The following is a 53564-nucleotide window of genomic DNA, read 5'->3' as shown; positions in this document are numbered from 1 at the left end:
TGCAGGCCGACGGCCGGATGCGGGTCGAGTTCCGCCTGTGGGACGTGCTGGCCGAGCAGCAGATGACCGGCCTCGCCTACATGACCACGCCGTCGAACTGGCGGCGCATCGCCCACATCATCTCCGACGCGATCTACCAGCGGCTGACCGGCGAGGAGGGCTACTTCGACACCCGCATCGTCTACATCTCGGAGAGCGGGCCGCAGAACCGGCGCATCAAGCGCCTGGCGATCATGGACCAGGACGGCGCCAACCATCAGTTCCTGACCGACGGCAGCAACCTGGTGCTGACCCCGCGCTTCAGCCCGACGACCCAGGAGATCACCTACCTCGCCTACGTCAACGACACGCCGCGCGTCTATCTCTTCAACCTGAACACCGGCCAGCAGGAGGTCCTCGGCGACTTCCCGGGCATGACCTTCGCGCCGCGCTTCTCGCCGGACGGCAACCGGGTGATCTTCTCGATGGCGCGGGCCGGCAACTCGGACATCTACACGATGGATCTGAGGACCCGGAAGGTCGAGCGCCTGACCGACAACCCGGCGATCGACACCTCGGCCTCCTTCTCGCCGGACGGCAGCCGGATCGTCTTCAACTCCGACCGCGGCGGCTCCCAGCAGCTGTACGTGATGAACGCGGACGGCAGCAACGTACAGCGCATCTCGTTCGGCGAGGGGCGCTACGCGACCCCGGTCTGGTCGCCGCGCGGCGACCTGATCGCCTTCACGCGGATGAACCAGGGCACCTTCTACATCGGCGTGATGGCGCCCGACGGCTCGGGCGAGCGCATGCTGTCCAGCGGCTTCCTGGTCGAGGGCCCGACCTGGGCCCCGAACGGCCGCGTCCTGGCCTACTTCCGGCAGGATCCTGCCGACAGCAACGGCAAGGTCACCAGCAAGCTGTATACCATCGATCTGACGGGCTTCAACGAGCGCAAAGTTCAAACCCCGCTCGATGCTTCCGACCCGGCGTGGTCCCCCTTGATTCCATAGGGTTGCGGCAATATAGTCCAGCTACTTCGCAGCCGCAGCGAGGGGTTGTGTCCGGGTTCGTCACTGGCGGCGGGCGAAAACACCTCATCAACCTTTCACCAAGGCCGTCAGACCATCGACAGACGACTCTGCGGCACAAGGGGAACCAGAATGTCTTTGAAGCTGTTGACCATCGTTGCCGCCGCGGCGCTCGCGCTGACCGCGTGCGAGTCGTCCCAGCAGAACACGGGCGCGACCACCGGTACCACGCAGACCACCACGGCCGCGCCGAGCGGTCCGGTCGCCGGTAGCCAGGAAGCGCTGACCCAGCAGGTCGGCGACCGCATCTTCTTCGACTTCGACAAGAGCGACATCCGCGCCGACCAGCGCGGCACCGTCGACAAGCTGGCCGCCTGGCTCAAGCAGAACCCGAGCGTCCAGCTGACGATCGAGGGCAACTGCGACGAGCGCGGCACCCGCGAGTACAACCTGGCGCTCGGAGAGCGCCGCGCGAACGCCGTCCAGGAGTACCTGGTCGCCCGCGGCGTCAACGCCAGCCGCCTGAAGACGATCTCCTACGGCAAGGAGCGGCCGGCGGTCCTCGGCTCGACCGAGTACGCCTGGGCCCAGAACCGGCGCGATCAGTTCGTCGTCCGCTGAGCGCGGCCTGACGGTCTAGCGATCGAACGAGCCCGGGTCCGCACCAGCGGGCCCGGGCCGTTTTCGTTTCGCCGGCCGCGTCCGACGCCGTCCCGGTCCCGGTCGGCCGCAGCGTGCGCGTCCGTAGCGTGCGCGCGGCGATTTTTGTCCTTTGTCGGGCCGCCCCGGCGCCGCAAGATCGGGCGCGCCACAATTCCGACAACAAGCTTGGACAGGGATTATGGGTGAATCTCCCATGAGCAGCGCGAGGCACACCGGCATGCAGTTCCCACGCCCTGCGCCCTGGCGGGGTCGGGCCTGCGCGTCCCTGGCGCTGGCCCTGGCCCTCGGCCTGCTGGCGCCCCTCTCGACGGCCGCCGCCCAGGACAGCACCATCGAGGCGTTGAGCCAGCAGCTCGACCGCCTGCAGCGCGAGGTCCAGGTCCTGCAGCGCCAGGTCGCGGTCGGCCAGCCGGCGACCGACCTCAAGGTGCCGGAAGGCGAGGCGGGCCCGCTGCTGCTGCGTCTCAACGACCTGGAGAACACGCTGCGCAACCTGACCGGACGGGTCGAGGAGCTGTCGCACCGGATCGACGAGACGAACGGCCGCGTCGACAAGCTGTCGGCGCAGGTCGACACCCGGATCGGCGCGCTCGAGAACGCCCCCGCCGCGGCTGGCGGCGAGAAGCCGCTTATGTCGGGCCAGAAGGAAGGCGGCGTACGCGTGCTCGGCACGATGCCCCAGGGCGCCGCGCCGGAGACCGCGGCGCCGGTCGAGAGCGCGGCGCCCGGCCAGACCGCCGCGCTGCCGGCCGTGCAGCTGCCCGGCGGCTCGGCCAAGGAGGACTACGACTACGCCTTCGGCCTGCTGCGCCAGGCCGACTATCCGCGCGCCGAGGCGGCTTTGAAGGCCTTCCTCGAGGCCCATCCCAAGGACGAGCTGGCCGGCAACGCCAAGTACTGGCTCGGCGAGACCTTCTACGTGCGCGGCGACTACAAGCAGGCCGCGGTGGTCTTCGCCGAGGGCTTCAAGGACTATCCGGACAGCAGCAAGGCGCCCGACAACCTGCTGAAGCTCGGCATGTCGCTGTCGAACGTCGGCGAGCGCGGCGACGCCTGCAAGACCTACACGGCGCTGCTGGCGCGCTATCCCAACGCGGCCGCTACGATCCGCCAGCGCGCCGAGCGCGAGAAGGGGCGCCTGGGCTGCTGAGCGCACCGCCCGCCGCCGATCCCGCCCCGCCCGGCCCGGCGACCGCCGGGCCCGACAGGGCGCCTCCCGAGTCCGCAGCCTTCGCCGCCCTGATGGCGCGCTTCGCGCCCTTCGAGCCCCGGCCCCGGCTCGCGGTCGCGGTCTCGGGCGGCGCCGACAGCCTGGCCCTGCTGCTACTGACGGCGCACTGGGCCCGCGACGCCGGCGCGGAGATCCTCGCCCTCACCGTCGACCACGGCCTGCGCCCGGAGGCCGCCGCCGAGGCCGCCTGGGTCGGCCGGCTCTGCGCCGGGCTCGGCATCGCGCATCGCAGCCTGCTCTGGCGCCGCGACGCTCCGCAGCCGGCCGGCGGCCTCCAGGCGGCGGCCCGGGCGGCGCGCTACCGCCTGCTCGCCGGGGCCTGCCGCGAGGCCGGCATCCTGCACCTCGTCCTCGGCCACCAGCGCGAGGACCAGGCGGAGACCTTCCTGCTGCGGCTCGCCGCCGGCAGCGGCCCGGCGGGGCTCGCCGCCATGCCGGCCGTCGGCTTCCTCGACGAGGTCCGTCTGCTGCGCCCGCTGCTCGACCTGCCGCGGGCCGGCCTCGAGGCCGTCCTGCGGGCCGCCGGGCGGGACTGGCTCGACGATCCGAGCAACGCCGACCCGGCCTATGCCCGGGTCCGGCTGCGCCGCGGCCGGCAGGTTCTGGCCGAGGCCGGCCTCTCGAGCGCAGCCTGCGCCGAGCTGGCGGAGACCTACGGCCGGCTGCGCCGCTGGAGCGAACCGGCGGTCGCGCGGCTGCTCGCCGGCTGCTGCCGGCTCGATCCGCGCGGCTTCGCCTGGCTGGAGCGCCGGGCGCTGCTCGAGGCGCCGCCGCCGCTCGCCCTCGCCGCGCTCGGCCGGGTCCTGCGCACCGTCGCCGGCCGCGAGCACGAACCGCGCGGCCCGAAGCTGGCGCGCCTGCTGGCGCGGCTCGGCGACGCCGGGCCGCGCGGCGCCACCCTGGCCGGCTGCCGGATCCTGCCGGGCCGCGGCGGCCGCCTGCTGGTCGTGCGCGAGGCCGCCGCGATCGGCGGAACGGCAGGCCGGGGGCCGGCCGGTGCGCCGTGGGACGGCCGCTTCCGCCTGCCCGCCACGGCGGCCGGAGCCGGCGCGCCCGACGGCCCCGTGACGCCGCTCGGCAGCCTCCCGCCCGCCGAGCGGAGGACGCTGCTGGCCGCGAGCCGGGCCGCCGGCAGCCCGCTCGACTGTGTCCCTGCGGCCGCACAGACGGGCCTGCCGACGCTGCGCGATCTTGACGGGCGCCCGCGATTGCCCCACTTCACCGCTAGACGGCGTGAATGCGCCGAGACGGGCTCTGCCGCCGAATTCCTCCCGCGCTGCCCCCTGAGCGCCGGAAGCTTTACAGTATTTCGTTAAGGGGCGCAGGATAGGAACGGTCTCGGGAGGGGTCGCCCTCTCCCGCGGACGGTCTGTTCGGCACGCAGACGACCGAGCGAAGGAAACGCAACCTTGAATTTCTCGCGCAACGCCGCTCTCTGGATCATCATCATTCTGCTGCTGGTTGCCCTGTTCAACCTGTTCCAGGATGGCGGATCCCGGCATTCGCAGAGCCAGATGGCCTATTCGCAGTTCATCGACTCGGTCGAGCAGGGCGACGTCTCGGAAGTCACGATCCAGGGCAACACGATCAGCGGGCGGCTGCGCAACGGCAACGCCTTCCAGACCTACAAGCCCGAGGATCCCTCGCTGATCGAGCGCCTGCGCCAGGCCGGCACCAAGATCAACGCGGCGCCGGAAGAGACCCTCAACCCGCTGCTCTCGATCCTGATCTCCTGGTTCCCGCTGCTGCTGCTGATCGGCGTCTGGATCTTCTTCATGCGCCAGATGCAGTCGGGCGGCGGCAAGGCCATGGGCTTCGGCAAGTCCAAGGCGCGGCTGCTGACCGAGAAGACCGGCCGCGTCACCTTCGACGACGTCGCCGGCATCGACGAGGCCAAGCAGGAGCTGGAGGAGGTCGTCGACTTCCTGCGCGACCCGCAGAAGTTCCAGCGCCTCGGCGGCAAGATCCCCAAGGGCATGCTGCTGGTCGGCCCGCCGGGCACCGGCAAGACGCTGCTCGCCCGCGCCATCGCCGGCGAGGCCAACGTGCCCTTCTTCACGATCTCCGGCTCGGACTTCGTCGAGATGTTCGTCGGCGTCGGCGCCAGCCGCGTGCGCGACATGTTCGAGCAGGGCAAGAAGCACGCGCCCTGCATCATCTTCATCGACGAGATCGACGCGGTCGGCCGCCATCGCGGCGCCGGCCTGGGCGGCGGCAACGACGAGCGCGAGCAGACCCTCAACCAGCTGCTGGTCGAGATGGACGGCTTCGAGGCCAACGAGGGCGTCATCCTGATCGCCGCGACCAACCGGCCCGACGTGCTCGACCCGGCCCTGCTGCGCCCCGGCCGCTTCGACCGCCAGGTCGTGGTGCCGAACCCCGACGTGCTGGGCCGCGAGAAGATCCTGCGCGTGCACATGCGCAAGGTGCCGCTGGCCCCGGACGTCGACGCCAAGGTCATCGCGCGCGGCACGCCCGGCTTCTCCGGCGCGGACCTCGCCAACCTGGTCAACGAGGCGGCCCTGATCGCCGCCCGCGCCGGCAAGCGCTACGTCACCCAGAACGACTTCGAGATGGCCAAGGACAAGGTCCTGATGGGCGCCGAGCGGCGGTCCATGGTCATGTCGGAGGAGGAGAAGGAGCTGACCGCCTACCACGAGGCGGGCCATGCCCTGGTCGGCCTCTACGTCGCCGGCAACGATCCCCTGCACAAGGTCACGATCATCCCGCGCGGCCGCGCCCTCGGCGTGACCATGAACCTGCCGGAGAAGGATCGTTACGGCTACAAGAAGTCCGAGATCCACGCCAAGCTGGCGATGATGTTCGGCGGCCGCGCGGCCGAGGAGCTGATCTACGGCCGCGACGAGGTCACGACCGGCGCCGGCAACGACATCCAGCAGGCGACCAACCTGGCCCGCCGCATGGTCACTGAGTGGGGCATGAGCGAGAAGCTCGGCCCGCTGCGCTTCAACGAGAACCAGGACGAGGTCTTCCTCGGCCACTCGGTGGCGCGCCACCAGAACCTCTCCGAGGCGACCGCCCAGATCATCGACGAGGAGATCCGCCGGATCGTCGAGGACGCCGAGACCCTGGCGCAGCAGGTGCTGACCGAGCACATGGACGAGCTGCACCGCCTGGCCAAGGGCCTGCTGGAGTACGAGACCCTCGGCGCCGACGAGGTCCGCCTGGTGATCAAGGGCGAGGCCATCGACCGCCGCGAGAAGGAGATGGGCTCCAGCACCGGCGGCGGCCGCCGCTCCTCGGTGCCCTCCTCGGGCAAGCCCAAGGGCAAGGACAGCCCGGGCGGCATCGGCCCGGAGCCCGAGCCCGCCAGCTGAGCTCCGCCCCATCGACCGGAAGACGAGCGCCCCGCCCCTCCAGGTGGGGCGCTCCGCTTTCGGCCGCAGGCTTCCGGGCTTGCCGCCGCCCGAGCGGGAGGCTACCCCTCAGCCCATGACCGCGCGTTTCTACCTCGAGCCGCTGGAGCCGACGCCGCGCCGCCTGCCCGGCGGCCGCGCCCTCGCCGGCCAGGCCCTGCACTTCGCCCGGGTCGAGCTCGGCCGCTGGGACGGCGGCTCGCCGGAGCGCCAGCCCTGCGCCCTGGCCGAGCTGCCGGAGGCGGCGCAGCCCCAGCTCGAGCCCCTGAGCGCGCCGCGGCCGCCCTTCGCCGGGGTGGCGATGGACCGGCCGTCCGTCATGGGCATCGTCAACGTCACCCCCGACTCCTTCTCCGACGGCGGCGACCGCTTCGACCCCGAGGTGGCGATCGGGAGCGGCCTCGCGATGTGGCGAGCCGGCGCCGCCTTCGTCGACGTCGGCGGCGAATCGACCCGGCCCGGCGCCAAGCCGGTCACGGTCGCCGAGGAGATCGCGCGGATCCGGCCGGTCGTCGCGGCGCTGGCCGAGGCCGGCGTGCGCGTCTCGATCGACACGCGCCACGCCGCGGTGATGGCCGCCGCCGCCGAGGCGGGCGCCGCCGTGATCAACGACGTCACCGCCCTGACCCACGATCCCGAGGCGCTCGCCGTCGCCGCCGGCAGCGGCCTGCCGGTGATCCTGATGCACATGCTCGGCACGCCGGCGACCATGCAGCAGGACCCGCGCTACGCCGACGTCGCCTTCGAGGTCTTCGACCATCTGGCGGCGCGCCTCGAGGCCTGCACGGCGGCCGGCATTCCGAGGGAGCGGCTCTGCGTCGATCCCGGCATCGGCTTCGGCAAGACCGTCGCCCACAACTGCACCCTGATCGCGCGTCTCTCGCTGTTCCACGGCCTCGGCTGCCCGGTCCTGCTCGGCGCCAGCCGCAAGGCCTTCATCGGCCGCCTCTCGGCCGGCGAGCCGCCCAAGGGCCGCCTGCCCGGCTCGCTGGCGGTGGCGCTGGCCGGGGCGGCGCGCGGCGCCCAGATCCTGCGCGTCCACGACGTGCCGGAGACGCTGCAGGCCCTGGCCCTGCAGCGCGCCCTCGACGAAGCCGCCGCGCACTGACGCCGCGGCTTCTGCTATAGCTTCCCGTTCGTTGCTCCGGAATCGACCATGACACGCAAGCTCTTCGGCACCGACGGCATCCGCGGCAAGGCCAACGTCGCGCCGATCGACGCGCAGACCGCCCTGTCGGTCGCGATGGCGGCGGGCGCCCTGTTCCGCCGCGACGGCGGCCATCGCCCGCAGGTCGTGATCGGCAAGGATACGCGGCTCTCCGGCTACCTGCTGGAGCCGGCGCTGACCGCCGGCTTCATCGCCGTCGGCCTGGACGTCGTGCTGCTCGGGCCGCTGCCGACGCCGGCGGTCGGCATGCTGACGCGCAGCCTGCGCGCCGATCTGGGCGTCATGGTCTCGGCCTCGCACAACCCCTTCGACGACAACGGCATCAAGCTGTTCGGCCCGGACGGCTTCAAGCTGTCCGACGCGGTCGAGGCGGAGATCGAGGCGCGCATCGACGGCGGCCACGACGGCGACCTGGTACCGGCCGCGAGGCTGGGCCGCGCGCGACGGCTCGACGACGCGCCGGGCCGCTACATCGAGTTCGTCAAGTCGAGCTTCCCCCGGCAGCTGCGCCTCGACGGCCTGAAGGTCGTCGTCGACTGCGCCCAGGGGGCGGCCTACCGGGTCGCCCCCGCGGTGCTGTTCGAGCTGGGCGCCGAGGTCGTGCCGCTGGCGATCTCGCCCGACGGCTTCAACATCAACCGCGACTGCGGCGCGACCGCGCCCGAGGCGATGTGCCGGGCGGTCGTCGAGCAGGGCGCCGACCTGGGCCTGGCGCTCGACGGCGACGCCGACCGGGTGATCCTGGCCGACGAGAAGGGCCGGCCGATCGACGGCGACCAGGTCATGGCGCTGATCGCCGGCTCCTGGCTGGCGCGCGGCCAGCTCAAGGGCCAGGGCCTGGTCGGCACGGTGATGTGCAACCTGGGCCTGGAGCGCCATCTCAACGAGCTCGGCATCGGCCTGACGCGCACGCCGGTCGGCGACCGCTACGTCGTCGAGCGGATGCGCGCCGACGGCTGCAACCTGGGCGGCGAGCCGTCCGGCCACGTCGTGATGAGCGACTACTCGACAACCGGCGACGGCCTGATCGCGGCCCTGCAGGTGTTCGCCGTGCTGGTCGGGGCCGGCCGCCCGGCCAGCGAGGTCTGCCGGGTCTTCGAGCCGCTGCCGCAGCTGCTGCGCAACGTCCGCTTCGGCGCCGGACGGCCGCTCGAGGCGGCCGGCGTCAAGGCGGCGATCGCCGCCGGGGAGGCACGGCTCAACGGCCACGGCCGTCTGCTGATCCGCAAGTCCGGCACCGAGCCGGTGATCCGGGTCATGGCCGAGGGCGAGGACGAGGCGCTGATCGTCACGGTGGTCGAGGAGATCGCGCGCTCGATCGAGGACGCCGCCGGATGACCGACGCCCGGTCGACCCAGCGGGGCCGCGTGCTGATCGTCGCCGGCTCGGACTCCGGCGGCGGCGCCGGCATCCAGGCCGACATCAAGGCGGTGACCGCCCTCGGCGGCTACGCGATGACCGCGATCACCGCGCTCACCGCCCAGAACACCCTTGGCGTCGAGGGCGTCGTCGGCATCGAGCCCGCCTTCATCCGCCAGCAGATCGCCGTGGTGCTCGACGACCTGGGCGCCGACGCGATCAAGACCGGCATGCTGCACTCAGCGCCGGTCATCGAGGCGGTCGCCGCCGAGCTGGAGCTGCGCGGCCGCGGCATTCCGCTGGTCGTCGATCCCGTGATGGTCGCCGAGAGCGGCGCCTCGCTGCTCGACCCGACGGCGGTCGGCGCGCTCAACCGCGACCTGCTGGTGCGCGCGACGCTGCTGACGCCCAACCTGCCGGAGGCCGAGAAGCTGACCGGCATGACCATCGCCGACCTGGAGGCCATGCGCCAGGCGGCGAGCATGCTGCGGACGCTCGGCGCTGAATCGGTGCTGCTCAAGGGCGGCCATCTGGTCGGCGACACGATCCACGACGTGCTGGCGACCGAGGCCGGGCTGGAGGTCTTCACCGACACCCGGCTGCCGGCGCGCGGCAGCCACGGCACCGGCTGCACCCTGGCCTCCGCCGTCGCCTGCGGCCTCGCCCAGGGCCTCGGCCTGCGCGATGCCGTGCTGCGCGCCCGCGCCTACCTGCGCGAGGCGATCCGTACCGCGCCGGGCCTCGGCCGCGGCAACGGTCCGGTCAACCACGGCCATACGGTGCGCGACTTCCCGGTCCCGAGGTAGCGTCAGAGGCCGGCGACCCGCAGCTCGCCGCCGTCGCCGCCACTCCAGCCGAAGAAGGACTGCTCGACCAGCTCGGCGAGCAGCACCGGGCGCTCCTGGGGGTCGGCCCAGACGAACTCGTCGGCGGTCTCGGCGGTCGAGGAGATGATGAAGCGCGCCTCGCCCGCCTCGTCGCAGAGCGGCAGGCGCAGCACCTCGACCACCGCCTGGCGGCCCGAGAGATAGCGGTCCCGGACCCGCGAGACGTGGGCGCAGGGCTCGTCGAGGATGCGGTTCAGGGCCCGCTCGACCGGCTGCCGCGAAGCCTCGGCCAGCAGGTCGAGCATGTTGGTGCCGGTCGGATCGACGCCGAGCCGGCGCACCACGGCGGTGCCGGCCAGCCGGATCTTGAAATGGGCGGTGGACAGCCGCTCGTAGAGCACCAGGTCGGGCAGCAGGCGCGGCATCTCGGTCGGGTCGATCCGGGCCTTCCGCGGCATGCGTTCGCCCTCGAGCTTGCCGAGCCAGTAGGCGAGGAACCGCCTGTTGGTCTCGAGCAGGCTCGACGCGATCACTGTCGAGGAGGGTGGCATTTCCGATCGTCCACCTTATCGCTGTAGGGTCGGCGAGCCGCCGAACCGGTCGTGGCGCCAGCGATCTCACGCGCTAAGCGCGTAGATCTTTCGGCATTATTCTACCCCATACGCACGCTGCGGCAATGCCGAACACCGGATCTCTCGCTACACGGCAGCGAACCACGGCTTTCGTTTCGGGATCGTTGCGATCGGAGGCGGCTGCGCCGAGGCATCCGCCGCCCGCGGCGCATCGCCGGCCCGGGCGAAGCGACCCCCGGTCGGCTGCCCATGGCCGATCGAGCCGGCAGGCGCGGTGTCGCCCCCTTCCGGCACGAGGAATTCAAGCTAGACGGTGCGCAGGCCGGTGGAACTGAGCACCGGCAGGCCGTCGGGGCCGGGGCTCCAGGTGAAGAAGGCCTGCTCGACCAGCTCGGCGAGCAGCGCCGGCCTGTCCTGGGGACCGCGCCAAACCGTCGGGTCCGTGGTCTCGATGGTCGAGCAGAGGATGAAGCGCGGCTCGCCGGCCTCGCTGCTGAGCGGCAGCCGCAGCACCTCGACGATGACTTCCCGGCCCGAGGCGTAGCGGTCCCGGACGTGGGCCAGCAGGCCGCAGGGCTCGTCGAGGATGCGATTGAGCGCGCGCCGGATCGGCGCCCGCGCGGCCGGCGCGATGACGTCGAGCACCGGATGGCCGGTCGGGTCGAAGCCGAGCCGCTGGACGACGGCGGTGCCGGCCAGGCGGACCGAGAAGCTGTCCGGCGCCCGGCGCTCGAAGACCAGCAGATAGGGCAGAAGGGCCGGGATCTCGGTCGGGTCGATCTCCGACTTGCGCGGCATGCCGCGGTCACCGACCTTGCCGAGCCAGTAGGCGAGCAGCTGCCGGGTCGTTCCGATCAGATCCGCGCCGAGCACGGCCGTTGACGTCGGCATCCCAGTCGCTCCGGGGTGAGGCCGAGAGCCCGATGCTATACGTCACCCGCTATCCGGGCAATCGCTCTCGCCTCCGCACCGTCGGGGCCGCCCCGCCGCGACGGCAGGACGGCCCCCGGCGGCCCGAACGCCCAGGTGGCCCGAAGGCCTAAGCGGCTCGGAGTCTCAGGCGGCCCGGAGTCTCAGGCGGCCCGGTCCAGCGCCGCGTGCGCGGTCAGCACCGACAGGCAGGCCTCGGCGACCTCGCGCCCCTTGGTCTGCAGGTGCTCCTGGAAGAACAGGCGGTGCGGCTCCGTGTCCTGGAAATGATGCGGCGTCAGCACCGCCGAGAGCACCGGCACGCCGCTGTCGAGCTGGACCCGCATCAGCCCCTCGACGACCGCCGCCGCGACGAACTCGTGGCGGTAGATGCCGCCGTCGACGACCAGGGCGGCGCCGACCACGGCGTCGTAGCGGCCGCTCGCCGCGAGACGCCGGGCGACGAGCGGGATCTCGAAGGCGCCGGGCACCTTGAAGGCCTCGACGGCCGCCCGGCCGTTGCTGAGCCGGGCGATCTCGCGCAGGAAGCCTTCGTGGCAGGCGTCGACCAGCGGGCCGTGCCAGAGCGCCTTGACGAAGGCGATGCTGGGGGCGTCGCCCGCCCCGGCCGCGGGGTTGTCGTTGCTGGTGAGATTGGGGACCTGATTCATCGCTTTCTCCTTCGAAAGAGCAGAATCAGGGCGTAACGAAGCGGCGACGCCGCCCCGCGCCGAAGGCGCGACGCAAGCCTCGCTGTTCCGTTCTCTTCCATCCGGACTGTGACCGTCGGCTTCGGAATCGCACCGAATCTGCTGACCCCTCCGGACCGCCGGCCCGGAGGGCGCTCGCGGGCTTCGGCTCTCCGGTCGCCCGGAACGCCGTCACCGCCGGTGGGGACTTCCACCCCGCCCCGAGAACGCGCCCCGCCGGCCGGCGGGGCAGGATCCTTCTAGCGCGGCCGGGGCCGGCTTGTCACGCCAGCCCGTCGTAGCTCGCGCCCGGGACCTCCTCGAGCAGGCCGGCGAGGCGGTCGAGGGCCTCGGTCAGGGCCTCGCGGCTGGCCGGCGGGCCGAGGCAGAGGCGCACCGCCGGCACCTCGAAGCGGCGCTGCACGGCGAAGGGCTGCGAGGGCGTGACGACGACGCCGCGGCGCTGTGCCGCCTGGACGAACTCCTCGGCGCGCCACTGCTCCGGCAGGCTCAGCCAGGCGAAGAGCGCGCCCGGCGGGCAGGCCATCGCCGCGCCGTCGAAGCGCGCCAGGGCGAGCTGGCGGCGCGCCTCGGTCTCGTCGCGGATCGCCTGGCGGATGTGCGACGCGCTGCCCGAGCGGATCATCCGGGTCGCGATCTCGGCCTGGAACGGCGAGCCCTTGCTGCCCAGGGTGAAGACCGCGCCGCGCACGGCCTCGGTGCGCGCCGGCGGCGGCACCAGGTAGCCGAGCCGCAGGCCCGGCGCCAGGGCCTTGGACAGGCTGGTGACGTGGTAGGTCAGCTCCGGCAGCAGCGCCGCGAAGGGCAGGGGCACGTCGTTGCCGAGCAGGCGGAACAGGTCGTCCTCGATGACCGGCAGGCGGTTCCGGCGCGCGACCTCGGCCAGTGCCTCGCGGCGCGCTAGTTCCATGGTCCCGGTCGTCGGGTTCTGCATGGTCGGCACCAGGTAGAGCGCGGCGGCGCCGCCGTGGGCCCTCAGCGCCGCCTCGACGCCGTCGGGCAGCGGCCCGTCGGCATCGACCGGCACCGGCTCCAGCTTGATGCCGAGCAGCCGGGCGATCGGCTGGACGCCGGGATAGGTCAGCGGCTCGACCAGCACCCGCTCGCCGGGCCGGCAGAGCGAGAGCAGCGCCGCCATCACCCCGTGGTGCGCGCCGTTGGTGATGATGATGCGTGCCGGATCGGCCTGCCAGCCGGTCTCGGCCAGCCAGGCGGCGGCGGCCTCGCGGTGCGCCGGATAGCCCTCGTTCGGCGGATAGGCGAGGTAGCGCTCGGTTTCCGGATCGCCGGCCATCTCGGTCAGCGCCTCGGCCAGCGCGCGCCCGGCCGGCACCGGCGGGGGGGCCGCGAAGTGCAGGTCGAAGGCGTTCGGTGCCTGCTCCAGCGGGATGTGCGCGCCGACCCGGAAGCCGGCCGCCGCCTTGGCGTCGCGCACGTAGGTGCCGCGCCCGACCTCGCCGACCACCAGGCCGCGCCGCTCCGCCTCGCGATAGGCGCGCGTTACGGTGCCGACCGTAACCTTCAGGTTCCAGGCCAGGTCACGGTGGGTCGGCAGCTTGGCGCCGGCCGGCAGCCGGCCGTTGGAGATGTCGGCGGCCAGCGCCTCGGCGATCGCGAGATAGCGCGGGCCGCGCTGCGGCAGGGAAGGTGTCCAAGTTGTCATGGGCACAATAATGACATTGACGGGCCATTGTCTCAAGCAATATCCGGATAGAGGCGATCGGGACGCCCTGGGACAATGGCCGACAAGACCGGAAGAGGCAGTCGCCCAAACGCCTGACAGAGGAGCCGAAAGATGGCCAGTCGCACCCTTCCCGCCGGTTTCGCCGCACGTCGGCCCGGCGCCCGCTTCTACCCGCGGATCTCGCTCGCCGACGGTCTGCTGGGCCTCGTCCGCCTGCTGCTGCTCTGGCAGGAGCGGGCCAACGAGCGGCTGCGCCTGCGCGAGATGGACGACCACATGCTGAAGGACATCGGGATCAGCCGCGTCGACGCGCTGCGCGAGGGCGAGAAGCCCTTCTGGCGGGACTGACGATTGTCCTCCAGACCGACCATATTGTAACGGAGACAATCGATGCGCCTGCCTCTCTACCAGCTCGACGCCTTCGCCGACCGGCCCTTCACGGGCAATCCCGCCGCCGTGGTGCCGCTGGCCCGCTGGCTGCCGGACGCGACGCTGCAGGCGATCGCCCTGGAGAACAACCTCGCCGAGACGGCCTTCCTGGTCCGCCGGGACGGTGGGGCGGACGGGGGGGCGGCCGGGGGTGCGGACGGCGCGGTCGAGTACGACCTGCGCTGGTTCACCCCGGCGATCGAGGTCGACCTCTGCGGCCACGCGACCCTGGCCAGCGCCGCCGCCGTGCAGCGCTGGCTGGCGCCGGGCGCCGCGACGGTGCGCTTCCACACGCGCTCCGGGGCCCTGACCGTGACCGGCGACGGCCGCGACGGCGGCCTCCTGACCATGGACTTCCCGGCCCTGCCGCCGAAGCCGCTCGACGCCGCGGCCGCAACAGCCGTCGCCGAGGCGCTCGGCCAGCAGCCGGAGGCGGTGCTCGCCGCCGACAAGGCCCTGGCGGTGCTGGCCGACGAAGCGTCGGTGCTCGCGGCGAGGCCCGACCTGCGCCGCCTCGCGGCGCTGCCGCACGACGGGCTGATCGTCTCGGCACCCGGCCGCAACCACGACTTCGTCTCGCGCTTCTTCGCGCCGCACGCCGGCATCGACGAGGATCCGGTGACCGGTTCGGCGCACTGCGTTCTGGCGCCCTACTGGGCCGGGCGACTCGGCAAGACCGCGCTCTCGGCCCGCCAGGTGTCGGCGCGCGGCGGCGAGCTCGCGCTCGAGCTGAAGGGCGCGCGGGTCGCGATCAGCGGCCGGGTCGCGCCCTATCTCGAGGGCGTCATCGAGCTGCCCGTCACGGCGGCCTGACCCGCGTCGCGCGCAGGTGCGAAGCGGCCGGGAATGCTCTAGAAAACCGGCATGGACAGTCCTGCCGGCAAGCCCCTCCCGGCGACGGGCGCCTCGCCCGTCGCCGTCCGCTACCTCGACGACTTCACGGTCGGCGAGCGCTTCGTCAGTCGCGGCGCGACGCTGAGCGAGGCGCAGATCCTCGACTTCGCCTGGCAATGGGACCCGCAGCCGTTCCACCTCGACGCCGAGGCGGCGGCCGGCTGGGGCTTCGAGGGACTGATCGCCAGCGGCTTCCACACCCTGCTGGTCGGCTTCCGGCTGTTCCAGCAGGAGAACGTCTGGAACGCCGCCTCGGTCGGCTCGCCGGGCATGGACGAGCTGCGCTGGCTGAAGCCGGTGCGCCCGGGCGACACGATCCATGCCGAGGTCGAGGTCGTCGAGGTGCGGCCGTCGCGCAGCAGGCCCGACCGCGGCAGCGCCCGGCTGCGCTACGAGATGATCAACCAGCGCGGCGAGACGGTCATGACCGTCGTCGCCATCCACCTCCTGCGCCGCCGCCCGGGGGCCGGCTGATGGCCGAGGCGATCTACCTGCTGCGCCACGGCGAGACGGTCTGGAACCGGACGCGCCGCATCCAGGGCCAGCTCGACGCCCCGCTGACCCGGCTCGGCACCGAGCAGGCCTGGGCGATGGGCGAGAGCCTGCGCCCGCTGCTCGGCGGCGAGCGGCCGAACCTGCAGGTCTCGACGCTCGGCCGCTGCCGGCAGAGCGCGGCGCTGGTCTGCGAGGCCGCCGGCCTGGATTTCGACAGCGCCGAGTTCCTGCCGGAGCTGATGGAGCTGCACTTCGGCGCCTGGCAGGGCCTCCGCAAGCCCGACCTCCGGCGCCAGCAGCCCGAGCTCTGGGCCAGGCGCGAGGCCGACCGCTGGTCCTTCGCGCCCGAGGGCGGCGAGAGCTACGCCAAGGCCTCGCGCCGCATCGCCGACTGGCTGGAGCGCATCCGATCCCTGCCCGGCATCGTCGTCGTCGTGCTGCACGGCGGCACCTCGATGCTGGCGCGCGGCCTCTACGCCGGGCTGGCGCCGGCCGAGATCGTCACCCAGGACTTCCCCCAGGACGCCTTCTACCGCCTCGCCGCCGGCACGGTCGCGCGCTTCGAGACGGGCATCTGAGGGGTTTGCAGTCGGGTCGGCACCGGCCCGCCCCCCCTTACAGCGGCCAGATCAGCAGGATCATCGGCAGTCCGACCAGCAGGATCAGCAGATCGAGCGGCAGGCCCATCCGCCAGTAGTCGGAGAAGCGGTAGCCGCCGGGGCCCATGACCAGCAGGTTCGACTGGTGGCCGATCGGCGTCAGGTAGGTCGAGGACGAGCCGATCGCGACGGCCATCAGGAAGGGGTCGACGCTGGCGCCCAGGCCGTGGGCGACGGTGATGCCGATCGGCGCCATCAGCACCGCCGTGGCGGCGTTGTTCATGATGTCCGAGAGCAGCATGGTCACGACCATCAGCAGGCCGAGCACGACCCAGGCCGGCGCGTGGCCGCCGAGGTGCAGCAGCGGCACGGCGACGGTCTGCGAGCCCCCGGTGCTTTCGAGCGCCATGCCGACCGGGATCATCGCGCCGAGCAGCACGATGACCGGCCACTCGATCGACTCGTAGAGCTCGCGCAAGTGCACGTCGCCGACGGCCAGGGTTCCGATCGCCGCGCCGAGGAAGGCGATCTGCGGCGGCAGCAGGCCGGCGACCACCGTGCCGATGGCGATCAGGAAGATCAGCGGCGACCAGGGCGAGCCGCCGCGCCGGCGCAGCTGCAGGTCGCGCCCGGCGAGCGGCAGGCAGCCGAGCGCGGCCAGCACGTCGGGCAGCGCCTCGCGCTCGCCCTGCAGCAGCAGCACGTCGCCGGCGGCGAAGCGCACCTGGCCGAGCCGCTCGTGCTGCTCCTCGCCCTGGCGCGCGAAGGCCAGCAGGTTGAGGCCGAAGCGGGTGTGCAGGCGCATCGAGCGGGCGGTGCGCCCCTCCATCCGCGAGCCCGGCACGATCACCGCCTCGACCAGGCCGACCCGGTCGGAGCGCAGGTCGCCGGCCGAGATGTCGGCGGCACCGACCAGCTCCAGCTCGGCCTTGTCGAGCACCAGCTGCAGGGCCTCGGCGTCGGCCTCGAGGATCAGGATGTCGCCGGCCTGCAGGCGGATGAAGCCGGAGGGCGCCAGGATGCGGTCGTCGTTGCGCACCAGGGCGACGACCGAGAGGTCGGCCTGGCCCAGGGTCTCGATGTCGACCAGGCGGCGGCCGACGTAGGCCGACTTGGCCGGCAGCCGCACCTCGGTGACGTAGTCCTCGATGGCGACCAGGGGCCTCTGCCCGGTCTGCTGCTCCTGGCGCTTGGGCAGCAGGTGCCAGCCGACGAGCGCGACGAAGACGACGCCGACGAGGGCGATGCTGAGGCCGACCGGCGCGAAATCGAACATGCCGAAGGGCTGGCCGGCCTCGCCGGCGCGGAACGAGGCGATGACGATGTTCGGCGGCGTGCCGATCAGGGTCGTCAGGCCGCCGAGCAGCGAGGCGAAGGAGATCGGCATCAGCACCTCGCTGGCCGGCCGCTTGGCCTCGGCCGCGACGGCGAGCGCGACCGGCAGCATCAGCGCCAGGGCGCCGACGTTGTTCATGAAGGCCGAGAAGATCGCGGTCACCAGGGCGAGGCCGAGGACCTGGATCGAGGGCCGGTGGCCCAGGCTGCCGAGCAGGCGCGCCGCGAGGTCGACCAGGCTGGAGTTGCGCAGCGCCCGCGACAGGATGAGGATCGCCGCGACGGTGATCACGGCCGGATGGCCGAAGCCGTCGAAGGCATGGTCGGCCGGCACGATGCCGGCCACGACCGCGACCAGCAGCGCGAGCATCGCCACCAGGTCGTAGCGCAGCCGGCCCCAGGCGAAGAGCAGCAGCGCCGCGCCCAGGATCGCGAAGAGCAGGATCTGCTCCGTGGTCATCGCGGCTCAGGGATTCCTCAGTATGTGGCGATGGGCCGCGGGGGCCCCTGCCCCCTGCCCGGTTCCGCCCGTGCCAGCCTGCGCGGTTAACAGTCTAGCCGGGATGCGCCATCGGGGGCGAGGGGCGAGGCGCGGCGCCGACATGACGGCCATGACCGGCGGGCCGGCGGCTCGCGTTGACGCACCGCAGCATGGCGCCTAGTATCCGCCGCGCTTTATCTCCCGAACGACCATTTAACGCGAAGGAACGACTCGACCATGACGTCCGCCGCGAAGCCGGGGCGCCGCCCGGCCAACCCGAATTTCTCCTCGGGTCCCTGCGCCAAGCGGCCCGGCTGGTCGCCCGCCGCGCTGACGGGCGCCGTCGTCGGCCGCTCGCACCGCGCCAAGGTCGGCAAGGCGAGGCTGGCCGAGGTCATCGAGCGCTCCGCGACGCTGCTCGGCCTGCCGTCGGACTGGCGGCTCGCCATCGTGCCGGCCTCCGACACCGGTGCGGTCGAGATGGCGCTCTGGTCGCTGCTCGGCGCCCGCGGCGTCGAGATGCTGGCCTGGGAGTCGTTCGGCTCCGGCTGGGCGACCGACGTGGTCAAGCAGCTCAAGCTCAAGGACGCGCGGGTGCTCGAGGCGGGCTACGGCGCCCTGCCCGACCTCTCGGCGGTCGACTGGGACTGCGACGTGGTCTTCACCTGGAACGGCACGACCTCGGGCGTGCGCGTGCCGGACGCCGACTGGATCCCCGCCGACCGCGGCGGCCTGGCGATCTGCGACGCGACCTCGGCCGCCTTCGCGATGCCGCTCGACTTCGCCAAGCTCGATGTCGTGACCTGGTCCTGGCAGAAGGTCCTGGGCGGCGAGGCGGCCCACGGCATGCTGGCGCTCGGCCCGCGCGCGGTCGAGCGGCTGGAGAGCCACAGCCCGGCCTGGCCGCTGCCGAAGATCTTCCGCATGACCAAGGGCGGCAAGCTGATCGAGGGCATCTTCAAGGGCGAGACGATCAACACGCCCTCGATGCTCTGTGTCGAGGACGCCCTGGACGGCCTGCGCTGGGCCGAGCAGATCGGCGGCCTCGAGGCCCTGGTCGCGCGCTCCCGCGCCAACCTGGCCGCGGTCGAGGCCTGGGTCGAGGCCTCCGACTGGGCCGGCTTCCTGGCCGAGCGCCCGGAGATCCGCTCCTCGACCTCGATCTGCCTCAAGGTCGTCGACCCCTGGTTCGCGAGCCAGGCGGATGACGCCCAGGGCGCGCTGATCAAGGCCCTGGTGGCCAAGCTCGACGCCGAGGGCGTCGCCTACGACATCGGCGCCTACCGCGACGCGCCGGCCGGCCTCAGGATCTGGGGCGGCGCCACGGTCGAGACCTCGGACATCGAGGCCCTGCTGCCCTGGCTCGACTGGGCCTACGCCGCCGCCAAGGCCGAGTCGCGCGCCGCTGCCTGAGCGGCCGCCCCTCGACCGTCAACCGTCGGGGCCGGCGCGAGCGTGCCGGCCCGTTCCTCTGATCTCTCCCGGGGGGAAGAAAGAGACTGATGCCCAAGGTTCTCATCGCCGACAACCTCAGCCCGCTCGCCGTCGAGGTGTTCCAGCAGCGCGGCATCGAGGCCGACGTCCGCACCGGCCTGAAGCCGGACGAGCTGGTCGCCGCCGCCGCCGACTACGACGGCATCGCGGTGCGCTCGGCCTCCAAGGTCACCGCCGCGGTGCTGGAGGCCGGCGTCACGGGCAAGCTGCGCATCGTCGGCCGCGCCGGCATCGGCGTCGACAACATCGACGTGCCGGCCGCGACCCGGCTCGGCGTCGTGGTGATGAACACCCCGGGCGGCAACTCGGTGACCACCGCCGAGCACGCGATCTCGCTGATGCTGGCGCTCGCCCGCCAGATCCCCGAGGCCGACCGCTCGACCCAGGCCGGCAAGTGGGAGAAGTCGAAGTTCATGGGCGTCGAGCTGACCGGCAAGACGCTCGGCGTGATCGGCTGCGGCAACATCGGCGCGATCGTCGCCGACCGCGCGATCGGCCTGCGCATGAAGGTCGTCGCCTACGATCCCTTCCTGTCGCCGGACCGCGCCGACGACCTGGGCGTCGAGAAGGTCGAGCTCGACGAGCTGCTGAAGCGCTCCGACATCGTCACGCTGCACGTGCCGCTGACCGACCAGACCCGCGGCATCATCGACGCCGAGGCCCTGGCCAAGTGCAAGAAGGGCGTGCGCATCATCAACTGCGCGCGCGGCGGGCTGGTCGTCGAGGCCGACCTCAAGGCGGCGCTCGACTCGGGCCAGGTCGCCGGCGCCGCGCTCGACGTCTTCGAGCAGGAGCCGGCCAAGGAGAACGCGCTGTTCGGCACGCCGAACCTGGTCTGCACGCCGCACCTCGGCGCCTCGACCGCCGAGGCGCAGGAGAAGGTCGCGGTCCAGGTCGCCGAGCAGATGGCCGACTTCCTGGTCTCGGGCGCCGTCTCCAACGCCGTCAACATGCCCTCGCTGACCGCCGAGGACGCCAAGCGCCTGGGCCCCTACATGACGCTGGCCGAGCAGCTCGGCTCCTTCGCCGGCCAGCTGACCCATAGCGGCCTCAAGGGCGTGCGCATCGAGTACGAGGGCCAGGTCGCCTCGCTGAACACCCGGCCGCTGACCCAGATCGCCCTGGTCGGGCTGCTGCGCCCGATGCTCGACTCGGTCAACATGGTCAACGCCCAGGAGCTGGCGCGGCAGCGCGACATCGACGTCGCCGAGACCAAGCACGAGCGCGACTGCGACTACCAGACCCTGCTGCGGGTGACGGTGATCACCGAGCGCCAGGAGCGCAGCGTCGCCGGCACGCTGTTCGGCGGCACCAAGCCGCGCCTGGTCTCGGTCAAGGACATCGACCTCGAGGCCCAGCTCGGCCCGCACATGCTCTACATCACCAACAACGACAAGCCGGGCGCCATCGCCGACCTGTCGCGGACCCTGGCCGAGGCCGGCATCAACGTCGCGACCTTCAACCTGGGCCGCGCCGAGCGCGGCGGCGAGGCGATCGCTCTCATCGAGCTCGACGAGCCGCTGCCGGCGGCGGTGCTGGAGCGGGTCCGAGCCCTGCCGCAGATCAAGCAGGCCGAGCCGCTGAGCTTCTGAGGGCGGGACGACCGGGCCTGATCCGATCGCAGCGCAGCGGCGCGGCCGGCGCCTCGGCCCCTGGTCGGACGATTCTAGCCCTCGCGCTTCGGCAGCAGCCGGGTGACGTGGCCCATCTTGCGGCCGGGCCGCGGCTCGGCCTTGCCGTAGAGGTGCAGCTTGGAGTTCGGCTCGCCGACCGCGTCGAGCCAGCGGCTCACCTCGTCGCCCATCAGGTTCTTCATGATCGCGTCGGCGTGGCGCTGGGTCGAGCCGAGCGGCAGGCCGCAGACGGCGCGGACCAGCTGCTCGAACTGCGAGGTGACGCAGGCGTCGATGGTCCAGTGACCGGAGTTGTGCGGCCGCGGCGCCAGCTCGTTGATCAGGATGCGGTCGTCGGAGGTGACGAACATCTCGACCGCGACCAGGCCGACCAGCTCCAGCTTCTCGGCGATCAGCCGGGCCAGGCCCTCGGCCTTGTCCGAGAGCGCCGGCGGCAGGCGCGCCGGCGCCAGGGTCTCGTCGAGGATGTGGTGGCGGTGGCGGTTCTCGACCGGCACGTAGGTCATGATCTGGCCGTCGAGGCCGCGCGCGGCGATCACCGAGATCTCCATGCGGAAGTCGACCAGGGCCTCCAGGATGCCGATCGCGTCGGGCGCGTGGCCGGCCATCTGCTCCCAGGCCGCCTTGGGGTCGCTGTCGGCCTTGACCAGGACCTGGCCCTTGCCGTCGTAGCCCATGACGGCGCTCTTCAGGATCGCCGGCGCGCCGAGCTCGCGCAGCTCGCGGGCCACGGCCTCGGGCCCGCCGACCTCGACATAGCGGGTCGTCGGCGCGCCGATCGAATTGCAGAAGTCCTTCTCGCGCAGCCGGTCCTGGCAGATCTGCAGGACCTTCGGCCCGGGCCGCACCAGCGCCCGGTCGGCCAGGAAGGCCGCGGTCGCGTAGGGCACGTTCTCGAACTCGTAGGTGATGACGTCGCAGGCGGCGGCGAAGGCGGCCAGGGCCGCCTCGTCGTCGTAGGCGGCCGCCGTCGCCCGGTTGGTGACCTGCATCGCCGGATCGTCGGCGCCCGGCCCGAAGACGTGGCTGCGGTAGCCGAGCCGCGCGGCATCGAGGGCGATCATGCGGCCGAGCTGGCCGCTGCCCAGGATGCCGACGGTGGCGCCCGGCGCGATCGGTGCCTTGCGGGCTCTAGGCATCGTCGCGCGGGGTCTCGGCCACGGAGTCGCTCTGCGCCTGCCGCCAGCGCTCGAGCCGCTCGTCGAGCGCCGGATCGGACAGCGCCAGGATCGAGGCGGCGAGCAGCCCGGCGTTGCGGGCGCCCGATTCGCCGATGGCGAGCGTGCCGACCGGCACGCCCCCCGGCATCTGGACGATCGACAGCAGCGAATCGAGGCCCTTGAGCGCCCGCGACTGGACCGGCACGCCGAGCACCGGCAGGGTTGTCATGGAGGCAATCATGCCGGGAAGATGGGCCGCGCCGCCGGCGCCGGCAATGATCACCCGCAGACCGCGCGCCTTCGCGCCCTTGGCGTAGTCGACCAGGCGGTCCGGCGTCCGGTGGGCCGAGACGATGCGCGCCTCGTGGCCGACGCCCAGAGCCTCGAGCACCTCGGCCGCGACGCGCAGGGTCGGCCAGTCCGACTGGCTGCCCATGACGATACCGACCGGCTGTGCGCTGCCCTCCATGATCCCTTCGTCCGTCCCCGCCCCGCCTGATGCGTCCCGCGCGCCCCTGCGCCGGACCCCCGCACGCTCCGTCGAAGCGAGGGGCCGCATTATCGAAATCGCCGGTTGCGCTGACAAGCCCAAGCCGGCGTGCCGGCGGAGACTGCCGCAAAGCGGCGCCGAAGGCGAGAAATGAACGAAGCGTTTACCTTTGCCGGACTAACCTTCCGACGGGACAAGCTGCGCCCGGACGCAATCGGGACGCCCGCCACCGGAAGAGGTCCGAAGGAAGCCGCATGAAGGTCAGCAGGACGTCGTCGACGCGGCCTCTGGGGGGTACCGGCGCGGTCGCCGGGGTCGGTGCCGCTCGCCCGGCCGCGCCCGCGGCCCCTGCCGCCGCCACGGAGGTCAGGGCGCCGGCCGACGTGACCTCCGTCATGGGCGTGCCGGAGCCCGAGCTCACGCCCAAGGTGCGCGCCGCCCTCGGCCAGCTGATGAACGAGGTGCACCGGCTGCGCGAGGAGCTGGAGCAGGCGAAGAAGCGCATCGGCTTCCTGGAGGAGCTGTCGGATCAGGACCCGCTGGTGCCTGTGGTCAATCGTCGCGCCTTCGTGCGCGAGCTCAGCCGCTTCATGGCCTATTCCGAGCGCTACGGCGTGCCGGGCAGCGTGCTCTACTTCGACGTCAACGGCATGAAGCAGATCAACGACAGCTACGGCCACAGCGTCGGCGACGCCGTGCTGAAGCACGTCGCCGAGGTCCTGCTGCGCAACCTGCGCAGCTCCGACGTGGTCGGGCGCCTCGGCGGCGACGAGTTCGGCGTGATCCTGATGCAGGCCAACGCCGAAGCCGGCGAGGCCAAGGGCCACGAGCTGGCCAGCTCGATCGTCGACACGCCGCTTGAGCACAAGGGCGACCTGCTCCAGGTCGGCATCTCGGTCGGCGTCCATGCCTTCTCGAGCGGCGAACATGTCGACGACGCCCTGCACGCCGCCGACCAGAAGATGTACGCGCACAAGCTGGCCAGCGCGACGACCCGCTAGAGCTTCCCTCGACCGGTCAGGCGATAATGTCGGGGGTCAACTGATCCTCGAGCCGGGCGATCTCGTCCTTGAGCAGTAGCTTGCGCTTCTTCAGCCGCTGCAGCTGCAGCTGGTCGAAGGGCGCGTGCTCGAGCAGGCGGTCGATGACGTCGTCGAGGTCGCGATGTTCGAGCTTGAGCCGCTGCAAACGCGCGTGCAGCGAAGCCCGCTCGTCGTCCCACTCGCCGTCATCGTTCATCAGGGTCCTCATCTCGGGGTGGCGCCGGCCGGCTTAGAACCACGACCGGCGCCTGTAGTATAGTTCAGACGCGCCGCGGATCGTAGCGCGCCGGCGGCGCGGAACCCACCGGGCGATCGAGAGGAGGCGGAACTGCACAAGGGCAAGAAACGCATCGGCCTGCTGACCAGCGGCGGTGACTGCGCCGGCCTCAACGCGGCGATCCGCGCCGTGGTCCACCGCGCCGTCGAGGGCCAGGGCTGGCAGGTTGTCGGCCTGCACAAGGGCACGGCCGGCCTGCTGTCGCGGCCGCCGGAGGCCGAGACGCTGACGCCGCACCGCTTCGAAGGCATGCTGCTGCGCATGGCCGGCACGATCCTCGGCACCACGAACAAGGGCGACCCCTTCGCCTTCCCCTACCCCGACGGTACGGTCAGGGACCGCTCGGACGAGATCATCGAAGGCTTCCGGGCCCTCGAGCTGGACGGCCTGATCGGCATCGGCGGCGACGGCTCGCTGTCGATCCTGCGGCGCCTCGCCCAGCAGGGCGGCATCCCGCTGATCGGCATCCCCAAGACGATCGACAACGACGTCGTCGGCACCGAGGTCGCGATCGGCCACGCGACGGCCCTCTGGGTCGCGACCGACGCCCTGGACCGGCTGCAGCCGACGGCGGCCAGCCACGACCGGGTCATGGTGCTGGAGGTCATGGGCCGCGACGCCGGCCACATCGCGCTGTCGGCCGGCATCTCGGGCGGCGCCGACGTGATCATCATCCCGGAGCTGCCCTACCGGATCGAGGGCATCGCCGGGAAGATCAACGCGCTGCGCGCCGAGGACCGCAACTTCGCCCTGGTCGTGGTCGCCGAGGCGGTGCGCCGCGAGGACGGCACGCCGGTGGTCCAGGGTCACAGCGACTCGGGCCAGGCGCTCTACGGCGGCGTCGGCCACTACATAGGCCGGCGGATCGCCGAGACGACGGGAGCCGAGGTGCGCGTGACCGTGCTCGGCCACGTCCAGCGCGGCGGCACGCCGACGCCGCGCGACCGCCTGATGGCCTCGATCTTCGGCGTCCATGCCGTCGACCTGCTGGCCGCCGGGCAGAGCGACCGCATGGTCGCCTGGAGCGGGCGCAACGTCGTCGACCTGCCGCTCGCCGAGGTCGTCGACCGGCCGCACCGAGTCGACCCGCAGGGGGCCCTGGTGCACACCGCGCGCGGCCTCGGCATCTACGTCGGCGAGGATCCGTCCTGAGCGGCGTCCCGCCCGAACCGCGCGCCGGGCCGCGCGCCGGGCCGCGCGCCGGGTCGAACCCCTTCTGGGCCTTCTCGCTCGCGACCTACGCTCGGCCCGGCGTCGCCGAGGCCTGCCTGGCCCTGCAGGACCGCCTGGGCCTCGACGTCAACCTGCTGCTGTTCTGCCTCTGGGCCGGCCGCTGCGGCCGGCGCCTGGAGGCCGGCGAACTGGCGGCCCTGCTGGCCGCCGCGGCGCCCTGGCACGAGCAGGTGGTGCGGCCGCTACGCAGCGTCAGGCGCCGGCTGAAGGGCTTGCCCGGCGCGGGGCACGAGGCCCTGCGCCAGCGGATCAAGCGCGACGAGCTGGAGGCCGAGCGGCTGGAGCAGGACCTGCTGCACGAGGCCCTGCCGCTGGCGCCGGCCGCCGCCGACCGCGAGGCGGCGCAGGCCAACCTGCTGGCCTACGCCGGCGCGGAGGCCCCGGAGCTGGCGGCGCTGCTGTCGGCGCTCGACTGACACCGCGCCCCCTCAGGAGAGGAGCGACTTCTTCCCCCGCCGCTTGGCGGCGCGCTCGACGCGGCCGTCCGGCCCGGGCTCGCCCCAGCGGCGGACCAGCGGGCTGTCGAGCTCGAAGAGGTCGAGGACCCGGCCGACGGACTGGTCGACCAGCTCCTCGATGCTGCCCGGGTTGGCATAGAAGGCCGGCACCGGCGGCGCGATCACCGCGCCCATCTCGGACAGCGCCAGCAGGCTGCGCAGATGGCCGCTGTGCAGCGGCGTCTCGCGGACCATCAGCACCAGGCGCCGGCGCTCCTTCAGCACGACGTCGGCGGCGCGGGTCAGCAGGCTGGCCGTGACCCCGCAGGCGATCTCGGAAAGGCTGCGGACCGAGCAGGGCGCGATGACCATGCCGAGCGTGCGGAACGAGCCGCTGGCGATCGGCGCGCCGATGTCCTCGACCGGATGCACCACGTCGGCGAGCGCCTGGACCTCGGCGAGCTTCATGTCGGTCTCGTAGGCCAGCGTGACCTCGGCCGAGCGGCTGACCACCAGGTGGGTCTCGACCGGCAGCGGGCGCAGGGCCTGGAGCAGGCGAACGCCGTAGACCGCGCCGCTCGCGCCGGTGATGCCGACGATCAGCCGTGCCGTCCTGCCCATCGCCCCGTTCTCACCATCCACCCGCCCGATTGAAGCCGGATCGGAAATCCACAAGTTAGAGGGGGAGGCCGCTTGGCACCCCAGCCGAGCCGGCGTTAGCATGAACGGCTGTCAAACTAAAGGGAGACGGGTCCCATGTCTTTGCAGGAGCACGTCGACGCTCTTCGCGCCAAGCATGCGGAGTTGGAGCAGCAGATCGAGAAGGAGAGCCTCCGACCCCACCCCGACGAGACCACCCTGCACGCCCTGAAGCGCGAGAAGCTGCGCATCAAGGACGAAATCGCTCAGCACGAACTGCACTAGCACCCGATCCCCCGGGCCGGGGCGCCGGCCTTCCCGCGCCCTTCCGGTCCGCAAGGATCCCGCTCCAGACGCCGAGGCCCGCGTCGTCCCGGTCTCGGCCCGCGGGCCGTCCTCTCGCCCTCGCCGTTCGAGCGACGGCCGGGAACAGTCGAAAGCGGCCCGGCAGAATCGCCCGGGCGGTGCAGCCCGGCCCCGTATTCTACCATCAGGATATAGGCTCAGCCGACCTCGCGCAGGCCCGGTTCGGTCGCCGAGGTCGTGGCGAGCACCCGACTCGCGGGCAGCCGCAGCACGGCGCAGGTGCCGCGGTCCGGCCCGCTGTCGATCTCCAGCACGCCGCCGTGGAGGCGCGCCAGGGCGAAGGCGATCGACAGGCCCAGGCCGCTGCCCCGGGTCTTGGCGGCGACCAGGGGATCGAGCTGCTCGTCGTCGCCCTGGGCGGCCGCCAGGATCTCGGGCGCGATGCCCGGCCCGTCGTCGGCGACGACCAGCCGCAGGTCGCCCTCGGCGCCGCGCTCCAGCTCCAGGCGCACCACGGCGCCGGGCTGCAGGTAGTCGGCGGCGTTGGTCAGCAGGTTGATCAGGATCTGCTTGATCCGGATCGGATCGCAGTAGACCCGCGGCGTCTCGCTCGGCAGGCGGTTGTCCAGCCGCACAGAGCGGTCGCGCGCGGCCCCCTCCATCAGGTTCAGGCAGTCCTCGACCAGCTTGCCGATCGCCACCGCCTCCTCGTCGTTGAGCGTCAGCCGCCCCGACTCGGCGCGCGACAGGTCGAGCAGGTCCTGGACCAGCGAATGCAGGTGCAGCGAGCTCGAGCGGATGTGCTCGGCGTATTGGCGGTAGCGCTCCGGCAGCGGCCCCAGGATGCCGAGGGTCATCAGCTCCGAAAAGCCGGCGATGGCATTGAGCGGGGTGCGCAGGTCGTGGCTCATGCGCGCCAGGAACTGCGATTTCGCCCGGTTGGCGCCGTAGGCGATGCGGTAGGCCTGGGCCAGCTCGCGGTTGCGGCGGCTCATCGCCGAGACCGAGCGCAGCTGCAGCACCGTCGCGCCGGTCAGCACGGCGAGGGCGACGAGCAGCAGCCCGGTGAAGCCGAAGAGGTGGGACCAGAACCTCTGCAGCACGAAGGCGTCCGTCAGGCCGACCGCCGCGACCAGCGGGAAGCCCTCGAGCCGCCGGTAGGCGACCAGCCGCCGCTTGTCGTCGAACAGCGAGGAGGTCTCGAAGACGCCCAGGCCGTCCCGGCGCAGATGCTGCTCGAACAGCGGCGTGTCCGCCAGGCTGGTGCGCGGCCAGAAGCCGTTGCCGGGCAGCTGCATCAGCAGCGCCCCGTCGGCGCGCGCTAGCAGGGCCCGGCGGTTCTGGTCGATGTCGCTGGCGGGGACGCCCTCGGCGAGGCTGCGCGGCGAGATCGAGGCGACCACGACGGCGAGCAGCTCGCCCTGCGGGCCGCGCACCGCCTTGGACAGCGGCAGCGCCCACTGGCCGTCGAGGAACGACAGCACCGGCCGGCCGATGAAGATCTTGCCGATGCGCCCGGCGCGCGGCAGCAGGTAGTAGCTGCGCGATCCGGCATTGAAGCCGACCGCCGGCCGGCCCGGCCGCGAATCGGCGACGATCCGCCCCTCGCCGTCGATCACCAGGACGGCCCGCAGGCTGCCGATGCGCCGGACGAGGTTGTGCAGGTAGTCGGAGAGCCTGGGATCGCCCGGTCCGTCGGCGGCGACCCGTGCGGTCGCGACGTCGAGCACCGTCTCGACGCCGACCAGGGTCAGGCCGATCGCATGGGCGAAGGACTGCAGCTGGCTGAGCGCGAGGTTCTCGGCGGCGCGCAGCGTCTCGCGCCGCTCGCTCCACAGGCTGGCGCCGACGAACAGCACGAGCAGGACGGCGATGGCCAGGCTGCCGAACAGCGTGACCCGCTTCAGACGACGCGACGAAAGGTCGGGCGACGCCGCCGACATCGCGACCCCCCGCTTCTCTGTTCACCCATGGGGTGTGGACGCTAGGCCGCGCCAGCCTAACAAACCGTGAATTGCCGGTCGCCGGCGGGTGCCGTCAGCCGGCCGCGGCGCGGGCCCGCTGGCGCAGCTCGAACTTCTGGATCTTGCCGGTCGAGGTCTTGGGCAGCGCCTCGAAGAGGACGCGCCGCGGGCACTTGTAGTGGGCCAGCACCGAGCGGCAGTGCTCGACCAGTTCGGCCTCGCTCGCGCTCGCGCCGGGCTTGAGCTCGACGAAGGCCCAGGGCGTCTCGCCCCACTTCTCGTCGGGATGCGCGACCACCGCCGCCGCGGCGACGGCCGGGTGGCGGTAGAGCGCGTTCTCGACCTCGATCGAGGAGATGTTCTCGCCGCCCGAGATGATGATGTCCTTCGAGCGGTCCTTGAGCTGCAGGTAGCCGTCGCGCTGCACGACGCCCAGGTCGCCGGTGCGGAACCAGCCGCCGGCGAAAGCCTTCCCGGTCGCGTCGGGGTTCTTCAGGTAGCCCTTCATGACGATGTTGCCGCGCATCGCGACCTCGCCCAGGGTCTCGCCGTCGTGCGGCACCGGCTCCAGGGTCTCGGGATCGAAGACCCCGAGGCCGTCGAGCACCGGATAGGCGACGCCCTGGCGCGCCTTCAGCTCGGCCTGCTGCTCGATCGGCAGCTCGTCCCACTCGCCGTGCCAGGCGCAGACCACGGCCGGCCCGTAGACCTCGGTCAGGCCGTAGACGTGGGTCACCTCGATGCCCTGGGCCTGCATGCCGGCCAGCACCGAGGCCGGCGGCGGCGCCGCCGCGGTCATCATCTTGACCGGCTGGTCGAAGGAATTCTGCTGCGCCGCGTCGGCGGCCAGGATCATCTGCATGACGATCGGCGCGCCGCAGAGGTGGGTCACCCGCTCCTCGGCGAAGGCGCGGTAGATCGCCGCCGTCTCGACCTTGCGCAGGCAGACGTGGGTGCCGGCCAGGGCGGTGACGGTCCAGGGGAAGCACCAGCCCGAGCAGTGGAACATCGGCAGCGTCCAGAGGTAGACCGGATGCTGCGGCATCTGCCAGGTCATGACGTTGCCGAGGGCGTTCAGGTAGGCGCCGCGGTGGTGGTAGACGACGCCCTTGGGGTCGCCTGTCGTGCCGCTGGTGTAGTTGAGCGCGATCGCCTGCCACTCGTCCTCGGGCAGGGACCACTCGAAGGCGGGGTCGCCGCCGGCCAGGAAGCTCTCGTAGTCGGTCTCGCCGAGCCGCTCGCCGCCCGGCCCCTCGGGGTCGTCGACGTCGACCACCGGGATCGGCCGGCCAAGGATCTTGAGCGCCCGCTCGATCACCGGGTGGTACTCGGTATCGGTGATCAGCAGCCGGGCCTCGCCGTGCTCCAGCGTGAAGGCGAGGGTCTCGGCGTCGAGCCGGGTGTTGAGCGCGTTGAGCACCGCGCCGGTCATCGGCACGCCGTGGTGCGCCTCCCACATCTCCGGGATGTTCGGCAGCATGGCGGCGACCGTGTCGCCGAGGCCGATGCCGCGCGCCGCGAGGGCCGAGGCGAGGCGCCGGCAACGCTCGTAGGCCTGGGACCAGCTGTAGCGGCGCCGGCCGTGGGCGATCGCGAGGCGGTCCGGGTAGATCGCCGCGGTGCGCGGCAGGAAGCCGAGCGGCGAGAGCGCGCGATGGTTGGCGGGCCCGCGCTCCAGGTCCTGCTCGAAGGCGCTGCGCCGGCTGGCGACCGGACGCTCGGTGGTCGTGCTCATGACTCTCGTGATTAAGCCTCGACCGCTGCGGCCGCAAGAGCCGGCTGGCGACTTCCGGCCGTCGTCGGCGGCGGCTATCCTGTCCGCTCGTCAAGGGAAGGGGGAGCAGGGCCATGCCGCGACCGTCGCAGGGGCTGCCTGGCGCCGCCCGGATGCTGCTGGCCGGCCTGCTGATCGCGCTGCTCGCCGGCTGCTCGGTGCAGATCCGGCCGGGCACGCGGCCCGAGTCGGAGAGCCAGAAGCAGGCCGTCGCCCTGGCGCCCAAGGCCCAGCAACGGCTCGACGAGGCCGACGACACGCTGGTCCAGCTGGTCTGCGTGCGCACCCAGGAGAAGATCAAGGATCCGCAGCGCTTCGCCGACCCGCTGGAGCGGCTGTCCGCCGAGACGGTGCTGGCCGATTGCCCGGACAAGCTCGCCAGGCCCTTCGCCCTGGCGCTGCAGGACGCCGCGATGATCGAGCCGCGCGACCGCTTCCAGGGCCTGCTCGACCCCTCCGATCCGAACGCGCCGCTGCAGCGCCGCGGCGAGCGCATCAAGGTCGCGGTCTGGACCGACGCCGAGAGCGAGCAGCGCTACTACGCCGACAAGCAGGGCCGCACGCCGCCGACCCGGCCGGTCGTCTGGGTGACGCTGGTGCCGGAGATCCAGGCCTGGTGCCGGACCGCGCTCGACTGGCCGGATCGCAGCCTGGCGACCCAGGCGGCCAACGCGCTCAGGGTCAACCAGCGGCTCGGCATCCCGCCCGGCACGATCGATTCGCGCTTCGTCGAGCTCTGGGTGCCGGTCGAGGCGCTGCTGCGGTCCTGCGCGGACCCCGACACCCACAAGCTGGCCTGCGACCTCAATCCGCCGGCCAGCCTGAACCGGCCCGACCTGACCGACGCCGCCTGGTTCAACTGGCTGGTCAGCACGACCAACCATTCCTATCGGCCCGCCGGCGCACCCTGGACCCGGCTCGGCTACACCTACGACTGGGGCGACGGGCGGGCCGAGCCGCCCTACGGCGCCACCGAGTTCGTGCTGGCGCCGAGCACGACCTACGAGGTCGCGGACCGCAGGTCGCTGCTCGACTACTGCCGCAAGTGAGGCGCGCGGCCGCCCTGCTGTTGCTCTGGCTCGCGCTCGCCGCCACCGGACCGGCGACGGCGGCAGCGCCGGACTGCAGCCGTGCCGCGACCGTCTGGTCGGCGAGCGATCCGCCGGTCGACCTGACCCATCTGTTCTGCGGCGAGGTCGACCGGCACAGGTCTGCCCTCGAGGGCTATCACGCCCTGGCCGGCGAACGCAGCGCCGGGGAACCGGAGATCCGGCAGCGCTATGCCGGGCCCAACGCCGACGGCGTCAGCCGCGCCGTAGTCTGCCTGACCGGCGCGCGCGCGGCCGGGCTCCGCCGGCCCTGCAAGTGCTCCTCGCTGTTCCCGGCCGACTGGAGCGTCGGGCGGGTCGTCGCCGCGATCCTCGCGGCCCTGCGCGACGGCAGCACCGACGGCCGCGGCTTCTTCCGCGGGGCCAGCGGGGCCGGCTTCACCGTCGAGGGCTGGCTGGTCCCGGCGCGCCGGGCCCGGGCCGCCTGCGGCGCCGCCCGCTGCGTCGCGACCGCCTGGCCAGCCTTCGAGGACGACGCGAGCGGCGAGGCCCTGCCCTGGTCCTGTCCGCTGCCCCGCTGAGCTCAGGCCGGCACCGACCGGCGCTCTACGGCGAGGCATTCCTCCAGCGCCCCGGCGACCGACAGCAGCAGGTCCTCCGCGTACCAGCGGCCGGCGAGCTGCAGGCCGATCGGCAGGCCTTCGCCGGTCCAGCCGCAGGGCAGCGAGAGGGCCGGATGGCCGGTCAGGTTCAGCGGGAAGGTATAGGGATACCAGCCGGCCCGGATCGGCCCGGCCGGGACGCCGGCGATGACCACCTCGGCATGGCTGTCGGTGTCGGCGGGCAGGCTGGCGGCGGCGAGCGTCGGCGTCACCAGCAGGTCGACGCGCTCGAACAGCCGCTCGAGCGTCCGGAACAGCGCGCTGCGCGCGGCATTGGCCGCCTGCACCTCGGCGCCGCTGCGCGCCAGGCCCTTCTCGACCGTCGTGACGAAGCTCCGGTCGAAGCGGTCGCGGTCGGCCGCGAGACGCTCGCCGAAGCGGCCGGCCAGGGCCGACTCCAGCTGCGCCCGGAAGAAGGGCTCGTGGCGGCAGAGGTCGAGCTCGACCGGCTCGACCGCGAAGCCGAGGCCCTCCAGCGCCGAGACGGCCGCCTCGAAGGCCGCCGCGACCTCGGGCTCGACCGCCGGGTTGCCGACCGTGAGCGCGACGCCGACCCGGCGCGCCCGCACCGCCGGCCGCGGCTCGGGCAGCACCTTCGACCAGGGATCGCGCGGGTCCGGCCCGGCCATGGCGGCATACATTGCCGCCAGATCCCGGACGCTGCGCGCCATCGGGCCGATGAAGGAGTTGTTGGCGAAGAGGTCGGCGGCATGGACGTGGGGGATCCGGCCCTGGGTCGCCTTCAGGCCGAGCACGCCGCAGACGCTGGCCGGGATGCGGATCGAGCCGCCGCCGTCGGTGCCGACGGCGAGCGGCACCTGGCCGACCGCCAGCGAGACCGCGGCGCCGCCGCTCGAGCCGCCGCTGGTGTAGGCCCGGTTCCAGGGATTGAGCGTGCGGCCGAACAGCGGGCTCTCGGTGATCGGCTTGTGGCCGAGCTCCGGGGTCGTGGTCTTGCCCAGGATCACCGCGCCGGCGGCGCGCAGCCGGGCGACCGGCACCGCGTCCTCCGGCGCCGGCGTGCCGGCGAAGACCCTGGAGCCGAGCGAGGTCGGCATGCCGGCGACGTGCACCAGGTCCTTGACCGAGACCGGCACGCCGGCGAGCGGCCCCAGGGGCTCGCCGGCGGCCCGGGCGGCGTCGAGCCGGTCGGCCTCGATCCGCGCGCCGTCCGGATCGAGGTGGATGAAGGCGTTGGCCGCCGGCTCGCTGGCCTCGATCCGGGCCAGCGCCGCCTCGACGACCTCGCGCGCGGAGACCTCGCCGGCGGCGACCAGCCGTGCGATCTCCAGGGCGCCGAGCGCCCGGTAGTCCTCCGCGTTCATGGCAGCTCCTCTCAGATCATCCAGCGGCCGCCGTCGATCAGCAGCGTCTGGCCGGTGACGTAGCGGGCGGCCGGGCTGGCCAGGAAGACGACGACGTTGGCGACGTCCTCGGGCTCGGCGACGAAGCCGAGCGGCACGCTCTCGCGGATCCGGTCGATCACGGCGCGCGGCAGGCGGTCGTGGGCGCGGGTGCGGATCGCGCCCGGCGCCACCGCGTTGACCGTGACGCCCTGCGGCGCCAGCTCCCGGGCCAGCGAGCGGGTGAAGCCGACGACGCCCATCTTGGCCGCCGCGTAGTCGGCCAGGCCGCTGTCGCCGTAGAAGGCCGACTCGGTCGACATGTTGACGATCCGGCCGCGGCCGCGCGCGGCCATGCCGGGCGCGACCAGCCGGCTGGTGCGCAGCGTCGTCAGCAGCGAGACCTCGAGCACGAAGCGCCAGGTCGCCTCCTCGGACTCGAGGAAGGGCCCGGCCTTGTCGCGGGCGCTCTGGCCGACGTTGTTGAACAGCGTCTCGACCGGACCGAGCTCGGCCTCGGCGCGGGCGACGGCGGCCTCGACCGCGGCGCCGTCGGTGCAGTCGACGGCGATCGCGAGCGCCCGCCGCCCGGCGGCGCGGACCGCCTCGGCCGCCTCCGCCAGGGCCGTCTCCTCGCGGTCGAGCAGCGCGACCTCGGCCCCGGCGGCGGCGAGCGCCAGCGCGCTGGCCCGGCCGATGCCGTTGGCGGCCCCGGTGACCAGGGCGACGCCCGAGAGCGCGAAGGCGGACATGGCGGGCTCCTCGCTCAATGGAAGCTGCGGCCGCCGTCGACGGCCAGGGTCGTGCCGGTGACGTGGGCCGATTCCGCCGAGCTCAGGTAGAGCGCCGCGTAGGCGATGTCCTCGGGCCGGCCGACCCGGCGGATCAGGTAGCGGTCGAGGATCCGCTCCAGCTCGGCCTCGGGGTCCGGCGCCCGCTCGAAGGACTGGCGGAACAACGGCGTGTCGATGATGCCCGGGCAGATCGCGTTGACCCGGATGCCGTCGTCGGCCAGGTCGACGGCGAGCGCCTTGGCGAACATCACCAGGCCGGCCTTCGAGGCGCAGTAGGCCGTGCGCCCGGCGAGCGGCCGGAGCGCGGCGCCCGAGGCGACCTGCACGATGCTGCCGCCGCCGGCCGCGCGCAGGAAGGGAAGCGCCGCCGAGCAGAGGTTGAAGGGACCGGTCAGGTTGACCTCGAGCACCTGCCGCCATTCGGCGGCGCTGACCTCGCCGAAGGGCTTCAGCAGGTCGATGCCGGCCGAGGAGACGACGCCGTCGAGACCGCCGAGGGCCGCCGCCGTCTCGGCGACCGCGGCCCCGACCGCCGCCTCGTCGGCGATCTCGGCGACCGCCCAGGCGACCGCCGGCCCCTCGCCGCCGGAGAGCGCTTCGGCGGTCTCGGCCAGGCGGCCGGCGTCGCGGTCGAGCAGCGCCAGGGCCGCGCCCTCGCGGTGGAAGACCTCGGCGGTCGCACGGCCGATGCCGGAGGCCGCGCCGCTGATCAGGATCCGGCGGCCGGCGAGGCGCATCAGGCCGCTCCTGTCCCGGCTGTCCCGGCCGCCGCCTTCAGGGCCGGCCGCAGCGCCTCGGCGACGACGTCGCAGCGCGCGAACCAGACGCCCTCGTGCCCCCGGATGTGCTCGATCAGCCGCTCCAGCGCGAGCAGGCGTGAGCCGCGGCCGATGATCTGGGGATGCATCGCCAGGGTGAAGGCCCGGTCCTCGGCATAGAGCGTGTCGAACTCCGCGCACCAGGCCTCGGCGACGGCCGAGGGCGCCTGCATGGTCCGGCCCGGCAGGGTGATCGAGTACTGGAAGAAGGGCGCGTCGTCGAGCACCCAGGCGAAGGGGAACTCGACCAGGTCGGTCTGCCGGCCCTCGTGGACGTGGAGGTAGGGCGAATCGTCGTCGAAGAAGTTGGAGGAGTAGCTGAAGCCCTTCTCCAGCAGCAGCGGCATGGTGATCGGGCTGAGCTCGGCGGCCGGCGAGCGCCAGCCGGCCGGCTTGCGGCCGCTGAGCCGCTCGATGATCTCCAGGCCCCGCTCCATCTCCTCGCGCTCCTCCTCGGGCGTCAGGGTCAGGATCCAGCGGTGCGACCAGCTGTGGTGGCCGATCTCGTGGCCACGCTTCAGGATCTCCTCGCAGAGCGCCCAGCGCTGCTCGATGACCAGCCCGGGCACGAAGAAGGTGGCCTTGACGCCGTAGCGGTCGAGCAGCTCGAGGATGCGGCCGGTGCCGACCTTCCAGCCGTAGGCGCCCTGGGACAGCACGACCGGCCGTTCCGCGTTCTTCGGATCGCGCGCCGTCCACATGGTCTCGGCGTCGAGATCGAAGGTCAGCATCACGGGAAAGCCGTTCGGGGTCAGGGGCATGGCGGAGGCCTCTCGGAAGTTCAGGCGAAGCGGTGGAAGCCGACCCAGCGCTCGGCCACGACTAGGCAGAAGCCGGTCGCCAGGATCAGCAGCGTCGAGATCGCCGCGATGCCCGGGTCGATGCCGTGCTCGACGGCGGTGAAGATCTTCACCGGCAGGGTGGTGTGGCGGACGCTGACCAGGAAGATCGAGACCGGCACGTTGTCGAAGGAGACGATGAAGGAGAAGATCGCCCCGGCGACCAGCCCCGGCTTGATCAGCGGCAGGGTGACCAGGCGGAAGGCGGTCCAGCCGTCGGCGCCGAGGGTCCGCGCCGCCTCCTCCAGCGCCGGGTCGGCGCCGGCGATCGAGGCCAGCACCGAGCGCACGACGTAGGGCAGCGTGATCAGCACGTGGGCGATCGCGAGGCCGGCGAAGCTGCCGCGCACGCCGATCAGCGTGTAGTACTGCAGCAGCGCCACGGCGACGACGACCGCCGGAAAGACCAGCGGCGCCATCAGGGCGGCGCTGATCGCCTCGGCGCCCGGCACCCTGCGGCGGGTCAGGGCGTAGGCGGCGGCCGTGCCGAGGGCCAGCGCGACGAGCGTCGCGACCACCGCGAGGGCCAGGCTGAAGACGATGGCGTCGCGGTAGGACTCGTCGCCGAGCACCTGCCAGTACCACTTCAGGGTCGCACCGACCGGCGGCACCGTCAGGTAGGAGGTCGTGGTGATCGAGGCGAGCACGACGATGATCACCGGCACCTGCAGGAACAGCAGGGCCAGCGCCGCATAGGCCGGCAGGCCGGCACCGGCGAGCGCGCGCCGGATGCGAAGGCCGAGGGGGCGGTGGCCGCGCGGGGCCGCGACGCCGCTCATCGGACCGACGCCCAGCGCCGGGCCAGGCGCCCGGAAGCCCAGACCAGCAGCAGCACGATGGCGGTCAGGATGAAGGCCATGGCGGCGCCGCGCGGCCAGTTCAGGATCTTCAGGAACTCGTCGTAGATCAGCGTCGACATGACCTGATAGGTCGGCCCGCCGAGCAGCCGCGGCGTGACCAGCGCCGAGATGGTCAGCACGAAGACCAGGATCGAGCCCGAGAGGATGCCGGGCAGGCTGAGCGGCAGCGTCACCTCGCGCAGCACGGTCCAGCGCGAGGCGCCGAGGGTGCGCGCCGCGTCCTCGACGTCGCGCGGGATGTTCTGGATCGTGCCGATCAGCACCAGCACCATGAAGGGCAGGAAGATGTGGCTGAGGCCGACCAGCAGGCCGGTGAAGTTGAACATCAGCTTGAGCGGCCGCTCGATCAGCTGCAGCGCGATCAGGAGGTCGTTGACCAGGCCGTGGTTCGACAGCAGCACGATCCAGCCGAAGGAGCGCACGACCAGGTTCAGCAGCAGCGGGAAGATCACCAGGATGATCAGCCAGGGCCTGAGGCGCGAGCGGGTGCGCGCCAGGAAGTAGGCCAGCGGGTAGCCGACCAGCAGGGTCGCGGCGACGACGATCAGGCCGAGCCCGAGCGTGCGGGCGATGATCTCCAGGTAGAAGCCGTCGCCGAGGATCTGGGCGTAGTTGGTCAGCGTCCAGGCGGTGCCGATGCCGCGGCCCGGCTGGTAGGGATGGAAGCTGGTTGGCAGCAGCACCAGCAGCGGCGCCACGAAGACGCAGAGCAGCACCAGCAGCGGCGCCGAGAGCAGGCCGAAGCCCGAGCGGTCGAGCCAGCGCCTCATGGCCTCAGGCCGCGCCCGCCGCGCCGGCGGCCGGCATGACGATGACGTCCTCGCAGGCGATCGCGACCTCGACCGCGAGCCCCGGCTCCAGCGGCGCCTCGCCGCGGCCGATGCGCGCCTCGGCGGTCAGCTCGATGCCCTCGGGCAGGCGCAGCACGAACTGCTGGTCGCGGCCGGCGAAGGAGGCCAGCACCAGGCTCGCGGCAAAGCGGTTGTCCGCGCCGCCGGCAGCCCCCTCGACCAGCGCCACGCTCTCCTGCCGGATGGTGACGCGCACCGGCGCGCCGACGGCGAGGCCGGCCGGCAGCTGCGCCGCGGTCAGGGTCGGGCCGCCCGCCAGGGTGACCGTGGGCCGCGGCCCGAGGGCGGCGACCGTCGCGTCGAAGGCGTTGGAGCGGCCGAAGAACTCGGCGACGAAGGGCGTCGCCGGGTGGCTGTAGATCTCGCGCGGCGTGCCGACCTGCTGCAGCACGCCGTGGGACAGGACGCAGATCCTGTCCGACATGGTCAGCGCCTCCTCCTGGTCGTGGGTCACGAAGACCGTCGTGATCCGCAGCTCCTGCTGCAGCCGGCGCAGCTCGAGGCGCATGACGTCGCGCAGCTTGGCGTCGAGGTTCGAGAGCGGCTCGTCGAGCAGCAGCAGGGCCGGGCGCGGGGCGATCGCCCGGGCCAGGGCGACGCGCTGCTGCTGGCCGCCGGACAGCTCGCGCGGGAGGCGGCGCTCCAGCCCGGTCAGGCGGACCAGCGCCAGGGCATCGGCGACGCGCTCGGCGATCGTCGCCTCGGCGACGCGGCGGCGCCTCAGGCCGAAGGCGACGTTCTCGAAGACGCTCATGTGCGGGAACAGCGCGTAGGACTGGAAGACCAGCCCGATGTTGCGCCGGTGCGGCGGCTGCCAGGCGACCTCCTCCTCGCCGAGCCGGATGCTGCCGGCATCGGGCTCGATCAGCCCGGCGATCATCCTAAGGATCGTGCTCTTGCCGCAGCCCGAGGGGCCGAGCAGCGAGACGAACTCGCCGTGCGCGACCGCGAGCGCGAAGTCGTCGACCGCGACGAAGTCGCCGAAGCGCTTGCTCAGGCCGGCGATCTGGAGGGTGGCCATCGGCTTCTTCCGGACAGCTCGTGTGGGAGACGGGGCGACCCTCGGCCGCCCCGCCGGGCGCCCGCCGCTAGCGGGCGACCTCTTTCTGCCAGCGCTCGGTCCAGCCGGGCCGCAGCTTGGCGATCGCGTCGGTGTCCGGATACCAGAGCTTCTCGTAGCTCTCGCCGAAGGGCACGATCTTGCTGACCTTCTCCGACAGCTCGACCTTGGTGTTCACCGGCCCCGCGTACTTGCTCTCGGCGAAGCACTTCTGCCCCTCCTTCGACAGCAGGACCTCGATGTACTTCATGGCCAGGGCCTTGTTCGGCGCGCCCTTGGGCACCGAGACCGTCGGCTGGATGCCGACGCCGCCCTCCTTCGGGTAGGCGACGGCGACCGGCACGCCCTTGTCGGCGGCCGAGCCGGCGCGGTCCGGGTACCAGGGCGCCATGACGATGTCGCCGCGCTCGAACAGCTCGACCAGCTGGTCGGCCTGGGTATAGAGCATCACGACGTTGGGCATCAGCGCCTTGATCGCCGCGAAGCCGGCGTCCTCGCTGGCGAAGTCGCCGCCCTTCATCTTGTTGACGGCCAGGAGGAAGTGCAGGCCCGAGGTGCCGGTGATGTCGCCGAGCGCGATCTTGCCGGCGTACTTCGGGTCGAAGAGGTCGTTCCAGGAGGTCGGCGGCGTCTTCACCTTCTCCGGGTTGTAGGCGATGACCGTCGCCGCCGTCATGAAGTTGACGAACTGGCCGTCCTTGTCGAAGGCCTGGGGCGCGACCTCGGCGTAGTCGGAGAGGCTCTTGAAGTCGAGCGTCTCGAGCAGGCCCTCCGCCTTGATCTGCTTGGCGATCGAGATGTCCATGTAGGCCACGTCGATGTCCGGGCTGCCTGCGGTGGCGCGGATCTTGGCCGCAATGTCGACCGAGCTGCCCAGGGTGGTGATCACCTTGGCGCCGGTCTCCTTCTCGAAGGCCTTGATGTGACAGGCCTGGGTCGCGTCGGCGAAGGAGCCGCCGAAGGTCGCCACCACCAGCTCGTCGGCGGCCCGGGCCGCCGGAATGCCGAAGGACGCGCAAAGCGCGGCCGCCAGCAGGAACGTTCCAGCCTTGCTACCGATCATCGGATCTTCTCCCGTTCGTTGATCGCCCTGCTCCTGTGGCGCCGGCTCTTCACGCCGGCATCTCGTTGTCTGCCTCGCCGTCGCCTGCCTCGGGCCCGTCCGCACGGTCCCTGGGCAGGCTGGTGCCCGAGGCGCCGTTCAGCACCAGCATGCGGCTCAGCATGGCGGCGAAGGCGCCCTGCTCGGCCTGGCTGAACATCCGCACCAGCTCACGCTCGACCTCGGCGTGGTCGGCCATCGCCTGGTCGGCCAGCTCGCGTCCCGCCTCGGTCAGCTCGACGATCACCGCCCGGCCGTCCAGCGGATCGGCCCGGCGGACCAGCCAGCCGCGGCCCTCCAGCCGCGCCAGCAGGTTCGAGGTGCCGCCCGAGGTCAGCAGCAGCGTCTCGCGCAGCCGCGAGGGCGACATGCGGAACGGCGGCCCCGAGGCGCGCAGCGTCGCCAGCACGGCATAGGCGGGATAGCGCAGGCCGTGACGCTCCAGCGCCACGTTGACCGCCCGCAGGATGACGTCCTGCAGGCGCAGGATCCGGCCGACGATGGCCTTGCCCGAGCAGTCGATGTCCGGCCGCTGGCGGCGCCACTGCGCCATGCCGCGGCCGACGATGTCGAAGGCCGGGTCGATGTCCGGGCTGGCGAGATTGCCGGCAGCGTTCTGCGTCATATGAGCTTTCTATCATCTCAATTTAGCTTTTCCAAAAGATAAAATCCGGCGAACTGCCGGCATCGGCGCTTGACCTGCCGCAAGGCACGACCGGCGGCGGCGCCCGAGACTGCACTGCCGCCGCCCGTTTACCTCGCGGCGCCGGCGCGGCAGACTGCGCGCCAAGCAAGAAGGTCAGCCAGGGGAGGTCCTCCGCACCATGGGCAAGTTCGACGAGATCCACGCCCGCTCCGTCGCCGATCCGGAGGGCTTCTGGGGCGAGGCCGCCGAGGCGATCCACTGGAGCGAGCGCTGGGACAGGGTGCTCGACGACAGCGACCAGCCGATCTGGCGCTGGTTCCGCGGCGGCAAGCTCAACACATGCTACAACTGCCTCGACCGCCACGTGAAGGACGGCAACGGCGAGCGCCTTGCGCTGATCTACGACTCGCCGGTCACCGACACGGTGCGCCACTACAGCTACCGCCAGCTGCGCGACGAGGTCGCGCGCCTGGCCGGCGCCCTGGCGGCGCGCGGCGTCGGGCGCGGCGACCGGGTCATCATCTACATGCCGATGATCCCCGAGACGGCGATGGCCATGCTGGCCTGCGCCCGGCTCGGCGCGATCCACTCGGTGGTCTTCGGCGGCTTCGCGGCCAGCGAGCTGGCGACGCGCATCGACGACTGCCGGCCGAAGATGATCCTCTCGGCCTCCTGCGGCATCGAGGTCGCCCGGGTCGTGCAGTACAAGCCGCTGCTCGACGCCGCGATCATGATGGCCCGCCACAAGCCCGAGCGCTGCCTGATCCTGCAGCGCCCGCAGGAGCGCTGCGAGCTGGCCCCCGGCCGCGACGAGGACTGGCAGGAGGCGGTGGCCGGCGCCGAGCCGGCCGACTGCGTGCCGGTCGAGGCGACCGACCCGCTCTACATCCTCTACACCTCCGGCACGACCGGCCAGCCCAAGGGCATCGTGCGCGACAACGGCGGCCACGCCGTGGCGCTCAAGTGGTCGATGCAGAACATCTACGGGGTCGAGCCCGGCGAGGTCTACTGGGCGGCCAGCGACGTCGGCTGGGTCGTCGGCCACTCATACATCGTCTACGGCCCCCTGCTGAGCGGCAACACGACGGTGCTCTACGAGGGCAAGCCGGTCGGCACGCCCGACGCCGGCGCCTTCTGGCGGGTCATCGAGCAGCACGGCGTCACGACGCTGTTCACCGCGCCGACCGCCTTCCGGGCGATCCGCCAGCAGGACCCCGAGGCGAAGCTGCTGGCCGGCTACGACCTCGCGAAGTTCCGGACCCTGTTCCTGGCCGGCGAGCGCTGCGATCCCGATACCCTGGAATGGGCGCAGAAGCAGCTCAAGGTGCCGGTCATCGACCACTGGTGGCAGACCGAGACCGGCTGGTCGATCGCCGCCGACTGCATCGGCATCGAGGCGCTGCCGGTCAAGCCGGGCTCGCCGACCAAGGCCGTGCCGGGCTGGCGGCTCGAGGTCCTGGATCCCGACGGCAAGCCGATGGGCCCCGGCCAGGTCGGCGCCATCGCCGGCCGGCTGCCGATGCCGCCGGGCACGACGCCGGGCATCTGGAACGGCCGCGAGCGCTTCGTGAAGACCTACCTGACCAACTTCCCCGGCTACTACGAGACCGGCGACGCCGGCTACATCGACGAGGAGGGCTACGTCTTCGTCATGGCGCGCACCGACGACATCATCAACGTCGCCGGCCACCGCCTCTCGACCGGCGCCATGGAGGAGGTGCTGGCCGCCCACCCGGACGTCGCCGAGTGCGCCGTGATCGGCATCGCCGACGCCCTGAAGGGCCAGGTGCCGGTCGGCTTCCTGGTGCTCTCGGCCGGGGTCAACCGGCCGCACGCCGAGATCGCCAGGGAATGCGTCGCCATGGTGCGCGACCGCATCGGCCCGGTCGCCGCCTTCAAGACCGCCATCGTCGTGCAGCGGCTGCCGAAGACCCGCTCGGGCAAGATCCTCCGGCGCACCATGCGCCAGATCGCCGATGGCGAGGACTACAAGCTGCCGGCGACCATCGACGATCCCGCGATCCTCGAGGAGATCACCCAGAGCCTGGGCGGCGCCGGGATCGGGAGGAAGGCCGGCTAGCGCCCGGCGGGCCCGGTCCGCAGCGGCGAGAAGAGGCGGCGCATCGCCGCTGCCGAGTCGTCCTCGCTCGCCGGAGCGCGATCGCCGCTCGACATGGCGTCGGCGGCAGTGCCCCAGCGGTGAATGCCGTCGGTGCGGCAGCCGGCGAGCAGCAGTCCGGCGGCGAGCAGGGTGCCGAGCGCGAGCAGGGACCTCGCGAGCGGCGGACGGACGGTGGTCATCGGCGCGACTCCTCGACCTGGCGGTTCTTCCTGGAGGTGAGCGGCCGCGCGCCTTTCGGCAAGCGGTCGCCACCGACCCTCACCGAGTGTTGATGCAGCGCGGCACGTCGCACAAGAGGCGACGAGCTGCCAGGGCGGCGCAGCCCTGTGGCATGCTGCGGCGACCGACCCCCGAGGCTCCGCTCTTGTCCCGCTCCGAACGCCTGCTCGACCTGCTGCAGATCCTGCGCCGCCACCGCCGGCCGGTCAGCGGCCACCTCCTGGCCGAGGAGCTCGGCGTCAGCCTGCGCACGCTCTACCGCGACATCGCCAGCCTGCAGGCCCAGGGCGCCGGGATCGAGGGCGCGGCCGGGTTCGGCTACGTGCTCAAGCCCGGCTTCCTGCTGCCGCCGCTGATGTTCTCAGAGGACGAGATCGAGGCGCTGGTGCTCGGCTCGCGCTGGGTCGCCGGCCAGGCCGACGAACGGCTCGGCGCGGCGGCCCGCGACGCCCTCGCCAAGGTCGCCGCGGTGCTGCCGCCCGACCTGCGCGACGCGCTGGAGACGACGCCGCTCCATGCCGTGACCGGCGGGCCGAACGAGGCCGAGGGCGACGCCCTGGCGACGATCCGCCGGGCGATGCGTGCCGAGCGCAAGCTGGAGCTGGTCTACCGCGACGCGGCCGGGCAGGAGTCGACGCGCCTCGTCTGGCCCTTCGCGCTCGGCTTCTTCGAGCGGGTCCGGGTGCTCGCCGCCTGGTGCGAGCTGCGCCGGGGCTTCCGGCACTTCCGGATCGACCGCATCGCCGGCCTGACGCCGACGGAGACACGCTACCCGCGCCGCCGCCAGGCCCTGGTCGCCGAGTGGCGCGCGGCCGAGAAGATCCCGCCGCGGCCGTGATCGCTGCTGCCGGAATCTGACAGCAGCGGCCTCTAGGTTTCCGTCACACCCCAACGACGGAGACCCGCCATGAGCCACGATCCCAGCTACCTGCTGCTCTATGTCGACAGCCCCGAGGCGAGCGGCCGCTTCTATGCCGGCCTGCTCGGCCGCGAGCCGCTCCAGGCCTCGCCGACCTTCGTGCTCTTCGCCCTCGAGTCCGGCCTGATGCTCGGCCTCTGGTCGCGCCAGACGGTCGAGCCGGCGCCGGCCGCCGCGCCGGGCGCCGGCGAGCTCGGCTTCAAGGTCGCGGAACCCGCCGCGGTCGACGCGATCCACGCCGACTGGCAGGCCCGCGGCCTGGCCATCGCGCAGCCGCCGAGCGACCTCGACTTCGGCCGCGCCTTCGTGGCGCTCGACCCCGACGGCCACCGCCTCCGGGTCTTCGCCGTGACGCTCTGAGGCTGGGAAGGCGGCCCCCTCCTCAGCCGGAGGCCGGGGGCCGCCGCTCAGCCCGCCAGCTCCTCCCCGTGCGCCGCGGCGAGGGCGGCCATGGAGTCGAAGCGGAAGTCGTAGCTCGGGGTGGCGCCGGGATCCATCGTCGCCCCGAAGCCTTCCTTGCCGTGGCGCCGGTAGATCCAGCAGGAGGTCAGGCCGTGGCGATTGGCCGGCACGTGGTCGTGGAACAGGCTTTCCGCCGTGTGCAGGATCTCGCCGCGCCCGATGCCGAGCGTCGCGAGGTTGCGCAGCAGGTAGTCGAAGTTGGCGTCGGCGGGCTTGTAGGAGCCGATGTCCTCGGCCGTGTAGACGGCGTCGAACTCGACGCCCAGCTTGGCGTTGCTGGCCGAGAAGCTCTCGTTGTCGACGTTCGAGAGGATGACCAGCCGGTAGTGCTGCTTGAGGTAGCGCAGCGCCTCGGCGGAGTCCGGGAAGGCCGGCCAGTCCTTCACGCTGCGGCCGTAGGCCAGGCACTCCTGCCAGTCGGCCGGGACGCGCCACTCCTCCGCGAGCCGCCGGTAGACCGTGGCCAGCAGCTCCTGATAGCGCTTCGCCGGGGTCTGCTTCTGCTGGGCGGATTCGTGGCGCGCGTGGGCTTCCAGGATCGCGTCGCGGGACAGCTCCCGGCCGACCTTCTCGACCAGCGGCTTCAGGCCCTGGACGATGCCGCTCTCCCAGTCGATCAGCGTGCCGTAGCAGTCGAAGGTCAGGGTGGTGAAATCGGTCAGTCTCATGCTCGTCGTCTCCCTTCGCGACTCGGGTCGCGGTGGCGGCAGTCAAGCAGCGCCGGGCGCCGCCGTCTTGACCCGGAGGCGCAGCTTCTTGACCGAGCCGATCAGGACCGCGCCCGCCCCGCCCGCCGGCGGCAGGCCGCCGGCGACAGGCCGTGCTCGCGGCGCAGGGCGCGGCTCAGCGCGCTCTGCTCGGAATAGCCGCAGGCGAGCGCGATCTCGGCGATCGGCAGGCGCCCGCCCGCCAGCAGCGCGCGCGCCCGGGCGAGCCGCACCGCGCTGAGGTACTTCGCCGGCGAGCCGGCGCCGCGGGCCCGGAACAGGCGGTGCAGCGTCGCGACGCTGACCCGGGCGGCGCCGGCCATGTCCTCGACCGTGATCGGCTCGGCGAAATGCCCGCGCACGAAGGCCTTCGCCCGCGCCAGGGCCGCCGGCTCGTCGGCGCCGGCTTCGGGAGCGACGGACTCCGGGGCCAGGCCGTGCAGCAGCAGGGCGCCCAGGCCGGCCCGGAAGCCGGCCGCGGCGAAGGCGCCCTCGCCGCAGCCGCGGGCGAAGGCCAGCAGGCCGCCGAGCCGCTCGTCGATCGGGAAGAACAGCCGCCGCGACGCGGCGCGCCACAGCGGGACCTCGGCGCCGGCCTCGGGCGCCGGCACGTCGAGCGTCACGAAGCGGTTGTCGCCGAGGCCGCGGAAGCCGTGCTCGTGTCCCGCGGCGACGACCGCGAAGTCCCGCTCGCCGACGGTGCCGCCGCCGATCGCGGTCTCCAGCTCCAGGGTGCCGAGCAGCGGCAGGATGACCTGGTGATAGGCGTGGCTGTGGCTGTCGTGCCGCGGCGAATAGCAGTGCAGCTGCACCCGCTCCGCATCGAACCCCGTCTGCATCGCTCTTCTCCCGGGCCGCCCGCCCGCCGCGTCGCCGAGCCGCCAGAATGGCTCCGAACGGCGCCGGCGGAAAGGACCCTCAGCCGCGCAGCTTGAGCTTCAGGCCGACCAGCTCGTGCTGGGTCAGGCCGGTGATCTCGCCGATCTCGCGCAGGCTGAAGCCGGTCTGCTGGATCAAGGTGCGGGCGAAGTCGCGCGCCGGCATGCGGCGCTCGCTGCGCACGCCCGACTTGCGGTGCAGAGCCTGGGCCTGGCGCCGCTCCTCCTCCTCGCGGCGCTGGGCCGCCTCGACCTGCTCGCGGTGACGCTGGCGCGCCCGGCTGGCCGCGGCCGAAGCCTCGTAGGCGTAGCCGGTCGCGGCCTGGCGCATCCACTCCGGCGCCGAGCGGCGGGCGCGCGGGCCGGACCAGTCGTCCGCGCCGTCCGCATCGGCGGCGCGCCGGCCGCGCGCCTTCGGCTCGGGCTCGGCCGCGGCGCCGGCCGCCTCGTCCAGGGTCATGCCGAAGCGGGTGGCGAGCCGCTCGGCAGCCGCCAGCGCCGCCGCCCGCTCGCCCTCGAAGGGGCTCTCGGCGGCGAGCAGCAGGAGCTTGCGGAAGCGCTCCTTCTGGGAGGTGGCGAAGGCCTCGGTCATGACGACCGGACAGCATAAGGCCTTTCGCCGCCGGCTCCACCCCGACCCGGTGAAGATCGGCCATCCGGTGCGGGCCCTTGAGGCGGGCCCGCCGGCGTGGCAGCTTCGCCGGCCTCAACCAGCGACAGGTCAAGGAGCGGAGCCATGCGGCTGAAGGACAAGGTTGCCCTGGTCACCGGAGGGGCCGCCGGCATCGGCCTCGCCTGCGCCAGGGCCTTCGCCGCCGAGGGCGCCAAGGTGGTGATCGCGGATCTCGCCGTGGCGCGCGGCGAGGCCGCGGTCGAGGCGCTGCAGGAAGCCGGCTCGGACGCGCTCTTCGTGCGCTGCGACGTCGGCAGCAGGGCCGAGGTCGAGGCCCTGATCGCCTCGACGGTCGCCGCCTTCGGGCGGCTCGACGTCGCGCTGGCCAACGCCGGCATCGTCAAGGCCGGCGACTTCCTGGAGTTCAGCGAGGAGGACTTCGACGCGGTCCTGCGCGTCAACCTCAAGGGCGTGTTCCTGACCGGCCAGGCGGCGGCGCGCCAGATGGTCGCACAGGGGACCGGCGGCGCGATCATCAACATGTCCTCGGTCAACGCGGTCATGGCGATTCCCTCGATCACGCCCTACGTGGTCGCCAAGGGCGGGGTCAATCAGCTGACCAAGGTCATGTCCCTGGCGCTGGCCGACAAGGGCATCCGGGTCAACGGCATCGGCCCCGGCTCGATCCGCACCGAGGTGCTGGCCTCGGTCGTCAACGATCCCGAAAAGATGAAGGGCGTGCTGATGCGCACGCCCCTGGGCCGGGTCGGCGAGCCCGAGGAGATCGCCTCGGTCGCCGTCTTCCTGGCCAGCGAGGAGGCCAGCTACATCACCGGCCAGACGATCTATCCCGACGGCGGCCGCCTGGCGCTGAACTACACCGTGCCGGTGAAGGGGTAGGCGGCGCCGACAGCGCTCCCACACCCCTCGACAGGCTCGGGGTGAAGCCACCGTAAGGGCAGGTGGCGCCCATGGCCGTTCGCGCTACGGTCGGCTTCGTCCCGAGCCTGTCGAGGGGCGTTGGAGCGCGTAGGTCCCTCAGCCCAGCTTGAACATCGACAGGTCGGGGCGGTTCGAGGCGGGCGCCTCGGGCTCGATCTCCGGCATCGGCTCCGGCTGGGGGATCGGCTCGCCGGCGCGCTCGGCGGCCTTGCGGGCGCGCAGCACCGAGGCGTTGAGCTCGGTCTGGCTGCACAGGCCGAGCAGCACGGGATCGCGCGGCCGGATGTTCGACGAGTTCCAGTGCGTGCGCTCGCGCACCGCCTGGATCGTCGTCTTGGTCGTGCCGATCAGCTTGGAGACCTGGCTGTCCTTGAGCTCCGGGTGGTTGCGCAGCAGCCAGGCGATGCCGTCGGGCTTGTCCTGGCGCTTGGCGACCGGCGTGTAGCGCGGGCCCTTGGTGCGCTTGGCCGGCTCCGGCAGGTCGCGCTTGGCCATCTTGAGCCGCGTGGCCGGATCCTGCTCGCAGCGCGCGATCTCCTCCTTGGTCAGGGTGTTGCTGGCGACCGGGTCCATACCCTGAATGCCGCCGGCGACCTCGCCGTCCGCGATGCCCTGGACCTCGAGAGGATGCAGGCCGCAGAACGCGGCGATCTGCTCGAAGGTCAGGGAGGTGTTGTCGACCAGCCAGACGGCGGTCGCCTTGGGCATGAGCGGCAGATTGGACATAAATCCTCCTCCTCCGGCGCCGGGCCCTTCGCCCGTCGCCGCATCGCACCAGGGCGATGCTCCGACTTTTTCGGAATGGGCCCCTATATAGCGGCAGCGGGCGCTCGAAAAAAGTGCAATTCAGACAATTGTAACAGAGGTTGCCGGCTTTTCATCGGGCGCTCTTCCGGTCAGCCGGCCGCCTCGTCGCAGAAGCGGGCGAGCCGGACGTCCAGCTCGGTCAGGCCGCCGGCGTCGTGGGTCGAGAGCAGGACCTCGACCCGGTTGTAGACATTGAACCATTCGGGATGGTGATCCATCTTCTCCGCCATCAGCGCGACCCGGCTCATGAAGCCGAAGGCGGCGTTGAAGTCCGCGAAGCGAAAGGACTTCGCGATCGCGTCCCGGTTCTCGACGGCACGCCAGCCGGCCAACCCGGCCAGGACCTCGTCGCGCCGTTCAGGAGACAGTTTTTCCGCCATGTCCGCATGTCCTCGCGCTGCGCTCGCCGTGGCTCCTGACGTGGCAGCCCTGGACCTGCCGGTCAAGGGAAGGTAAGGCATGGCCATGAGAGGCTTGGCAATGGCACGTCCGAATCTGCTGCACCGCTACGGCGCACCACCGACGATCGAGGACATGGAGGCCATGGCCCGGGAGGCGCTGAGCGCGATTCCCGTGCAGCTGCGCCGCTTCGTCGAGAACGTCGCGATCCGGGTCGAGGACTTCCCCGACGACGAGACCATGGACGAGATGGACCTGGAGTCGCACTTCGACATCCTGGGCCTCTACCGCGGCGTCGACCTGACCCGGCAGAGCGTCATGGCACAGCCCCAGGACATCGACCAGATCTATCTCTACCGCCGGCCGATCCTCGACTACTGGTGCGAGAGCGAGGAGGACCTGACCCGGGTCGTCCGCCACGTCCTGATCCACGAGATCGGCCACCATTTCGGCCTGTCCGACGACGACATGGAGCGCATCGAGCAGGAGGCCTAGGGCCGGGCTTCTAGCCGAAGATCCCGCCGCTGTCGGCGTCGAGCACCAGGCTCGCCACGGTGCAGCTGCGCGGCCGGCCGAGCGCGAAGAGCGCGGCCTCGACGACGTCCCGGTTGGTGATGCCGCGTTCCTTGCCGCGCGCCGGCAGGCCGTCCCAGGCGGGCTCGAGCGGCGACACGTCCTCGATCATCGGCGGATGGATGGCGATCGAGCGCACCGGGGTGCCGCGCAGCTCCTGGCGCAGGCCGTCGGCCAGGCCGGCCTGGCCGTGCTTGGCGGCATAGAAGGCCGGCGAGGCGCCGAACAGCGGCACGTTGGGCAGGCCGCTCATCGAGACCACGGTGACGATGTCCCCGGCCGGCGCGGCGAGCAGCGCCGGCAGCAGCGCCCGGGTCACGAGCAGCGTGCCGGTCACCGCGCTGTCGACTGCCTGGCGGATCTCCTCCGGCGCCAGCTCGGCGAGCCGGCCGGGCAGCCAGAAGGCGCCGTTGTTGACCAGCAGGTCGAGACCGCCGGCGGCGACCGCCTCCGCCGCCTGCGCCAGCGAGGCGTCGTCGGCGAGGTCGAGCGCCAGGGTCTCGGGCCGGCGGCCGCAGCGCGCCGCGATCGCCCCGGCCAGCGGCTCCAGGCGCTCGCGTCGGCGCGCCGTCGCGACGACCTCGGCGCCCAGGTCGGCCAGCACGACCGCGAAGGCGGCGCCCAGGCCGCGCGCCGCGCCGGTGACCAGCGCGCGCCGCCCGGCGAGAGCCGGCATCAGGGACGGCATCACTCGGCCTCCACGAAATCCAGCGCCTGGTTGGCGACGCGCAGGCCGTGGCGACGCTTCGGCGGGTTGTCGAGGAAGCGCCGGGTTGCGGCCAGCAGGGTGCCGCGCCAGGGCGCCTCCGGGAAGGCCTGCCACTCCTCCTCGACCGCGGTCAGCACCTTGACCAGGTGCGCCGAGATGATCGGCTCGGGCACGGCGTGGTCGAAGAGCGCGCGGAAGCGCCCGGCGAGAAAGGCCTCCGGCTCGGCGACCGCCCAACCGGCCTCGGCGACGGCCGGATCCAGGAAGGTCGTGTTGCGGCCGAGGAAGCAGGCGATCTGCAGCAGGCCGGCCGGCCGCACCGCCGGGTGGCGCGCGGCGAGATGGCGCACCGCGTTGGCGAAGGTCACGGCGTGGGTGAAGTCGAGCCAGTTGACGTTGCGCGACACCGGGTTGTCCTGCTGCCGGTCGAGCGACAGGTCGAAGCGCAGCCACTGCCCGGCGGCTGCGCCGAGCAGCGCGGCGTGCAGCTCGTCCGGCCGGCCGCTCGACTCGAGACAGCGCGCCAGCGCCTGCCTGACGCCGAGGCCGCGGAAGTCGGCCGCCGCCACCGGCCGGTCGCCGCGCCCGTCCCAGGCGGCGAACGCCGGTCCGTAGGCCCGGAACTCGGGAATCAGGTCCTCGCACTCCGCCGAGACCAGCGACCGGACCAGGGCGAACAGCACCGGCTCGGCGACCTCTGGGCCGAGCCGCGCGATCGCCTGGCCGGCCTTCAGGGTGTAGATCGCCGAGTGGCCGAAGTCCTGGTAGTGCGCCAGCGCGGCCGCGGCGAACGACGCCTCCAGCTCGGCGAAGGACCGGCCCTCGGCCAGGCCGCCGCGCAGCACGGCCACGGCGGCCGGCTCGTCCTCGGCCTCGATGGCCGCGACCAGCGCCTCGGGAGACCAGGGCGCCCGGTCCTCCGCGAAGGGATAGGAGGGCCGGCGCAGGCTGTCCCAGTTGAGGTGGTCGAGCACCTCGACCAGCGGCACCAGCCGCTCGGCCGGCGTCCCTGCCCAGCGCTCGCGCAGCGCCAGCCAGTCGGGCAGCGCCGCCAGGGCGTGGGTCGTGCCGAACTCGAAGCGGTCATGGGTCCAGGTGACGGCGCGGCGGATCGCCTCCAGGGGATCGCCGCCGGCGCGCTGCAGCCGCGCCAGCTCGCGCGCCATGCGGTCGCGCTCGTTGCGCTCGAAGGCGCCGGCGATGCCGGCCAGCGCCGCCTCGCGGCGCGCCTCGGCCCGCGGCTCGGCGAGGTCGAGCAGCACGCGGCCGCCGTCCAGGCGTACCGGATAGCGGCGCAGGCTGTCGCCGCCGATCAGGGTCTCGCCGCTGACCAGGTCGAATTTCCAGTTGTGCCAGTTGCAGGTCAGCACGCAGCCCTCGGCGGGGCTTACCGTGCCCTCGATCAATGGATAGCCCTCGTGCGGGCAGCGGTTGTTGCAGGCCCAGACCTGCTCGCCGCGACGGAACAGAGCGATCTGCCGGCCCTCGACCCTGACCAGTCGTCGGCCGTCGGCCGGCAGCGAGTCGAGGTGCGCGACCTCGTGCCACTGCGGTTCCATGGGCGTCTCCTTTTCGCAAGATTTTATTTTATAAATGAAAGACTGCACCGGCGCCTTGCCTTTCGCAAGAAGAGTCTTTACCAAACTGCCATGACCGCCGCCGCGACCCGTCAGCCGAAACCCGAAGCCCGCAGCCGCGAGACGATCCTGCGCCTGCTCAAGCTGCGCGGCGCCCAGGACGCCGCCAGCCTGGCCGGCGAGCTGGCGGTCACCGCGATGGCCGTGCGCCAGCACCTCTACGCGCTCCGCGACGAAGGCCTCGTGATCTACGAGGAGGAGGCGCGGCCGGTCGGCCGGCCGGCCAAGCTGTGGCGCCTGACCCCCGCGGCCGAGCGCTACTTCCCCGATGCCCATGCCGAGCTCTCGGCCGGCCTGCTGGCCGCCATGGGCAAGGCCTTCGGCGACAAGGGCCTGGCGAAGCTGCTGAAGGCGCGCGGCAAGCAGGTGACGGCCGACTACAGGAAGCGCGTCGACCGCGAAGCGCCCCTCGCGGAGCGGGTCGCCGCCCTGGCCACGATCCGCGAGTCGGAGGGCTACATGGCCGGGGTCGAGGCGCTCGGCGACGCGCAGGGCGGCGGCTGGCTGCTGGTCGAGAACCACTGCCCGATCTGCGTCGCCGCCCGCGCCTGCAGCGGCCTCTGCCAGGTCGAGCTCGAGGTCTTCCGCAAGGTGCTCGGCAAGGATGCCGAGGTCGAGCGCGTCGACCATATCCTGGCGGGCGCCCGGCGCTGCGCCTACCGGATCACCGCGAAGGGGTAGCGGCACCGGCGGCCGTCGGTCTCCCACATCCCTCGACAAGCTCGGGATGAAGCAGACTCTTGGCTGGCTCGAACAGTCGCTTCGTCCCGAGCTTGTCGAGGGGCGTGGCAGCGCCGGCCGCGCCGGGGCCTAGCAAGCGCGGCCGCGGTCGGCTAGGTAGGGTGGCCCTGCCCTCCGAGCCCCGCGACTGCACCAGCCCCCTGCCATGACCGAGACCCCGCTCGACGCCTATCGCGCGCTGCGCCGCGCCGGCGAGCTCCGCGTCGACCCGGCGCAGGAGCTGGCCGCCGAGAAGCTGCAGTCGCTGCACAACGCGCTGCGCAGCTACCGGCCGTCGGCCGCCGAGCCGGGCGGCTGGAAGGCGCGGCTCGGCCTGGCGCGCCGCCCCGAGGAACCGCCCCAGGGACTCTACCTCTACGGCCCGGTCGGCCGCGGCAAGTCGATGCTGATGGACCTGTTCTTCCGCTCGGCGCCGATCGAGCGCAAGCGGCGGGTGCACTTCCACGCCTTCATGATCGAGGTCCAGGACCGGCTCGAGGCCTGGCGCCGCAGGACCCGCGGCGGCAAGGCCGATCCCCTGCCCGAGCTTGCCGGGCAGCTGGCCGAGGAGGCCTGGCTGCTCTGCTTCGACGAGTTCGTGGTGATCAACATCGCCGACGCGATGATCCTGTCTCGGCTCTTCGAATCGCTGTTCCAGCGCGGCGTCGTGGTCGTCGCGACCTCGAACTTCGAGCCCGACCGGCTCTACGAGGGCGGGCTGCAGCGCGACCGCTTCCTGCCCTTCATCGGCCTGCTGAAGCAGCGCCTCGACATCCTCGACCTCGGCGCCGGCACCGACTACCGCCTGGCCCGGCTGCACGACCGCGCGGTCTACCACGCGCCGCTCGCCCCCGAAGCCGAGGCGGCGCTCGACCACGCCTTCGCCGCCCTGACCGAGGGCGCCGAGGTCAAGGCCGGCAGCCTGACCGTCAAGGGCCGGCGCCTGGAGATCGCCGCCTGCGCGCGCGGCGTCGCGCGCTTCGGCTTCGCCGAGCTCTGCGAGCGGCCGCTCGGCGCCGAGGACTACCTGGCGATCGCGACGCACTTCCATTCCGTCGTGCTGTCCGGCGTGCCGCTGCTCTCGCCCGAGCGGCGCAATGAGGCGCGGCGCTTCATGAACCTGATCGACGCGCTCTACGAGCACCGGGTCAACCTGGTGGTCTCGGCCGCCGCGCCGCCGGAGGCGCTCTATCCCGAGGGCGACGGCGCCTTCGAGTTCCGACGCACCGCCAGCCGCCTCAGCGAGATGCAGTCGGCCGCCTACATCGAGCAGCCGCACCTGACCTAGCAGGCTGCGGAAATAGGAGCGATTTTCCGCGCCGGCGGGCTCAGATCGGGGCTGTCGGCGAGGGGATGTGGGCCGTTGCCCTGGTTTTGCGGTCGCTTTCTGGTGTTTCGGCCTGCTTCGGACGGAGTCCTGGCCCGCTCAGGTCGCAGCGAGCAGCTTGGGCAGCCTGACCAGGTTGTAGGCGGCGACGCGCAGGGTGAACATCCAGCCGACGCGCGCGAGGCCGCGATGGCGGGTCTTGCGCAGGCCGCCGGTGGTCTTGATCCAGCCGAAGGCCTCTTCGATGCGCTTACGCAGGCGCTGGCTGACGGCATAGCCGGGGTGGCGGGTCGTGCGTCCGTCGACGGCCGA

General features: G+C 72.5%; 56 protein-coding genes and 1 riboswitch (1 of these 57 running past the window's edge). Of the genes, 27 read left to right on the top strand and 29 right to left on the bottom strand.

The window, feature by feature from the left end:
- The 8 genes from tolB to thiD form a co-directional block, all read left to right on the top strand.
- Positions 1–992, top strand: partial view of a Tol-Pal system beta propeller repeat protein TolB gene (gene tolB, locus B9O00_RS14650; protein ID WP_085123436.1) — the 3' portion only. 427 nt of this gene lie to the left of the window's left edge; the window shows 992 of its 1419 coding nt (coding positions 428–1419); the start codon falls outside the window, past its left edge; it ends in the stop codon at positions 990–992.
- A 150-nt stretch (positions 993–1142) separates the two neighbouring features.
- Positions 1143–1631 carry a peptidoglycan-associated lipoprotein Pal gene (gene pal, locus B9O00_RS14645; protein ID WP_085123435.1) on the top strand — a complete coding sequence of 163 codons (489 nt, stop codon included), beginning with the start codon at positions 1143–1145 and terminating at the stop codon, positions 1629–1631.
- A 235-nt stretch (positions 1632–1866) separates the two neighbouring features.
- Positions 1867–2823 carry a tol-pal system protein YbgF gene (ybgF, locus tag B9O00_RS14640; protein WP_159460221.1) on the top strand — a complete coding sequence of 319 codons (957 nt, stop codon included), beginning with the start codon at positions 1867–1869 and terminating at the stop codon, positions 2821–2823.
- A 92-nt stretch (positions 2824–2915) separates the two neighbouring features.
- Positions 2916–4220 carry a tRNA lysidine(34) synthetase TilS gene (gene tilS / locus B9O00_RS14635; protein WP_085123433.1) on the top strand — a complete coding sequence of 435 codons (1305 nt, stop codon included), beginning with the start codon at positions 2916–2918 and terminating at the stop codon, positions 4218–4220.
- A gap of 93 nt (positions 4221–4313) precedes the next feature.
- Positions 4314–6242 carry an ATP-dependent zinc metalloprotease FtsH gene (ftsH, locus tag B9O00_RS14630; RefSeq protein ID WP_085123432.1) on the top strand — a complete coding sequence of 643 codons (1929 nt, stop codon included), beginning with the start codon at positions 4314–4316 and terminating at the stop codon, positions 6240–6242.
- Positions 6243–6357: 115 nt separating this feature from the next.
- Positions 6358–7389, top strand: a complete 1032-nt coding sequence (folP, locus tag B9O00_RS14625; protein ID WP_085123431.1) for a dihydropteroate synthase — start codon at positions 6358–6360, stop codon at positions 7387–7389.
- A gap of 48 nt (positions 7390–7437) precedes the next feature.
- Positions 7438–8787 (top strand): phosphoglucosamine mutase, encoded by a 1350-nt coding sequence (gene glmM, locus B9O00_RS14620; RefSeq protein WP_085123430.1) that lies wholly within the window; start codon positions 7438–7440, stop codon positions 8785–8787.
- Positions 8784–9614: a bifunctional hydroxymethylpyrimidine kinase/phosphomethylpyrimidine kinase gene (thiD, locus tag B9O00_RS14615; protein ID WP_085123429.1), complete on the top strand. Its 831-nt coding sequence runs from the start codon at positions 8784–8786 to the stop codon at positions 9612–9614. Before glmM ends, thiD begins: the two co-directional genes overlap by 4 nt.
- 2 nt (positions 9615–9616) lie before the next feature.
- On the opposite strand, the gene B9O00_RS14610 is transcribed toward thiD, so the two are convergent.
- The 4 genes from B9O00_RS14610 to B9O00_RS14595 all read right to left on the bottom strand — a co-directional run bounded on the left by B9O00_RS14610 (position 9617) and on the right by B9O00_RS14595 (position 13489).
- Positions 9617–10186, bottom strand: a complete 570-nt coding sequence (locus B9O00_RS14610; protein WP_085123428.1) for a PAS domain-containing protein — start codon at positions 10184–10186, stop codon at positions 9617–9619.
- Between the two features lie 327 nt (positions 10187–10513).
- Positions 10514–11098 carry a PAS domain-containing protein gene (locus tag B9O00_RS14605; RefSeq protein WP_085123427.1) on the bottom strand — a complete coding sequence of 195 codons (585 nt, stop codon included), beginning with the start codon at positions 11096–11098 and terminating at the stop codon, positions 10514–10516.
- 182 nt (positions 11099–11280) lie between these two features.
- The gene (locus B9O00_RS14600) at positions 11281–11787 is read right to left on the bottom strand and encodes a 6,7-dimethyl-8-ribityllumazine synthase (RefSeq protein ID WP_085123426.1); all 507 of its coding nucleotides are present in this window, start codon (positions 11785–11787) and stop codon (positions 11281–11283) included.
- An 85-nt stretch (positions 11788–11872) separates the two neighbouring features.
- A riboswitch (FMN riboswitch) is annotated at positions 11873–12038 on the bottom strand.
- Between the two features lie 50 nt (positions 12039–12088).
- Positions 12089–13489 (bottom strand): aminotransferase-like domain-containing protein, encoded by a 1401-nt coding sequence (locus tag B9O00_RS14595; RefSeq protein ID WP_085123425.1) that lies wholly within the window; start codon positions 13487–13489, stop codon positions 12089–12091.
- A 132-nt stretch (positions 13490–13621) separates the two neighbouring features.
- On the opposite strand from B9O00_RS14595, the gene B9O00_RS14590 reads away from it, so the two are divergent.
- Genes B9O00_RS14590 through B9O00_RS14575 form a run of 4 tightly spaced genes read left to right on the top strand, consistent with a single transcriptional unit; the run spans position 13622 to position 15906 of the window.
- On the top strand, positions 13622–13858 hold the full coding sequence (locus B9O00_RS14590) for a DUF1127 domain-containing protein (RefSeq protein WP_085123424.1): 237 nt from the start codon (positions 13622–13624) through the stop codon (positions 13856–13858).
- 42 nt (positions 13859–13900) lie between these two features.
- Positions 13901–14752, top strand: coding sequence for a PhzF family phenazine biosynthesis protein (locus B9O00_RS14585; protein WP_085123423.1), 852 nt, complete (start codon positions 13901–13903; stop codon positions 14750–14752).
- A 51-nt stretch (positions 14753–14803) separates the two neighbouring features.
- On the top strand, positions 14804–15307 hold the full coding sequence (locus tag B9O00_RS14580; protein WP_085123422.1) for a MaoC family dehydratase: 504 nt from the start codon (positions 14804–14806) through the stop codon (positions 15305–15307).
- A complete protein-coding gene (locus B9O00_RS14575) occupies positions 15307–15906 on the top strand; it encodes a histidine phosphatase family protein (RefSeq protein ID WP_085123421.1) in 600 nt (199 codons plus the stop codon). The genes B9O00_RS14580 and B9O00_RS14575 overlap by 1 nt, the downstream gene beginning before the upstream one ends.
- Positions 15907–15943: 37 nt before the next feature.
- Here B9O00_RS14575 and B9O00_RS14570 read toward each other — a convergent pair whose 3' ends face one another.
- Positions 15944–17722, bottom strand: coding sequence for an SLC13 family permease (locus tag B9O00_RS14570; RefSeq protein WP_085123420.1), 1779 nt, complete (start codon positions 17720–17722; stop codon positions 15944–15946).
- Positions 17723–17980: 258 nt separating this feature from the next.
- Here B9O00_RS14570 and B9O00_RS14565 point away from each other — a divergent pair, with 258 nt between their 5' ends.
- Together B9O00_RS14565 and serA are read left to right on the top strand one after the other, a co-directional pair.
- Positions 17981–19156, top strand: coding sequence for a phosphoserine transaminase (locus B9O00_RS14565; protein ID WP_085123419.1), 1176 nt, complete (start codon positions 17981–17983; stop codon positions 19154–19156).
- Between the two features lie 89 nt (positions 19157–19245).
- Positions 19246–20829: a phosphoglycerate dehydrogenase gene (gene serA / locus B9O00_RS14560; RefSeq protein WP_085123418.1), complete on the top strand. Its 1584-nt coding sequence runs from the start codon at positions 19246–19248 to the stop codon at positions 20827–20829.
- 74 nt (positions 20830–20903) lie between these two features.
- On the opposite strand, the gene B9O00_RS14555 is transcribed toward serA, so the two are convergent.
- On the bottom strand, positions 20904–22010 hold the full coding sequence (locus B9O00_RS14555; protein WP_085123417.1) for a 5-(carboxyamino)imidazole ribonucleotide synthase: 1107 nt from the start codon (positions 22008–22010) through the stop codon (positions 20904–20906).
- Entirely contained in the window at positions 22003–22500 is a 498-nt protein-coding gene (gene purE, locus B9O00_RS14550; protein ID WP_085123416.1) for a 5-(carboxyamino)imidazole ribonucleotide mutase, read from the bottom strand. Before purE ends, B9O00_RS14555 begins: the two co-directional genes overlap by 8 nt.
- Before the next feature lie 404 nt (positions 22501–22904).
- Between purE and B9O00_RS14545 the strand changes: the two genes are divergently transcribed.
- Positions 22905–23522, top strand: a complete 618-nt coding sequence (locus B9O00_RS14545) for a GGDEF domain-containing protein (RefSeq protein ID WP_200808516.1) — start codon at positions 22905–22907, stop codon at positions 23520–23522.
- A gap of 16 nt (positions 23523–23538) precedes the next feature.
- Here the strand turns inward: B9O00_RS14545 and B9O00_RS14540 are convergent, their stop codons facing one another.
- Positions 23539–23760: a YdcH family protein gene (locus B9O00_RS14540; protein ID WP_085123414.1), complete on the bottom strand. Its 222-nt coding sequence runs from the start codon at positions 23758–23760 to the stop codon at positions 23539–23541.
- A 132-nt stretch (positions 23761–23892) separates the two neighbouring features.
- Between B9O00_RS14540 and B9O00_RS14535 the strand changes: the two genes are divergently transcribed.
- Together B9O00_RS14535 and B9O00_RS14530 are read left to right on the top strand one after the other, a co-directional pair.
- Entirely contained in the window at positions 23893–24993 is a 1101-nt protein-coding gene (locus B9O00_RS14535) for an ATP-dependent 6-phosphofructokinase (RefSeq protein ID WP_085123413.1), read from the top strand.
- Complete coding sequence (locus B9O00_RS14530) at positions 24990–25490, top strand: TIGR02444 family protein (RefSeq protein WP_085123412.1); 501 nt, start codon at positions 24990–24992, stop codon at positions 25488–25490. The genes B9O00_RS14535 and B9O00_RS14530 overlap by 4 nt, the downstream gene beginning before the upstream one ends.
- 12 nt (positions 25491–25502) lie before the next feature.
- Here B9O00_RS14530 and B9O00_RS14525 read toward each other — a convergent pair whose 3' ends face one another.
- On the bottom strand, positions 25503–26132 hold the full coding sequence (locus tag B9O00_RS14525; protein WP_085123411.1) for a UbiX family flavin prenyltransferase: 630 nt from the start codon (positions 26130–26132) through the stop codon (positions 25503–25505).
- A gap of 135 nt (positions 26133–26267) precedes the next feature.
- Between B9O00_RS14525 and B9O00_RS14520 the strand changes: the two genes are divergently transcribed.
- A complete protein-coding gene (locus B9O00_RS14520) occupies positions 26268–26435 on the top strand; it encodes a YdcH family protein (RefSeq protein ID WP_085123410.1) in 168 nt (55 codons plus the stop codon).
- A 218-nt stretch (positions 26436–26653) separates the two neighbouring features.
- Here the strand turns inward: B9O00_RS14520 and B9O00_RS14515 are convergent, their stop codons facing one another.
- Together B9O00_RS14515 and B9O00_RS14510 are read right to left on the bottom strand one after the other, a co-directional pair.
- Complete coding sequence (locus B9O00_RS14515; protein WP_085123409.1) at positions 26654–28399, bottom strand: sensor histidine kinase; 1746 nt, start codon at positions 28397–28399, stop codon at positions 26654–26656.
- Between the two features lie 94 nt (positions 28400–28493).
- Positions 28494–30155, bottom strand: coding sequence for an acyl-CoA synthetase (locus B9O00_RS14510; RefSeq protein ID WP_085123408.1), 1662 nt, complete (start codon positions 30153–30155; stop codon positions 28494–28496).
- A 113-nt stretch (positions 30156–30268) separates the two neighbouring features.
- Here B9O00_RS14510 and B9O00_RS33080 point away from each other — a divergent pair, with 113 nt between their 5' ends.
- Together B9O00_RS33080 and B9O00_RS33075 are read left to right on the top strand one after the other, a co-directional pair.
- Positions 30269–31243: a hypothetical protein gene (locus B9O00_RS33080; protein WP_159460220.1), complete on the top strand. Its 975-nt coding sequence runs from the start codon at positions 30269–30271 to the stop codon at positions 31241–31243.
- Positions 31240–31824 carry an EndoU domain-containing protein gene (locus B9O00_RS33075; protein ID WP_159460219.1) on the top strand — a complete coding sequence of 195 codons (585 nt, stop codon included), beginning with the start codon at positions 31240–31242 and terminating at the stop codon, positions 31822–31824. The genes B9O00_RS33080 and B9O00_RS33075 overlap by 4 nt, the downstream gene beginning before the upstream one ends.
- Positions 31825–31826: 2 nt before the next feature.
- Here the strand turns inward: B9O00_RS33075 and B9O00_RS14500 are convergent, their stop codons facing one another.
- The 9 genes from B9O00_RS14500 to B9O00_RS14460 all read right to left on the bottom strand — a co-directional run bounded on the left by B9O00_RS14500 (position 31827) and on the right by B9O00_RS14460 (position 40197).
- Positions 31827–33230 carry an amidase gene (locus B9O00_RS14500; RefSeq protein WP_085123407.1) on the bottom strand — a complete coding sequence of 468 codons (1404 nt, stop codon included), beginning with the start codon at positions 33228–33230 and terminating at the stop codon, positions 31827–31829.
- Positions 33231–33241: 11 nt separating this feature from the next.
- Entirely contained in the window at positions 33242–34000 is a 759-nt protein-coding gene (locus B9O00_RS14495; protein WP_085123406.1) for an SDR family NAD(P)-dependent oxidoreductase, read from the bottom strand.
- A gap of 14 nt (positions 34001–34014) precedes the next feature.
- Complete coding sequence (locus tag B9O00_RS14490; protein WP_085123405.1) at positions 34015–34779, bottom strand: SDR family NAD(P)-dependent oxidoreductase; 765 nt, start codon at positions 34777–34779, stop codon at positions 34015–34017.
- Positions 34779–35621, bottom strand: coding sequence for a polysaccharide deacetylase family protein (locus tag B9O00_RS14485; protein WP_085123404.1), 843 nt, complete (start codon positions 35619–35621; stop codon positions 34779–34781). Before B9O00_RS14485 ends, B9O00_RS14490 begins: the two co-directional genes overlap by 1 nt.
- A gap of 20 nt (positions 35622–35641) precedes the next feature.
- A complete protein-coding gene (locus B9O00_RS14480; protein ID WP_085123403.1) occupies positions 35642–36478 on the bottom strand; it encodes an ABC transporter permease in 837 nt (278 codons plus the stop codon).
- Positions 36475–37329: an ABC transporter permease gene (locus tag B9O00_RS14475; RefSeq protein ID WP_085123402.1), complete on the bottom strand. Its 855-nt coding sequence runs from the start codon at positions 37327–37329 to the stop codon at positions 36475–36477. Before B9O00_RS14475 ends, B9O00_RS14480 begins: the two co-directional genes overlap by 4 nt.
- A 4-nt stretch (positions 37330–37333) precedes the next feature.
- Positions 37334–38431, bottom strand: a complete 1098-nt coding sequence (locus tag B9O00_RS14470) for an ABC transporter ATP-binding protein (protein WP_085123401.1) — start codon at positions 38429–38431, stop codon at positions 37334–37336.
- A gap of 67 nt (positions 38432–38498) precedes the next feature.
- Positions 38499–39533 (bottom strand): ABC transporter substrate-binding protein, encoded by a 1035-nt coding sequence (locus B9O00_RS14465; protein WP_085123400.1) that lies wholly within the window; start codon positions 39531–39533, stop codon positions 38499–38501.
- 49 nt (positions 39534–39582) lie between these two features.
- Positions 39583–40197: a MarR family winged helix-turn-helix transcriptional regulator gene (locus B9O00_RS14460; RefSeq protein WP_085123399.1), complete on the bottom strand. Its 615-nt coding sequence runs from the start codon at positions 40195–40197 to the stop codon at positions 39583–39585.
- A 199-nt stretch (positions 40198–40396) separates the two neighbouring features.
- Between B9O00_RS14460 and B9O00_RS14455 the strand changes: the two genes are divergently transcribed.
- A complete protein-coding gene (locus tag B9O00_RS14455) occupies positions 40397–42298 on the top strand; it encodes a propionyl-CoA synthetase (protein WP_085123398.1) in 1902 nt (633 codons plus the stop codon).
- On the opposite strand, the gene B9O00_RS14450 is transcribed toward B9O00_RS14455, so the two are convergent.
- The gene (locus B9O00_RS14450) at positions 42295–42519 is read right to left on the bottom strand and encodes a hypothetical protein (RefSeq protein ID WP_085123397.1); all 225 of its coding nucleotides are present in this window, start codon (positions 42517–42519) and stop codon (positions 42295–42297) included. The two genes, B9O00_RS14455 and B9O00_RS14450, sit on opposite strands and share 4 nt — an antisense overlap.
- Positions 42520–42704: 185 nt before the next feature.
- Between B9O00_RS14450 and B9O00_RS14445 the strand changes: the two genes are divergently transcribed.
- The gene (locus tag B9O00_RS14445) at positions 42705–43397 is read left to right on the top strand and encodes a helix-turn-helix transcriptional regulator (RefSeq protein WP_085123535.1); all 693 of its coding nucleotides are present in this window, start codon (positions 42705–42707) and stop codon (positions 43395–43397) included.
- A 69-nt stretch (positions 43398–43466) separates the two neighbouring features.
- Positions 43467–43838 (top strand): VOC family protein, encoded by a 372-nt coding sequence (locus B9O00_RS14440; RefSeq protein WP_085123396.1) that lies wholly within the window; start codon positions 43467–43469, stop codon positions 43836–43838.
- 47 nt (positions 43839–43885) lie between these two features.
- Here the strand turns inward: B9O00_RS14440 and B9O00_RS14435 are convergent, their stop codons facing one another.
- The 3 genes from B9O00_RS14435 to B9O00_RS14425 all read right to left on the bottom strand — a co-directional run bounded on the left by B9O00_RS14435 (position 43886) and on the right by B9O00_RS14425 (position 46117).
- Entirely contained in the window at positions 43886–44608 is a 723-nt protein-coding gene (locus tag B9O00_RS14435) for a haloacid dehalogenase type II (RefSeq protein ID WP_085123395.1), read from the bottom strand.
- A 101-nt stretch (positions 44609–44709) separates the two neighbouring features.
- Positions 44710–45486, bottom strand: coding sequence for an AraC family transcriptional regulator (locus B9O00_RS14430; protein ID WP_085123394.1), 777 nt, complete (start codon positions 45484–45486; stop codon positions 44710–44712).
- A 79-nt stretch (positions 45487–45565) separates the two neighbouring features.
- Positions 45566–46117, bottom strand: a complete 552-nt coding sequence (locus tag B9O00_RS14425) for a DUF2786 domain-containing protein (protein ID WP_085123393.1) — start codon at positions 46115–46117, stop codon at positions 45566–45568.
- A 144-nt stretch (positions 46118–46261) separates the two neighbouring features.
- On the opposite strand from B9O00_RS14425, the gene B9O00_RS14420 reads away from it, so the two are divergent.
- On the top strand, positions 46262–47038 hold the full coding sequence (locus B9O00_RS14420; RefSeq protein ID WP_085123392.1) for an SDR family NAD(P)-dependent oxidoreductase: 777 nt from the start codon (positions 46262–46264) through the stop codon (positions 47036–47038).
- 138 nt (positions 47039–47176) lie between these two features.
- Here the strand turns inward: B9O00_RS14420 and B9O00_RS14415 are convergent, their stop codons facing one another.
- Both B9O00_RS14415 and B9O00_RS14410 read right to left on the bottom strand, forming a co-directional pair.
- Positions 47177–47806 carry a DUF1013 domain-containing protein gene (locus tag B9O00_RS14415; protein WP_085123391.1) on the bottom strand — a complete coding sequence of 210 codons (630 nt, stop codon included), beginning with the start codon at positions 47804–47806 and terminating at the stop codon, positions 47177–47179.
- Positions 47807–47976: 170 nt separating this feature from the next.
- Entirely contained in the window at positions 47977–48348 is a 372-nt protein-coding gene (locus tag B9O00_RS14410; protein ID WP_322111198.1) for a 4a-hydroxytetrahydrobiopterin dehydratase, read from the bottom strand.
- Between the two features lie 19 nt (positions 48349–48367).
- Here B9O00_RS14410 and B9O00_RS14405 point away from each other — a divergent pair, with 19 nt between their 5' ends.
- Positions 48368–48781 carry a metallopeptidase family protein gene (locus tag B9O00_RS14405; protein ID WP_218822868.1) on the top strand — a complete coding sequence of 138 codons (414 nt, stop codon included), beginning with the start codon at positions 48368–48370 and terminating at the stop codon, positions 48779–48781.
- Positions 48782–48791: 10 nt separating this feature from the next.
- On the opposite strand, the gene B9O00_RS14400 is transcribed toward B9O00_RS14405, so the two are convergent.
- On the bottom strand, positions 48792–49547 hold the full coding sequence (locus B9O00_RS14400) for an SDR family oxidoreductase (protein WP_200808515.1): 756 nt from the start codon (positions 49545–49547) through the stop codon (positions 48792–48794).
- The gene (locus tag B9O00_RS14395; RefSeq protein WP_085123389.1) at positions 49547–51127 is read right to left on the bottom strand and encodes a Rieske 2Fe-2S domain-containing protein; all 1581 of its coding nucleotides are present in this window, start codon (positions 51125–51127) and stop codon (positions 49547–49549) included. Before B9O00_RS14395 ends, B9O00_RS14400 begins: the two co-directional genes overlap by 1 nt.
- Before the next feature lie 90 nt (positions 51128–51217).
- Between B9O00_RS14395 and B9O00_RS14390 the strand changes: the two genes are divergently transcribed.
- Positions 51218–51886 (top strand): helix-turn-helix transcriptional regulator, encoded by a 669-nt coding sequence (locus B9O00_RS14390; protein WP_085123388.1) that lies wholly within the window; start codon positions 51218–51220, stop codon positions 51884–51886.
- A 205-nt stretch (positions 51887–52091) separates the two neighbouring features.
- Complete coding sequence (zapE, locus tag B9O00_RS14385) at positions 52092–53213, top strand: cell division protein ZapE (protein ID WP_085123387.1); 1122 nt, start codon at positions 52092–52094, stop codon at positions 53211–53213.
- 138 nt (positions 53214–53351) lie between these two features.
- Here the strand turns inward: zapE and B9O00_RS14380 are convergent.
- On the bottom strand, positions 53352–53564 hold a 213-nt coding region (locus B9O00_RS14380; RefSeq protein WP_143596239.1), incomplete at its 5' end, for a transposase.

The organism is Tistlia consotensis USBA 355, assembly GCF_900177295.1.
GTDB lineage: Bacteria > Pseudomonadota > Alphaproteobacteria > Kiloniellales > DSM-21159 > Tistlia > Tistlia consotensis.
This window is presented reverse-complemented; position numbering and strand designations above follow the sequence as displayed.

Bases quoted from the DNA above. Each gene is read 5' to 3' on its own strand.
- B9O00_RS14455 (WP_085123398.1), top strand. From the start codon at position 40,397: ATGGGCAAGTTCGACGAGATCCACGCCCGCTCCGTCGCCGATCCGGAG.
- B9O00_RS14435 (WP_085123395.1), bottom strand. From the start codon at position 44,608: ATGAGACTGACCGATTTCACCACCCTGACCTTCGACTGCTACGGCACG.
- B9O00_RS14420 (WP_085123392.1), top strand. From the start codon at position 46,262: ATGCGGCTGAAGGACAAGGTTGCCCTGGTCACCGGAGGGGCCGCCGGC.
- B9O00_RS14520 (WP_085123410.1), top strand. From the start codon at position 26,268: ATGTCTTTGCAGGAGCACGTCGACGCTCTTCGCGCCAAGCATGCGGAG.
- B9O00_RS14515 (WP_085123409.1), bottom strand. From the start codon at position 28,399: ATGTCGGCGGCGTCGCCCGACCTTTCGTCGCGTCGTCTGAAGCGGGTC.
- B9O00_RS14610 (WP_085123428.1), bottom strand. From the start codon at position 10,186: ATGCCACCCTCCTCGACAGTGATCGCGTCGAGCCTGCTCGAGACCAAC.
- B9O00_RS14475 (WP_085123402.1), bottom strand. From the start codon at position 37,329: ATGAGGCGCTGGCTCGACCGCTCGGGCTTCGGCCTGCTCTCGGCGCCG.
- tilS (WP_085123433.1), top strand. From the start codon at position 2,916: ATGGCGCGCTTCGCGCCCTTCGAGCCCCGGCCCCGGCTCGCGGTCGCG.
- thiD (WP_085123429.1), top strand. From the start codon at position 8,784: ATGACCGACGCCCGGTCGACCCAGCGGGGCCGCGTGCTGATCGTCGCC.
- B9O00_RS14400 (WP_200808515.1), bottom strand. From the start codon at position 49,547: ATGCCGTCCCTGATGCCGGCTCTCGCCGGGCGGCGCGCGCTGGTCACC.
- B9O00_RS14395 (WP_085123389.1), bottom strand. From the start codon at position 51,127: ATGGAACCGCAGTGGCACGAGGTCGCGCACCTCGACTCGCTGCCGGCC.
- B9O00_RS14525 (WP_085123411.1), bottom strand. From the start codon at position 26,132: ATGGGCAGGACGGCACGGCTGATCGTCGGCATCACCGGCGCGAGCGGC.
- B9O00_RS14485 (WP_085123404.1), bottom strand. From the start codon at position 35,621: ATGCCCCTGACCCCGAACGGCTTTCCCGTGATGCTGACCTTCGATCTC.
- B9O00_RS14600 (WP_085123426.1), bottom strand. From the start codon at position 11,787: ATGAATCAGGTCCCCAATCTCACCAGCAACGACAACCCCGCGGCCGGG.
- B9O00_RS14425 (WP_085123393.1), bottom strand. From the start codon at position 46,117: ATGACCGAGGCCTTCGCCACCTCCCAGAAGGAGCGCTTCCGCAAGCTC.
- B9O00_RS14415 (WP_085123391.1), bottom strand. From the start codon at position 47,806: ATGTCCAATCTGCCGCTCATGCCCAAGGCGACCGCCGTCTGGCTGGTC.
- B9O00_RS14410 (WP_322111198.1), bottom strand. From the start codon at position 48,348: ATGCCTTACCTTCCCTTGACCGGCAGGTCCAGGGCTGCCACGTCAGGA.
- B9O00_RS33080 (WP_159460220.1), top strand. From the start codon at position 30,269: ATGCCGCGACCGTCGCAGGGGCTGCCTGGCGCCGCCCGGATGCTGCTG.
- B9O00_RS14500 (WP_085123407.1), bottom strand. From the start codon at position 33,230: ATGAACGCGGAGGACTACCGGGCGCTCGGCGCCCTGGAGATCGCACGG.
- B9O00_RS14440 (WP_085123396.1), top strand. From the start codon at position 43,467: ATGAGCCACGATCCCAGCTACCTGCTGCTCTATGTCGACAGCCCCGAG.
- B9O00_RS14405 (WP_218822868.1), top strand. From the start codon at position 48,368: ATGGCACGTCCGAATCTGCTGCACCGCTACGGCGCACCACCGACGATC.
- B9O00_RS14565 (WP_085123419.1), top strand. From the start codon at position 17,981: ATGACGTCCGCCGCGAAGCCGGGGCGCCGCCCGGCCAACCCGAATTTC.
- B9O00_RS14510 (WP_085123408.1), bottom strand. From the start codon at position 30,155: ATGAGCACGACCACCGAGCGTCCGGTCGCCAGCCGGCGCAGCGCCTTC.
- glmM (WP_085123430.1), top strand. From the start codon at position 7,438: ATGACACGCAAGCTCTTCGGCACCGACGGCATCCGCGGCAAGGCCAAC.
- B9O00_RS14580 (WP_085123422.1), top strand. From the start codon at position 14,804: ATGGACAGTCCTGCCGGCAAGCCCCTCCCGGCGACGGGCGCCTCGCCC.
- B9O00_RS14495 (WP_085123406.1), bottom strand. From the start codon at position 34,000: ATGTCCGCCTTCGCGCTCTCGGGCGTCGCCCTGGTCACCGGGGCCGCC.
- serA (WP_085123418.1), top strand. From the start codon at position 19,246: ATGCCCAAGGTTCTCATCGCCGACAACCTCAGCCCGCTCGCCGTCGAG.
- B9O00_RS14570 (WP_085123420.1), bottom strand. From the start codon at position 17,722: ATGACCACGGAGCAGATCCTGCTCTTCGCGATCCTGGGCGCGGCGCTG.
- B9O00_RS14585 (WP_085123423.1), top strand. From the start codon at position 13,901: ATGCGCCTGCCTCTCTACCAGCTCGACGCCTTCGCCGACCGGCCCTTC.
- B9O00_RS14470 (WP_085123401.1), bottom strand. From the start codon at position 38,431: ATGGCCACCCTCCAGATCGCCGGCCTGAGCAAGCGCTTCGGCGACTTC.
- B9O00_RS14480 (WP_085123403.1), bottom strand. From the start codon at position 36,478: ATGAGCGGCGTCGCGGCCCCGCGCGGCCACCGCCCCCTCGGCCTTCGC.
- B9O00_RS14390 (WP_085123388.1), top strand. From the start codon at position 51,218: ATGACCGCCGCCGCGACCCGTCAGCCGAAACCCGAAGCCCGCAGCCGC.
- ybgF (WP_159460221.1), top strand. From the start codon at position 1,867: ATGAGCAGCGCGAGGCACACCGGCATGCAGTTCCCACGCCCTGCGCCC.
- B9O00_RS14555 (WP_085123417.1), bottom strand. From the start codon at position 22,010: ATGCCTAGAGCCCGCAAGGCACCGATCGCGCCGGGCGCCACCGTCGGC.
- B9O00_RS14575 (WP_085123421.1), top strand. From the start codon at position 15,307: ATGGCCGAGGCGATCTACCTGCTGCGCCACGGCGAGACGGTCTGGAAC.
- B9O00_RS14450 (WP_085123397.1), bottom strand. From the start codon at position 42,519: ATGACCACCGTCCGTCCGCCGCTCGCGAGGTCCCTGCTCGCGCTCGGC.
- B9O00_RS14605 (WP_085123427.1), bottom strand. From the start codon at position 11,098: ATGCCGACGTCAACGGCCGTGCTCGGCGCGGATCTGATCGGAACGACC.
- B9O00_RS14595 (WP_085123425.1), bottom strand. From the start codon at position 13,489: ATGACAACTTGGACACCTTCCCTGCCGCAGCGCGGCCCGCGCTATCTC.
- B9O00_RS14465 (WP_085123400.1), bottom strand. From the start codon at position 39,533: ATGATCGGTAGCAAGGCTGGAACGTTCCTGCTGGCGGCCGCGCTTTGC.
- folP (WP_085123431.1), top strand. From the start codon at position 6,358: ATGACCGCGCGTTTCTACCTCGAGCCGCTGGAGCCGACGCCGCGCCGC.
- pal (WP_085123435.1), top strand. From the start codon at position 1,143: ATGTCTTTGAAGCTGTTGACCATCGTTGCCGCCGCGGCGCTCGCGCTG.
- purE (WP_085123416.1), bottom strand. From the start codon at position 22,500: ATGGAGGGCAGCGCACAGCCGGTCGGTATCGTCATGGGCAGCCAGTCG.
- B9O00_RS14490 (WP_085123405.1), bottom strand. From the start codon at position 34,779: ATGCGCCTCGCCGGCCGCCGGATCCTGATCAGCGGCGCGGCCTCCGGC.
- B9O00_RS14430 (WP_085123394.1), bottom strand. From the start codon at position 45,486: ATGCAGACGGGGTTCGATGCGGAGCGGGTGCAGCTGCACTGCTATTCG.
- B9O00_RS14460 (WP_085123399.1), bottom strand. From the start codon at position 40,197: ATGACGCAGAACGCTGCCGGCAATCTCGCCAGCCCGGACATCGACCCG.
- B9O00_RS14540 (WP_085123414.1), bottom strand. From the start codon at position 23,760: ATGAACGATGACGGCGAGTGGGACGACGAGCGGGCTTCGCTGCACGCG.
- B9O00_RS14590 (WP_085123424.1), top strand. From the start codon at position 13,622: ATGGCCAGTCGCACCCTTCCCGCCGGTTTCGCCGCACGTCGGCCCGGC.
- zapE (WP_085123387.1), top strand. From the start codon at position 52,092: ATGACCGAGACCCCGCTCGACGCCTATCGCGCGCTGCGCCGCGCCGGC.